53 protein-coding genes and 1 pseudogene (2 of these 54 only partly in view) are annotated in these 57039 nt (G+C 69.8%); 33 read left to right on the top strand and 21 right to left on the bottom strand.

Annotated elements, in window-relative coordinates; genetic code table 11:
• From ACWF7A_RS23935 to ACWF7A_RS23950, 4 genes are all read right to left on the bottom strand, one after another.
• Nucleotides 1–680, bottom strand: the 5' portion of a protein-coding gene (locus ACWF7A_RS23935; RefSeq protein ID WP_452252686.1) for a hypothetical protein. Its footprint begins 115 nt before the window's first position; only the first 680 of its 795 coding nucleotides appear in the window; its start codon is at nucleotides 678–680; its stop codon lies off the left edge, out of view.
• Nucleotides 664–1515, bottom strand: coding sequence for a MerR family transcriptional regulator (locus tag ACWF7A_RS23940; RefSeq protein WP_452252687.1), 852 nt, complete (start codon nucleotides 1513–1515; stop codon nucleotides 664–666). The genes ACWF7A_RS23935 and ACWF7A_RS23940 overlap by 17 nt, the downstream gene beginning before the upstream one ends.
• 63 nt (nucleotides 1516–1578) lie before the next feature.
• Nucleotides 1579–2079: an amino-acid N-acetyltransferase gene (locus ACWF7A_RS23945; protein WP_452252688.1), complete on the bottom strand. Its 501-nt coding sequence runs from the start codon at nucleotides 2077–2079 to the stop codon at nucleotides 1579–1581.
• Between the two features lie 5 nt (nucleotides 2080–2084).
• On the bottom strand, nucleotides 2085–2396 hold the full coding sequence (locus ACWF7A_RS23950; protein WP_452252689.1) for a hypothetical protein: 312 nt from the start codon (nucleotides 2394–2396) through the stop codon (nucleotides 2085–2087).
• Between the two features lie 130 nt (nucleotides 2397–2526).
• Between ACWF7A_RS23950 and rimO the strand changes: the two genes are divergently transcribed.
• The 8 genes and pseudogenes from rimO to ACWF7A_RS23990 all read left to right on the top strand — a co-directional run.
• Nucleotides 2527–3930, top strand: coding sequence for a 30S ribosomal protein S12 methylthiotransferase RimO (rimO, locus tag ACWF7A_RS23955; protein ID WP_452252690.1), 1404 nt, complete (start codon nucleotides 2527–2529; stop codon nucleotides 3928–3930).
• Nucleotides 3927–4505 carry a CDP-diacylglycerol--glycerol-3-phosphate 3-phosphatidyltransferase gene (pgsA, locus tag ACWF7A_RS23960; protein ID WP_452252691.1) on the top strand — a complete coding sequence of 193 codons (579 nt, stop codon included), beginning with the start codon at nucleotides 3927–3929 and terminating at the stop codon, nucleotides 4503–4505. Before rimO ends, pgsA begins: the two co-directional genes overlap by 4 nt.
• Nucleotides 4502–4978 carry a CinA family protein gene (locus ACWF7A_RS23965; protein WP_452252692.1) on the top strand — a complete coding sequence of 159 codons (477 nt, stop codon included), beginning with the start codon at nucleotides 4502–4504 and terminating at the stop codon, nucleotides 4976–4978. Before pgsA ends, ACWF7A_RS23965 begins: the two co-directional genes overlap by 4 nt.
• A gap of 105 nt (nucleotides 4979–5083) precedes the next feature.
• Entirely contained in the window at nucleotides 5084–5506 is a 423-nt protein-coding gene (locus tag ACWF7A_RS23970) for a helix-turn-helix domain-containing protein (protein WP_093597533.1), read from the top strand.
• 359 nt (nucleotides 5507–5865) lie between these two features.
• Nucleotides 5866–6717, top strand: coding sequence for a PspA/IM30 family protein (locus ACWF7A_RS23975; RefSeq protein WP_452252693.1), 852 nt, complete (start codon nucleotides 5866–5868; stop codon nucleotides 6715–6717).
• 43 nt (nucleotides 6718–6760) lie between these two features.
• Nucleotides 6761–7582, top strand: coding sequence for a phage shock envelope stress response protein PspM (gene pspM, locus ACWF7A_RS23980; RefSeq protein WP_452252694.1), 822 nt, complete (start codon nucleotides 6761–6763; stop codon nucleotides 7580–7582).
• Between the two features lie 167 nt (nucleotides 7583–7749).
• Nucleotides 7750–9003 carry a uracil-xanthine permease family protein gene (locus ACWF7A_RS23985; RefSeq protein ID WP_452252695.1) on the top strand — a complete coding sequence of 418 codons (1254 nt, stop codon included), beginning with the start codon at nucleotides 7750–7752 and terminating at the stop codon, nucleotides 9001–9003.
• 207 nt (nucleotides 9004–9210) lie between these two features.
• Nucleotides 9211–10107 (top strand): annotated as a pseudogene (locus tag ACWF7A_RS23990) (glycosyltransferase); the annotation flags it as partial.
• Nucleotides 10108–10371: 264 nt separating this feature from the next.
• Here ACWF7A_RS23990 and ACWF7A_RS23995 read toward each other — a convergent pair.
• The 4 genes from ACWF7A_RS23995 to ACWF7A_RS24010 all read right to left on the bottom strand — a co-directional run bounded on the left by ACWF7A_RS23995 (nucleotide 10372) and on the right by ACWF7A_RS24010 (nucleotide 14292).
• On the bottom strand, nucleotides 10372–11349 hold the full coding sequence (locus ACWF7A_RS23995; RefSeq protein WP_452252696.1) for a quinone-dependent dihydroorotate dehydrogenase: 978 nt from the start codon (nucleotides 11347–11349) through the stop codon (nucleotides 10372–10374).
• A 72-nt stretch (nucleotides 11350–11421) separates the two neighbouring features.
• Complete coding sequence (locus ACWF7A_RS24000) at nucleotides 11422–12660, bottom strand: cytochrome P450 family protein (protein WP_452252697.1); 1239 nt, start codon at nucleotides 12658–12660, stop codon at nucleotides 11422–11424.
• 32 nt (nucleotides 12661–12692) lie between these two features.
• Nucleotides 12693–13454 (bottom strand): DNA-formamidopyrimidine glycosylase family protein, encoded by a 762-nt coding sequence (locus ACWF7A_RS24005; protein ID WP_452252698.1) that lies wholly within the window; start codon nucleotides 13452–13454, stop codon nucleotides 12693–12695.
• Entirely contained in the window at nucleotides 13447–14292 is an 846-nt protein-coding gene (locus ACWF7A_RS24010; RefSeq protein WP_189153631.1) for a ParA family protein, read from the bottom strand. Before ACWF7A_RS24010 ends, ACWF7A_RS24005 begins: the two co-directional genes overlap by 8 nt.
• A gap of 33 nt (nucleotides 14293–14325) precedes the next feature.
• On the opposite strand from ACWF7A_RS24010, the gene ACWF7A_RS24015 reads away from it, so the two are divergent.
• The 6 genes from ACWF7A_RS24015 (at nucleotide 14326) to ACWF7A_RS24040 (ending at nucleotide 18586) form a co-directional block, all read left to right on the top strand.
• Entirely contained in the window at nucleotides 14326–15045 is a 720-nt protein-coding gene (locus ACWF7A_RS24015) for a class I SAM-dependent methyltransferase (protein ID WP_452252699.1), read from the top strand.
• 100 nt (nucleotides 15046–15145) lie between these two features.
• Nucleotides 15146–15715, top strand: coding sequence for a sigma-70 family RNA polymerase sigma factor (locus ACWF7A_RS24020; protein ID WP_452252700.1), 570 nt, complete (start codon nucleotides 15146–15148; stop codon nucleotides 15713–15715).
• Entirely contained in the window at nucleotides 15712–16428 is a 717-nt protein-coding gene (locus ACWF7A_RS24025) for a methyltransferase domain-containing protein (protein ID WP_452252701.1), read from the top strand. The genes ACWF7A_RS24020 and ACWF7A_RS24025 overlap by 4 nt, the downstream gene beginning before the upstream one ends.
• A gap of 85 nt (nucleotides 16429–16513) precedes the next feature.
• On the top strand, nucleotides 16514–17080 hold the full coding sequence (locus tag ACWF7A_RS24030) for a sigma-70 family RNA polymerase sigma factor (RefSeq protein WP_452252702.1): 567 nt from the start codon (nucleotides 16514–16516) through the stop codon (nucleotides 17078–17080).
• A gap of 103 nt (nucleotides 17081–17183) precedes the next feature.
• The gene (locus ACWF7A_RS24035) at nucleotides 17184–17861 is read left to right on the top strand and encodes a sigma factor-like helix-turn-helix DNA-binding protein (protein WP_452252703.1); all 678 of its coding nucleotides are present in this window, start codon (nucleotides 17184–17186) and stop codon (nucleotides 17859–17861) included.
• A gap of 98 nt (nucleotides 17862–17959) precedes the next feature.
• Nucleotides 17960–18586: a sigma-70 family RNA polymerase sigma factor gene (locus ACWF7A_RS24040; RefSeq protein ID WP_452252748.1), complete on the top strand. Its 627-nt coding sequence runs from the start codon at nucleotides 17960–17962 to the stop codon at nucleotides 18584–18586.
• Here ACWF7A_RS24040 and ACWF7A_RS24045 read toward each other — a convergent pair.
• A complete protein-coding gene (locus tag ACWF7A_RS24045; protein ID WP_452252704.1) occupies nucleotides 18567–19877 on the bottom strand; it encodes a glutamine synthetase in 1311 nt (436 codons plus the stop codon). The two genes, ACWF7A_RS24040 and ACWF7A_RS24045, sit on opposite strands and share 20 nt — an antisense overlap.
• Nucleotides 19878–19889: 12 nt before the next feature.
• Between ACWF7A_RS24045 and ACWF7A_RS24050 the strand changes: the two genes are divergently transcribed.
• The 3 genes from ACWF7A_RS24050 (at nucleotide 19890) to ACWF7A_RS24060 (ending at nucleotide 23039) form a co-directional block, all read left to right on the top strand.
• Entirely contained in the window at nucleotides 19890–20984 is a 1095-nt protein-coding gene (locus ACWF7A_RS24050) for an amidohydrolase family protein (RefSeq protein WP_452252705.1), read from the top strand.
• 35 nt (nucleotides 20985–21019) lie between these two features.
• Nucleotides 21020–22294, top strand: a complete 1275-nt coding sequence (locus tag ACWF7A_RS24055) for a DNA polymerase IV (RefSeq protein ID WP_452252706.1) — start codon at nucleotides 21020–21022, stop codon at nucleotides 22292–22294.
• Between the two features lie 85 nt (nucleotides 22295–22379).
• Entirely contained in the window at nucleotides 22380–23039 is a 660-nt protein-coding gene (locus tag ACWF7A_RS24060) for a hypothetical protein (RefSeq protein ID WP_452252707.1), read from the top strand.
• 358 nt (nucleotides 23040–23397) lie between these two features.
• Here ACWF7A_RS24060 and ACWF7A_RS24065 read toward each other — a convergent pair whose 3' ends face one another.
• Complete coding sequence (locus ACWF7A_RS24065) at nucleotides 23398–24498, bottom strand: DUF4034 domain-containing protein (protein ID WP_452252708.1); 1101 nt, start codon at nucleotides 24496–24498, stop codon at nucleotides 23398–23400.
• An 18-nt stretch (nucleotides 24499–24516) separates the two neighbouring features.
• The gene (locus ACWF7A_RS24070) at nucleotides 24517–26022 is read right to left on the bottom strand and encodes a M48 family metalloprotease (RefSeq protein ID WP_452252709.1); all 1506 of its coding nucleotides are present in this window, start codon (nucleotides 26020–26022) and stop codon (nucleotides 24517–24519) included.
• A 267-nt stretch (nucleotides 26023–26289) separates the two neighbouring features.
• Here ACWF7A_RS24070 and ACWF7A_RS24075 point away from each other — a divergent pair, with 267 nt between their 5' ends.
• Nucleotides 26290–29448 (top strand): S8 family serine peptidase, encoded by a 3159-nt coding sequence (locus ACWF7A_RS24075; RefSeq protein WP_452252710.1) that lies wholly within the window; start codon nucleotides 26290–26292, stop codon nucleotides 29446–29448.
• Between the two features lie 143 nt (nucleotides 29449–29591).
• Here ACWF7A_RS24075 and ACWF7A_RS24080 read toward each other — a convergent pair whose 3' ends face one another.
• Both ACWF7A_RS24080 and ACWF7A_RS24085 read right to left on the bottom strand, forming a co-directional pair.
• A complete protein-coding gene (locus tag ACWF7A_RS24080) occupies nucleotides 29592–31130 on the bottom strand; it encodes an alkaline phosphatase D family protein (protein WP_452252711.1) in 1539 nt (512 codons plus the stop codon).
• Nucleotides 31130–31636, bottom strand: a complete 507-nt coding sequence (locus ACWF7A_RS24085; protein WP_452252712.1) for a hypothetical protein — start codon at nucleotides 31634–31636, stop codon at nucleotides 31130–31132. Before ACWF7A_RS24085 ends, ACWF7A_RS24080 begins: the two co-directional genes overlap by 1 nt.
• A gap of 282 nt (nucleotides 31637–31918) precedes the next feature.
• Here ACWF7A_RS24085 and ACWF7A_RS24090 point away from each other — a divergent pair, with 282 nt between their 5' ends.
• Entirely contained in the window at nucleotides 31919–32314 is a 396-nt protein-coding gene (locus tag ACWF7A_RS24090) for a DUF3040 domain-containing protein (protein WP_452252713.1), read from the top strand.
• Nucleotides 32315–32486: 172 nt separating this feature from the next.
• On the opposite strand, the gene ACWF7A_RS24095 is transcribed toward ACWF7A_RS24090, so the two are convergent.
• The 3 genes from ACWF7A_RS24095 to ACWF7A_RS24105 are packed head-to-tail and all read right to left on the bottom strand — an operon-like array spanning nucleotide 32487 to nucleotide 37283.
• Nucleotides 32487–34961 carry a transglutaminase TgpA family protein gene (locus ACWF7A_RS24095; protein ID WP_452252714.1) on the bottom strand — a complete coding sequence of 825 codons (2475 nt, stop codon included), beginning with the start codon at nucleotides 34959–34961 and terminating at the stop codon, nucleotides 32487–32489.
• A 1-nt stretch (nucleotide 34962) separates the two neighbouring features.
• Nucleotides 34963–36228: a DUF58 domain-containing protein gene (locus tag ACWF7A_RS24100; protein ID WP_452252715.1), complete on the bottom strand. Its 1266-nt coding sequence runs from the start codon at nucleotides 36226–36228 to the stop codon at nucleotides 34963–34965.
• Between the two features lie 2 nt (nucleotides 36229–36230).
• Entirely contained in the window at nucleotides 36231–37283 is a 1053-nt protein-coding gene (locus ACWF7A_RS24105; RefSeq protein ID WP_373294032.1) for an AAA family ATPase, read from the bottom strand.
• A 405-nt stretch (nucleotides 37284–37688) separates the two neighbouring features.
• Between ACWF7A_RS24105 and mraZ the strand changes: the two genes are divergently transcribed.
• The 5 genes from mraZ (at nucleotide 37689) to ACWF7A_RS24130 (ending at nucleotide 43071) form a co-directional block, all read left to right on the top strand.
• Complete coding sequence (gene mraZ / locus ACWF7A_RS24110) at nucleotides 37689–38120, top strand: division/cell wall cluster transcriptional repressor MraZ (RefSeq protein ID WP_053733094.1); 432 nt, start codon at nucleotides 37689–37691, stop codon at nucleotides 38118–38120.
• Nucleotides 38121–38286: 166 nt separating this feature from the next.
• Entirely contained in the window at nucleotides 38287–39240 is a 954-nt protein-coding gene (gene rsmH, locus ACWF7A_RS24115; protein WP_452252716.1) for a 16S rRNA (cytosine(1402)-N(4))-methyltransferase RsmH, read from the top strand.
• Nucleotides 39237–39824 carry a hypothetical protein gene (locus ACWF7A_RS24120; RefSeq protein ID WP_452252717.1) on the top strand — a complete coding sequence of 196 codons (588 nt, stop codon included), beginning with the start codon at nucleotides 39237–39239 and terminating at the stop codon, nucleotides 39822–39824. Before rsmH ends, ACWF7A_RS24120 begins: the two co-directional genes overlap by 4 nt.
• A complete protein-coding gene (locus ACWF7A_RS24125; protein WP_452252718.1) occupies nucleotides 39824–41725 on the top strand; it encodes a peptidoglycan D,D-transpeptidase FtsI family protein in 1902 nt (633 codons plus the stop codon). The genes ACWF7A_RS24120 and ACWF7A_RS24125 overlap by 1 nt, the downstream gene beginning before the upstream one ends.
• A 158-nt stretch (nucleotides 41726–41883) precedes the next feature.
• Entirely contained in the window at nucleotides 41884–43071 is a 1188-nt protein-coding gene (locus tag ACWF7A_RS24130) for a putative glycoside hydrolase (protein WP_452252719.1), read from the top strand.
• Here ACWF7A_RS24130 and ACWF7A_RS24135 read toward each other — a convergent pair.
• Nucleotides 43068–43817, bottom strand: coding sequence for a universal stress protein (locus ACWF7A_RS24135; protein ID WP_452252720.1), 750 nt, complete (start codon nucleotides 43815–43817; stop codon nucleotides 43068–43070). The two genes, ACWF7A_RS24130 and ACWF7A_RS24135, sit on opposite strands and share 4 nt — an antisense overlap.
• A 126-nt stretch (nucleotides 43818–43943) precedes the next feature.
• Complete coding sequence (locus ACWF7A_RS24140) at nucleotides 43944–44075, bottom strand: hypothetical protein (protein WP_452252721.1); 132 nt, start codon at nucleotides 44073–44075, stop codon at nucleotides 43944–43946.
• Between the two features lie 18 nt (nucleotides 44076–44093).
• On the opposite strand from ACWF7A_RS24140, the gene ACWF7A_RS24145 reads away from it, so the two are divergent.
• The 8 genes from ACWF7A_RS24145 to ACWF7A_RS24180 all read left to right on the top strand — a co-directional run bounded on the left by ACWF7A_RS24145 (nucleotide 44094) and on the right by ACWF7A_RS24180 (nucleotide 54479).
• Nucleotides 44094–45620 carry a UDP-N-acetylmuramoyl-L-alanyl-D-glutamate--2,6-diaminopimelate ligase gene (locus ACWF7A_RS24145; RefSeq protein ID WP_452252722.1) on the top strand — a complete coding sequence of 509 codons (1527 nt, stop codon included), beginning with the start codon at nucleotides 44094–44096 and terminating at the stop codon, nucleotides 45618–45620.
• Nucleotides 45617–47077 (top strand): UDP-N-acetylmuramoyl-tripeptide--D-alanyl-D-alanine ligase, encoded by a 1461-nt coding sequence (locus ACWF7A_RS24150; RefSeq protein WP_452252723.1) that lies wholly within the window; start codon nucleotides 45617–45619, stop codon nucleotides 47075–47077. The genes ACWF7A_RS24145 and ACWF7A_RS24150 overlap by 4 nt, the downstream gene beginning before the upstream one ends.
• The gene (gene mraY, locus ACWF7A_RS24155; RefSeq protein WP_189153609.1) at nucleotides 47074–48159 is read left to right on the top strand and encodes a phospho-N-acetylmuramoyl-pentapeptide-transferase; all 1086 of its coding nucleotides are present in this window, start codon (nucleotides 47074–47076) and stop codon (nucleotides 48157–48159) included. Before ACWF7A_RS24150 ends, mraY begins: the two co-directional genes overlap by 4 nt.
• A gap of 4 nt (nucleotides 48160–48163) precedes the next feature.
• Nucleotides 48164–49537, top strand: coding sequence for a UDP-N-acetylmuramoyl-L-alanine--D-glutamate ligase (gene murD / locus ACWF7A_RS24160; protein WP_452252724.1), 1374 nt, complete (start codon nucleotides 48164–48166; stop codon nucleotides 49535–49537).
• A 232-nt stretch (nucleotides 49538–49769) separates the two neighbouring features.
• Nucleotides 49770–51236: a putative lipid II flippase FtsW gene (gene ftsW, locus ACWF7A_RS24165; protein WP_452252725.1), complete on the top strand. Its 1467-nt coding sequence runs from the start codon at nucleotides 49770–49772 to the stop codon at nucleotides 51234–51236.
• Between the two features lie 29 nt (nucleotides 51237–51265).
• The gene (gene murG / locus ACWF7A_RS24170) at nucleotides 51266–52369 is read left to right on the top strand and encodes an undecaprenyldiphospho-muramoylpentapeptide beta-N-acetylglucosaminyltransferase (RefSeq protein ID WP_452252726.1); all 1104 of its coding nucleotides are present in this window, start codon (nucleotides 51266–51268) and stop codon (nucleotides 52367–52369) included.
• Nucleotides 52366–53733 carry a UDP-N-acetylmuramate--L-alanine ligase gene (murC, locus tag ACWF7A_RS24175; protein ID WP_452252727.1) on the top strand — a complete coding sequence of 456 codons (1368 nt, stop codon included), beginning with the start codon at nucleotides 52366–52368 and terminating at the stop codon, nucleotides 53731–53733. Before murG ends, murC begins: the two co-directional genes overlap by 4 nt.
• Nucleotides 53730–54479 carry a cell division protein FtsQ/DivIB gene (locus ACWF7A_RS24180; RefSeq protein ID WP_452252728.1) on the top strand — a complete coding sequence of 250 codons (750 nt, stop codon included), beginning with the start codon at nucleotides 53730–53732 and terminating at the stop codon, nucleotides 54477–54479. Before murC ends, ACWF7A_RS24180 begins: the two co-directional genes overlap by 4 nt.
• On the opposite strand, the gene ACWF7A_RS24185 is transcribed toward ACWF7A_RS24180, so the two are convergent.
• A complete protein-coding gene (locus ACWF7A_RS24185) occupies nucleotides 54476–54898 on the bottom strand; it encodes a hypothetical protein (protein ID WP_452252729.1) in 423 nt (140 codons plus the stop codon). The genes ACWF7A_RS24180 and ACWF7A_RS24185 overlap by 4 nt on opposite strands.
• 159 nt (nucleotides 54899–55057) lie before the next feature.
• Nucleotides 55058–55183 carry a hypothetical protein gene (locus ACWF7A_RS24190; protein WP_452252730.1) on the bottom strand — a complete coding sequence of 42 codons (126 nt, stop codon included), beginning with the start codon at nucleotides 55181–55183 and terminating at the stop codon, nucleotides 55058–55060.
• A 94-nt stretch (nucleotides 55184–55277) separates the two neighbouring features.
• Between ACWF7A_RS24190 and crtI the strand changes: the two genes are divergently transcribed.
• Nucleotides 55278–56693 carry a phytoene desaturase family protein gene (crtI, locus tag ACWF7A_RS24195; protein WP_452252731.1) on the top strand — a complete coding sequence of 472 codons (1416 nt, stop codon included), beginning with the start codon at nucleotides 55278–55280 and terminating at the stop codon, nucleotides 56691–56693.
• 111 nt (nucleotides 56694–56804) lie between these two features.
• Here the strand turns inward: crtI and ACWF7A_RS24200 are convergent, their stop codons facing one another.
• On the bottom strand, nucleotides 56805–57039 hold the end of the coding sequence (locus ACWF7A_RS24200; protein ID WP_452252732.1) for an RICIN domain-containing protein. Its footprint extends 653 nt past the window's final position; only the last 235 of its 888 coding nucleotides appear in the window; its start codon lies beyond the right edge, outside the window; it ends in the stop codon at nucleotides 56805–56807.

Consider the following 57039-nt stretch of genomic DNA (forward strand, 5'->3'; position numbering starts at 1 on the left):
GTCGTGAACTCGTCGAGGTCGACGGTCACGACCGTGTCCAGCAGGGCCAGCGAGCCCTTGCAGATGTTCCGGATCGCTTGCACGGCAAGGGAGATCGGAAGATCGTGGTCGAGCGCCCCCGGACGTGGGGGAGGCGGTGGATCCCCCCACCGCCGTCCCGCCCGCACCGCGAGGCACGCCAGGCACGCGCCGGCACCGGGCACCACGAAGGGCCCGACAGCGGCGGTGTGGTGGTACGCGAGGTCCAGCAACAGGTGCGGGACCTTCGTCTCGCGTGCCACCTCGACCAGGTCGACCAACGTGCCGGTCGTCCGCACGACGAGCAGCAGGTCCGGGTCCTCGTCGTGCGGCAACAGCTCTGCCAGCCCGGCGGGTGCCTGTCCGACGAAGCGCGTGCCGACCCCCGCCGGCTCGTGCGCGTCGTCTCCAGGCAACCCGGCCGGGCGGAGAGCGCCCAGGGTCCTCAGCTGGGCCAGGTACTGGCGAACCGGTTCCCCCAACCGGCTTTCGTCGACCGTTCGAGCCACTCCCCTCAACACCGGCTCGAACAGGCCGGCCAGCGCCACGGCCACCGCCCTGGGCAGGTCTGGGATCAGGTACGCGAGATCCGCACCCGCGTACACGACAAGGCCTTCGTCCCTCACCTGCGCGTGCCAGGCGGGATCAGCGACCAGGTTCATCGTCGTCCCCCCTGCGCAGAAAGCTCTCGATCTCCTGTTCGCTCGGCAGGTCTCCCGCCGGGTCCATGAGGTTCTCGGCGATCGGCGGCAACGGCTGCTCGGCCCACGCGGGCTGGTAGTCGTCGCTGGGCAGCAGCCCGTGCCGCGACGCGAACTCCTCGGCCGCGTCCCGGATCGACTCCCGCAGCGTCCCCACCACCGCGGTCTCCGCCGTGTACGTCAGCTCGACGAGCAACGCCCGCACGTTCTCCAGCTGGTTCTCGTCACCGGCCTTGCGCGCGAGCTCGGGCCAGAACTGACGCTCGAACAACCGCACGAAGTCCGCCGCCACCGCGTCGGTCGCCGTGCGCAGGCGCGTGAAGCTGTCCATGACGTCATCGCTGGGCACCCGGAGGCCGGCAAGCCTGCCGCCCGCTTCGAGTGCCCAGCGACGCGCGTGCGGCCAGCCGTACTTCCACCGCACCAAGCCCAACCGCATAGCCCGGAGGAGGAGTCGCGGTTGGACGTCTCCCATCGGAACGAGGTGGCGGATGTCGCGCACCTTGATCCGAACCCAGTCGTCGGGCCCCTCGGTCTCGCCCATGCCGAGCACCGCGGCGACCGACTCGCCCTTTTCCCTCGCTGAGATCAACTCCGCGATCGCGGGCAGCGAGAACCCCCGCTGCTGCAACCGCTGCACCAACGTCAACCGCTCGACGTGCGAGGCGTCGTAGTACGCCACGCGTCCCTGCCGTCTCGGCGCGTGCAGCACACCCTTCGTCTGGTACATGCGAATGGTGCTGCTGGGCAGGCCGATCCGGGCAGCGAGCTCGTCGACGGTGAGCGATTCGGACACGGGTCAAATACTGGCCTCGCGCCGTTAGTGGAGTCAAGACTCTTCGAGTATTTACTCGAAGAGTTACAGCTCCAGGAGCATGCGGCTGTTCCCGAGCGTGTTCGGCTTCACGTAGCTGAGGTCGAGGAACTCGGCCACACCCTCGTCGACCGACCGCATGATCTCCTCGTAGACCTCGGGGCTCACCGGCGTGCCCTCGATCTCGACGAAGCCGTGCTTGGTGAAGAAGCGCGTCTCGAACGTGAGGCAGAAGATGCGCCCGAGCTGCAGCTCCCTGGCGGTCGCGATGAGCTGCGCCACGATCCGGTGACCCACGCCCTTGCCCAGCGCCATCGGGGACACCGCCACGCTGCGGATCTCGGCCAGGTCCTCCCACATGACGTGCAGGGCGCCGCAGCCGAGCAGCTCGCCGTCCTCCTCGGCCACCCAGAACTCCTGCACCGCCTCGTACAGCGTGACCAGGGGTTTCGCCAGCAGGACCTTGCCCGCGTATCCGTCGATCAACGCCTTCATGGCGCGCACGTCACTGGTGCGGGCGCGCCGCACGACTACCCCACTGGTCACAACCGTCAAGTATGGGCCGCGTCCTCACCGGGGTTCTCGTCAGGCGGCGGGTCGGCGGGCAGCGGTGGTGGGCGCTCGGGTGCGTTCAGGAGCAGGCGAAGCACCTCCAGGGTGTGACTGCGCTGGTCCCTGGTCCGGCTGCTGAGCGCTTCGTCGACCGCCTTCCTCTCCAGATCGGCACGGCGCCGGGCTGGGGCGGACCGCACCCAGTCGCGGAACGTCCGGGCCAGCTCGGCCCACACGTGCCGGGTCAGCAGCACCAACACGGCCAGCAGCGCTGGTGCCGTGCAGCCCGACTTCACCAACTCGGTGAGCACGCGCGCCAGGGTCCACGCAGAGGGGACATGAGAAGTGGACAGAATGTGGGTGGCGGTCCTGGACACCCGTCGCGAAGGCCTCAGCAGCGCGATTCAAGCGCCCGTACCTGGTCCGGTTACTCTGAGCGTCGTGTCTTCTCCCACCACTCCGCGACGCGTGTCGCTGCTGACCCTGGGCTGCGCCCGCAACGAGGTCGACTCCGAAGAGCTCGCCGGACGCCTCGGCGAGGGCGGCTGGGAGCTGGTGGACGAGGGCGCTGACGTCGTCGTCGTCAACACGTGCGGCTTCGTCGAGCAGGCGAAGAAGGACTCGGTCGACACGCTGCTCGCCGCGTCCGACACCGGCGCCAAGGTCGTCGCGGTCGGGTGCATGGCGGAGCGGTACGGCAAGGAGCTCGCGGACAGCCTCCCCGAGGCGGCCGCGGTCCTGGGCTTCGACCAGTACAACGACCTGGCCGAGCGGCTGCAGGACGTGCTGCACGGCAAGCCCGTCGAGTCGCACGTGCCGGTGGACCGCCGCACGCTGCTGCCCATCACGCCGGTCAAGCGCCAGGAGGCCAAGGACGCCGTCCAGGTGCCCGGCCACGGGTGGGGACCGACCAAGGTCCAGCGCAAGCGCCTCGACGACGCCCCCGTGGCGCCGCTCAAGATCGCGTCCGGCTGTGACCGGCGGTGCAGCTTCTGCGCCATCCCGAGCTTCCGCGGCGCCTTCGTGTCGCGGCACCCGGACGAGATCGTCTCCGAGGCCATGTGGCTCGCCGAGAACGGCGTCAAGGAGCTGTTCCTCGTCAGCGAGAACTCCACGAGCTACGGCAAGGACCTGCCGCGTGAGCAGGGCGCGCTGGAGCAGCTGCTGCCGCGCCTCGCGTCCATCCCGGGCGTCGAGCGGGTCCGGGTCAGCTACCTGCAGCCGGCCGAGACCAAGCCGAGCCTCGTGGCCGCCATCGCGAAGACCGACAAGGTCGCGAACTACTTCGACATGTCGTTCCAGCACTCCAGCGAGCACGTGCTGCGCCGCATGCGCCGGTTCGGCGACACGGACAGCTTCCTCAAGCTCGTGTGGCAGATCCGCGAGCACGCGCCCGAGGCCGGCATCCGCAGCAACTTCATCGTCGGCTTCCCCGGCGAGACCGAGGCGGACCTGCAGGAGCTGGAGCGCTTCCTCACCGAGGCACGCCTCGACGCCGTCGGCATCTTCGGGTACTCCGACGAGGACGGCACCGAGGCCGAGGAGCTCGACGGCAAGCTCGACGCGGACGTCATCGCCGAGCGCGTGCAGCGGATCGGCAACCTCGTCGAAGAGCTCACGAGCCAGCGCGCCGAGGACCGGGTCGGCACCGAGGTCGTCGTGCTGGTCGAGACCGAGGAGGACGACGAGAACGACTGCGTCGGCCGGGCCGAGCACCAGGCTCCCGAGGTCGACGGCGAGTGCATCGTGCTGGAGGCCGAAGGGCTGAAGCGCGGTGACTTCGTGCGCTGCCGCGTGGTCGACTCCGAGGGCGTGGACCTGATCGTCGAGGTAATCCCGACATGACGGAGGCCCGGAAGGTCCCGCTGCTCAACGTCGCGAACATCCTCACGATGGCGCGGCTGGCGCTCGTTCCGGTCTTCCTGTTCTCCCTGTTCGAAGCGGGCGGCTTCGACACGACGTGGCGGCTCATCGCGTTCGGCATCTTCGCCGTCGCGAGCTTCACCGACCACATCGACGGCACGCTCGCCCGCAAGCACGGGCTCATCACCGACTTCGGCAAGATCGCCGACCCGATCGCGGACAAGGCGCTGACCGGGTCCGCGCTGGTCGGCCTGAGCATCCTCGACGTGCTCCCGTGGTGGATCACGATCACCATCGCCGTCCGCGAGGTCGGCATCACGCTGCTGCGGTTCTGGGTGATCCGCTACGGCGTCATCCCGGCCAGCCGCGGCGGCAAGGCCAAGACGCTCGCCCAGGTCATCGCGATCGGGCTGTTCGTGCTCCCGCAGAACGACGTGCTGGGGCTCATCGCCTGGGGGATCATGGCCGTCGCGCTCGTCCTCACCGTCGTCACGGGAATCGACTACGTGATCCACGCGTTCAAGATGAAGGCAAGAGCAGGCCGGGCCGTGCTGTGACAGGCGTCGTCGACCTGCTCAAGGCGAGGAACCAGACCGTCGCCACGGCCGAGTCGCTCACCGCGGGTCTGCTGTGCGCGACGATCGTCGACACACCGGGGGCGAGTGCCGTGGTCCGCGGTGGGTTGATCGTCTACGCCACCGAGCTCAAGCACGAGCTCGCGGGCGTGGACCAGCAGTTGCTCGACGAGCACGGTGCCGTGCACCCCGAAGTCGCGATCCAACTGGCCGAAGGCGCCCGGAAAAGGTGCAATTCGGACTGGGGGATCGGGCTCACCGGGGTCGCCGGCCCCGACCCGCAGGACGGAGTGGCTCCGGGGACGGTCCACATCGGCTTGAGCGGGCCTGGAGTGTCCACAGTGCGGACAATCACGGTGAGTGGCGACCGCAAAGCGGTCCGTTGGGCTGCAGTGGAAAAAGCCCTGGTCCTGCTCTCGGAGCAACTGCTGGCCGCCGGAGGCGGGAACAAATGATGACTCCGCGTTCGTTCGCCCTTGGCGGACGTGTTCGGAAGTCAGTGCCCGTTGTCGGTGTCGATCGGTAACGTAGGGACACGGCCGGCCGGAAGGAGGCGCGCGATGACCGTGCTGCTGCGCGAGGCGATCGGTGATCGGCTTCGCCATGCCCGCACCAACCAACGCCGCACGCTGCGCGAGGTCTCTCGGACCGCCCGCGTGAGCCTGGGGTACCTGTCCGAGGTGGAGCGCGGCCGCAAAGAGGCGTCCAGCGAGCTCCTCGCGGCCATATGTGACGCCTTGGAGCTGCCTTTGTCCGAGTTGCTGCACCACGTGGCCTCCGACATCGGAGCCGTCCAGCAGACGCCGGACACGGTGCCCGACACCGTCCCGGACGGACGTTCGGACCGCGGCAAGCTGGAGGGTGGCCGTGTGCTGCCGTCGACGCTCTCGGACGACCTGTCCGACCTGCGCCTGCAGCCCATGCTCAGTCACAGGCTCACGAGCAAGATCGGCGAGACCCCGAAGGCCGTTGTAGCGGCCTGATCCCATGTACTCAACCGGCCCCGTTCGCCCCATGGCGAGCGGGGCCGCCTGCATTCGGGTGAACATCATCAGGCTGTGGCCCCCGCCACGTGACGGTCTGCAACAAGTTCGCGTGTTCGAACGTTCAACTGACAACGACGGCAGCGTGCTGGGCGGCAGGCAACGGCTTGGCATCGGCACGCTGGGTCACCGCGTCTCCGGACGTGGGGGCGGGCAGGATTGGCACGTCGTCAGGCGTGTACTCCTAAGTCCCGGGGTGGGTCAGGGTGTTCCCGGATATCTCCCCGTGTCGGTGGATACGCCGACGCACAATTGAGACGATGGATCCAACACCGGCACCGAGAAGGCAGGCGTAGGAGATGGCCAGTCCGTTCGTGAAGTTCTGGAAGTACCTGATGGCGTCGTTCTCGTCGAAGATCGACGAGCACGCTGACCCGAAGGTGCAGATCCAGCAGGCCATCGAGGAGGCGCAGCGGCAGCACCAGGCCCTCTCGCAGCAGGCCGCGGCCGTCATCGGCAACCAGCGCCAGCTGGAGATGAAGCTGAACCGCCAGCTGGGCGACGTGGAGAAGCTGCAGGCCTCCGCGCGTCAGGCGCTCGTGCTCGCCGACGAGGCGCGCGCGAAGGGCGACGAGGCGAAGGCGACCCAGTTCGAGAACGCCGCGCAGGGCTTCGCGACCCAGCTCGTCACCGCCGAGCAGGGCATCGAGGACCTCAAGACGCTGCACGACCAGTCGCTTCAGGCCGCCGCACAGGCCAAGCAGGCGGTCGAGCGCAACGCGATGATGTTGCAGCAGAAGCTGGCCGAGCGCACCAAGCTCCTCAGCCAGCTCGAGCAGGCCAAGATGCAGGAGCAGGTCTCCGCGTCGCTGAACCAGATGAGCGAGCTCGCCGCGCCGGGCAACGTACCGTCGCTGGAAGAGGTTCGCGACAAGATCGAGAAGCGCTACTCGACCGCACTCGGGTCCGCCGAGCTCGCCCAGAACTCGGTCCAGGGCCGGATGCTCGAGGTGCAGGCCTCGACCACCCAGCTCGCCGGCTCGTCGCGTCTGGAGCAGATCCGCGCGTCGATGCACGGCGGTCAGGCGAACACCCCGCAGCAGGTCACCGCGGGCAACAGCGCGGCCGCGCAGATCCAGGCCGAGATCGCGCAGCGCGTCCAGTCAGAGCAGAAGACCACGCAGCAGCAGGTTCCTCCCGCCCAGAACTGAGTGTTCTGACGGCAGGGGGAGCAGGAGGAGTCAGCAGGTGATCATGGAGCCCTGGAGAAACCGCCCCAACAACGAGATCGTCCGCAAGGTCGTCAACGAGTTGGGTGCGTCGCTCCAGGGCCACCCGCTGGCGGAGCAGGCGCGGTACCGGATCCAGAAGTGGAACGACCCCGTCGCGAAGCTCGAACGCAAGCGCAAGCGGACCAACGCGGTGCTCACGTTCTGGCTGATCGTCATCACGATGCTCGGCACCCTCGCGGTGCTGGGCTTCACCGGGGTGCTCGGCACGTGGGCCGCGGTCACCGGGTCGATCGGCGCCGCCGTGCCCGCGGTGCTCGCCGTGCGCAGCGGGTTCAAGCTGAAGGAACTGGGAGTGGCCCGGCAACGGCTCGCGTTGTCGCCGCCTCCGCCGCCCAGACCGCCGCTGCCCGCGCACATCTCGTCCGCCCGCGTCCCGATGGAGAAGCTCCACGGCGCCGAGGACACGATGACGCAGCTGCTCGTGCAGCTCGACTCGCCCACGCTCACGTCGATGCCGACCGAGTCCGTCCAGCACGCCCGCCAGGCCGCCCAGGAGGCCGCTACGGCCATCCGTTCGGTCTCGGCGCAGCTGCAGGCCGTCGAACGCGCCCGCGACACCGCACCGCATCTGGAGCGCGCTTCGCTCGTCGAGGCCGTGAGGGTGCTCAGGGGCCAGCTGGCGGACGGCGTGGACCGCTACTGTGCGTTGGTGGCCGAGGCCGGTAAGGCTCTGGCGGCGAGCACGCAGTTCCAGAATCCGGGCGAGGTGCTGGACGACGCGACGGACCACATGGCCGGTCTGGCGTCCGCGATGCGCGATGTCTCAGGCTATTCAGCGTACTGAATGTGACTCTCGGTAGTTGCGTGCCGCTATTCGGCGAGTCTCTCTGGAGATCCTTGCTGCAATCGTGTGATTATCGGACTGTTATCTAGCCGTAGCCGCTACATGGCGTGGCAGGATTCCGGGGCCGGTCTGCGGGAAGTCCGGCTGAATTGCCGGGAGGCAGTGCATTGGCGTTGTGGACCGTGCACGGGGACGGGCGGATCACCGACAGTGAGACCGTCGCACCCCAGGAACGGGTGAGCTGGCCGCTCACCGTCGGGTTCGGAGTGCAGCACCTCGTCGCCATGTTCGGCGCGACGGTGATCGTTCCCACCGCCACCGGTCTCCCCGTCGCCACCACGCTGCTGTTCTCCGGTCTGGGCACGCTGCTCTTCCTCGTGATCACCAAGAACCGGGTCCCGAGCTACCTCGGCTCGTCCTTCGCCTTCGTGGCGCCGCTGGTGGCCGCGCGCGAGCAGGGCATCGCGGCGCAGCTCGGCGGTGTCGTCGCCGCGGGCCTGCTGGTGATCGTCGTCGGCATCGCGGTCAAGGCGCTCGGCGTGCGGCTGCTGGAGTCGGTCATGCCGCCGGTCGTCACCGGTGCCGTCGTGATCCTCATCGGCCTGAACCTCTCGCGTCAGGCCACCTCGAACTTCAGCGAGCAGCCCCTGCTCGCCGGTCTGACCACCCTCGTGATCCTGCTGGCCGGCGTGCTGGGCCGCGGCATGGTGTTCCGGTTCTCGATCCTGATCGGCTTCGTGGCGGTCTGGATGGGCGGCCTGGCGTTCGGTGCCGTGTCGTCCGACCGGATCGCCGCGCTGCGCGACGCGGCGTGGGTGGGTCTGCCGAAGCTCTACCAGCCCGAGCTGCGGCCGTCCGTGGTGCTGCTGATGCTGCCCGTCGTGATCGTGCTGGTGGCCGAGGTCGTCGGGCACGTGAAGGCCGTCGCGGCGCTGACCGGACGCAACCTCGACGGCAGCGCGGGTGACGCGATCATCGCGAACGGCCTGTCGACCGCGTTGTCGGGCCTCGGCGGCGGTGTCGGCACGACGACGTACTCCGAGAACATCGGCGTGATGGCCGTGACCCGCGTGTACACGACGGCGGCGTTCGCGTTCGCCGGTGTGTTCGCCACGCTGCTCGCGTTCTCCCCGAAGGCCATCGCGCTGTTCGGCACCATCCCGCCAGGCGTCCTCGGCGGCTGCACGCTGGTGCTCTACGGCCTGATCGTGCTGATCGGCGTGCGGATCTGGATGGACCGCGGCGTCGACCTGGCGAACCCGGCGAACGCGATGGTCGGCGGCGCGGCGCTGGTGGCCGGCGTCGGTGACCTGACCATCGAGATCGGCGACCTGGAGATGGGCGGCATGGTGTGGGGCTCGCTGCTCGTCGTGATCCTGCACCCCGTGATGCGCTGGCTCAGGGCTGCTCGCCGTAACTGACCTCCCACACCTTCGTGTGGTTTTCGTCCCTCCACTTCGGACCGATCCAGTTCGCGGTCCTCGGAGGGAGTTCGTCATGGTCGCCGCGTACTACGTGGTGCTCTTCTTCGCCTGCGCCATCATCGCGGGCAGTCTGGTCGCGACACGCATCCGGTTGCTGAAGCACCGCCGATGACGTCCTTCGCGTGGCTCATGGTTCCGCTGGCGATGATCGGTGTCGTCCGCGTGTGCGTCGTTCTGGTGGCGGCTGACCTCTACGACCTGTCTCTGCACCGCTCGCGACCGTTGCCTTACCGGCCAACGGTGTGGGTCGTGATCCCGGCGTACAACGAGGAGCTGTGCGTCGCGCGGGCGGTGCGGTCCGTTCTGGACAGTTGTTACCCCGACCTGTCGGTGATCGTGGTCGATGACGGCTCCACGGACGGCACGCTGGCCGCGCTGCAGGGCTTCGACGAGCGTGTTCTCGTTGTCTCCCAGGAGAACGAGGGCAAGGCGGCGGCGATCAACGCCGGCATGCGCCTCGTCGGCGACGGCCTGGTGATGGTGCTCGACGCCGACTCGACGCTGTCCTGCACCGCCGTGTCGAAGATGGTCGCCCACTTCGCCGACCCGGTGGTGCTCGCGGCCGCGGCGAACGTGAAGATCGCCGACCAGCAGGGCGTGCTGGGGTGGGTGCAGCGCCTGGAGTACGCGGTGGTGCACCGGCTCAAGCAGGGCTACACGGTCTTCAACTGCGAGTACGTCATCGGCGGTGTGGGCTCGATGTTCCGCACGTCGATCGTGCGGTCGTGCGGCTACTTCGACACCGACACGATGACCGAGGACATCGACTTCTCGATGAAGATCCTCTCGAAGTGCGGCAACTTCGACTGGCGCATCATCTTCGCGGCCGATGCGATCGCGTACACGCAGGCCGTGCCGTCGTTGAAGGGCCTTCTGCGCCAACGGTTCCGGTGGAAGTTCGGGCGCTTGCAGGCGTTCTACAAGCACCGCTCGCTCTTCTTCGGCCGTTCTTGCACGCGTCTTCTCTCGTGGGTGCACCTGCCGTACACGGCGGCAGGGGAGGTCCTCGTGCTGTTCGAGCCCGTGTTCATCTACGTCGTCATCAGTGCGACGTTCCAGACGGGCTGGTTCACCGGCGTTCTCCTGCTGTGCTCGGTCTACACGGGCGTGGCGGTGTTCACGATCGTCGGCGACCTGACCGAACCGTGGCGCGCCAAGGTTCCGTTGCTGGCCTTGGCGCCGTTGGCCTATCCGCTGCTGATGGTGATCGTGTTCGTGGACTTCGTGGCGGTGCTGCGTTCGATGTTCACCGTGCTGCGCGGCTACCGACCCGTCGGTCGCTGGGAGCACGTCGAGCGCACGGCGTCACCTGAGTGCGCGGTTGATCCGCGACACGAGTCCGGGGCCTTCGTAGATGAACCCGGTGTAGATCTGAACCAGGCTCGCGCCGGCGTCGATCATGCGCTTGGCGTCGTCGGCGGTCGCGATGCCGCCGACGCCGATGACCGGCAGGTCGCTGTTCTTCGTGATGAACCGGACCACGTCGTTCGCGCGTTGCGTGAGCGGCCTGCCGCTGAGACCGCCGGTCTCGGACGCGTGTGAGCTCGTGAGGCCCTCACGGCTGAGGGTGGTGTTCGTGGCGATGAGGCCCTTGATGCCGTTGTCGACGCACACCTGGATGACCTCGGCGATGGCGTCCTCGGTGAGGTCCGGGGCGATCTTGACCAGCATCGGCTTGCTGGTGGCCCTGGTCAGCGCCGCGACGAGCTCGGTCAGCGCGCCCTTGTCCTGCAGGCTGCGCAGGCCGGGCGTGTTCGGTGAGCTCACGTTGATCGCGTAGTAGTCGCCGTGGTCCTTCAGGGCGTTCAGCGAGTTCAGGTAGTCCTGCACGGCGTCCTCGACCGGCGTGATCTTGGACTTGCCGAGGCTGATGCCGAGCGGCGCCCTGAGGGACGTCCGGTCGAGCTTCGCGGCAAGCGCTTGCGCTCCCGCGTTGTTGAAGCCCATCCGGTTGATGATCGCCTCGTCCTCGCGCAGGCGGAACAGCCGCGGCCTCGGGTTGCCCGGCTGCGCGTGCCACGTCACGGTGCCGACCTCGACGAAGCCGAACCCGAGCGCACCCCACGCGGGCAGCGCGCGCCCGTCCTTGTCGAGGCCCGCCGCGAGGCCCACCGGGTTCGGGAAGCGGACACCGAACACCGTGCGCGGGTTGTTCTGGTTGCGGGCGAACCTCGCCAGCGGGCTCAGCCGCGCCATGACGTCCAGCGTGGTCTCGTGGACCCGCTCCGCGTCGCCGCCGTGCATCCCGAACAACGCCCTGCGAACCACCTGCTTGTACACCACGCGCCCACCCTATAACGCCAGCTCAGGGAGTCGCTGTGGCGGTCGCGCCCGTCACGTTGCCGTCAGCGCGGGCTAGAGCGGCTTGGGCACCTTGATCGTCGCCTGCTCGTCCAGCGGCATCCGGGGCTTGGTCCGGAACCTCACCGGCAGCGCCCGCAGGCCGCGGCTGCCCAGCGACACTCGCCACCCGAGCGGCTGCGACGTGTCCAGCGCCAGCCCGGCGCAGCGGCCCAGCAGAGTCCGGAACGCCACCTCGCCCTCCAGCCTGGCCAGCGGCGCGCCCAGGCAGAAGTGGATGCCATGCCCGAACGCGAGGTGCTGGCGGTCCGCCCGCTCGATGTTGAGCTGGTCGGCCCGCGGGTACCGGTTGCCGTCGTGCTCGGCGGAGGCCAGCGACAGCAGCACGACGTCGCCCGCCGGGATCTGCACGCCGCCGATCGTCAACGGTTGCGTGGCGAACCGCAGCAGGTGCGAGGTCGGGCCGTCGAACCGGAGGAACTCCTCGATGGCGCCGGGCAGCAGTGACGACGAGCGCTGCAGCAGCTCGAGCTGTTCGGGGTTGCGCAGCAACGCCAGCGCGCCGTTGCCCACGAGGTCCACTGCGGTCGTGTAGCCGGCGACGAGCAGGAGGAACGCGAGCGAGGCCAGTTCGCTGTCGGACAGCGCGGCCTCGCCGGATGCGCGGGCCAGGCCACCGATCAGGTCGTCGTCGCCGGACGTGCGCTTGTGCGTCACGAGGTCGCGCAGGTATCCCGAGGTCTCCTCACGGGCCGAGGCCGCGTCACCGTCGGCGAGGCCGGTCACCACGTCGGCCCAGTAGCGGAAGTTCTCCTGGTCGACGGTGGGGACGCCGAGCAGTTCCATGATCACGGTGATCGGCAGCGGAGCCGCGAAGTCCGCGATGAGGTCGCAGCCGCCGGAGTCGGCGAAGCCGTCGGCGAGCTGGGCGGCGACCTGCTCGATCCGGGGGCGCAGCGCGGCGATGCGGCGAGGCGTGAGCTGGCTCGACACCGCACGGCGCAGACGGGTGTGGTTCGGCTCGTCGCTGTTCATCATGTGGTCCGACAGGTCGCCGAACCACCACGACGCGAAGTGCGGATGGCCGCGCAAGGGCTCGGTGAGCGCGGAGCCGTGCGAGGACAGCAGCGGGTTGTCCAACGCGGCGCGCACGTCGGGGTAGCGGGTCACGAGCCACATGGGCACGCCGAAGGTCTCGACCCGGTGCACGGGACCCGCGTCGCGCAGGCTCTTCAGCACCGCGTAAGGGTCGTCGGTGAAGCCGGGGCGCAACGCATCCAGATTGACCGCCATATTGGGGGACACGGCCCGGAGAGCGCTTCGGTTCAACCTGTTTGGCATTTTGGACAGAAGTACACAAATCTGCCGTCGATCTCGTCCGATCGGACCCTTGTGCGACAGCGCAAACAGGGTTTGCCGGTCCGCTCGAAAACGTAGTGCTGCACGCGCAGGTCTCCGGTCGTGCTCTGTTCCGGACGCCACTGGTTGGCCTGCAAGAGCTTTCGAGACAGCGCAACCGCACGTCCGGGGTCCACGGCGGACACCGGAGCGGTCGGCAGAACCCGCAACAGGAAACACACTTCCGCGCGGTAGAGATTGCCGACACCGGCCATCACGCGCTGGTCCAACAATGCGAGACCGACGGGCCGGGAAGGATCAGCGGTCAACCGCCGAACGGCCTCAGCGGTGTCGAACTCGGCCGCCAGGAGATCAGGTCCGAGATGGGAGATCAGTCGATCTTCTTCGGAAGTCGGCACGAACTCCAGGTCGTGCAACGCGAATCCGATGGCCTGCCGGTCGTCCACCTCGAACACCGCGCGGGCCTGGTGCGCGGGCCGGCGCCACTTCTCACCGGGCCGGTAGAGGTGCCACGAGCCGTCCATGCGGAAGTGGCTGCGCAGGCTGTTCCCGTCGGAGAAGTGCGTGAACATGTGCTTGCCGTACGTCCGCACGCCGAGCACGTCCAGGCCGGTCAGGTCGAGTGCGGCCAGCCGGGGGTGACGCAGCTCCCCGCGCCGCAGCGTCTTCCCGGCCAGCGCCTCGTGCATGCGATGACCGGCCAGGAAGACCGTGTCCCCTTCAGGCATCCACCGCTTCCTGGATCTCGTCGTCGTCGAAGTCGTGGTGCACGGCCCGGCGCCGGCTCCGCGAGATGCGCTGGATGCGGGCCAGCAGGAGGTTGAACGCCAGCGCCACTTCACGCGCCCCCGGAGTACCCCACTCGTGGATGGGCATGCACGCGCCTTGTGCCTGCTGCACGGCCAGACGGTCCGGCAACGCCACCGGCATCACCAACGGGCCGAAGATGTCGCGCAGCTCCTCGATGCGGAACTGGTGCTCGTGCGAGCGAGGCCGCACGCGGTTCACGACGACACCCAAGGGCTGCAGGTCGGCGTTGTTGCTCTCGCGCTCGTTCTGCACCGCCTCGAACGCCCGTTGCACACCCGCCACCGCGAACATCGTCGGCTCGGTGACCAGCAGCGCGCGGTCGGCCGCCACCAGCGCCGACCGGGTCAGCTGGCCCAGCGACGGCGGGCAGTCGAGCAGGACGAGCTGGTACGGGAACTCGTCGTACATGTCCCGCAACGTGCGCAACGCGTCCTTGAGCCGGTGCAGCCGTGACTCGTTCGGATCGGGGTGGTTGAGCAGTTCCGCGTCCTCGGACCCGGACAGCACGTCGATGCCGTCGCCCCAGCGGCTGGGGCGGATCGCCTGCTCGACGTTCTCCTCGGACGGGTCTTGCAGGACGTCGTAGATGGTCGCCTTGGACTCCTCGGGCTCCAGCGTCGACGTGGCGTTGCACTGGGGGTCGAGATCGATCACCAGAGTGCGGACACCACGGCGGAGGGCGGCAGAGGCCAGGCCGAGCACCACCGTCGTCTTGCCGACGCCTCCCTTGAGGCTGAGCACGGACACCGTATGCACAGACCTACTCTAGGGTCTCCTACTCTGTTGGACATGCGACCGGACGCCGTACAGAGGGTGCTCGACGCCGAATTGGCCGCCGCACGTGAGCGCAGGGGTGGAGAACAGCCCCGCGTGCTCGACGTCGGAGGTGGCAGCGGTGTCTGGGCCGTGCCCCTAGCCGCAGCGGGGTGCGTGGTCACGGTCGTGGAGCCCTCCCCGAACGCCCTCGCCACGTTGAACACTCGTGCACGCGAAGCCGGCGTGGCGATCAACGCGGTCCAGGGCGACACGGACTCGCTGGGCGTTCCCGCAGGTGAGGCCGATCTGGTGCTGGCGCACGGGCTGCTGGAGGTCGTCGACGACGCACCGGCCGCGCTCGCGTCGCTGGCGGCCGCGGTCGCTCCCGGCGGTGCCGTCTCGGTACTGGTCGCGAACCGGTTCGCGGCGATCCTGCACCGCGCGATCGCCGGCCGGATCGTCGACGCGCGGAGGCTGCTGGACGACGACGCGGGGCAGCTCGCGGGCACCCGTGACCCGCTGCAACGCCGTTTCGACGTGGCCGGGCTCGAGAAACTCGTGCTGGAAGCAGGTCTGTCGGTCGAGATCCTGCAAGGTCACGGTGTAGTTTCAGATCTCGTGCCCGGTGTGGTGCTGGATGCGAATCCGGGTGCCGCCGACGCACTCGCCGAGCTCGAACTGGCTGCCGCAACCCGTTCGCCGCTCCGAGACGTCGCAGCCCGGCTGCACGTGCTCGCCCGCCGGACGGTGTGAAACGGTGTGCATCGGGGAGTTTTATGACCCTGATGAGTGGTCCCAAACAACACGGCGGCGAAAGATAATGGCTCCGCTGCCGACGTAGGGATCCGCCGAGATGGAAAGTTCCGACCTGCTGGCCTCATTGGTCAACGAGGCCGTTGCGGGTGACCGGCAAGCCGTGGAACGGCTGCTGGCCTCCGTCCGACCGCTCGTGGCGCGGTACTGCCGTGCGCGCGTCGGTCGCAACGAAAGGGCGTACGCGTCGGCTGACGACGTGGCGCAGGAGGTCTGCCTGGCGGTGCTGACGGCACTGCCCACCTATCGCGAGCAGGGAAGACCGTTCCTGGCGTTCGTCTACGGCATCGCCGCGCACAAGGTCGCGGACGCGCACCGGGTCTCGGCGCGCAACCGGTCCGAACCCGTCGCCGAGGTGCCGGACGGCCCGTCGACGACCATCGATCCCGAGGAGAACGCGCTGCTCGGCTCGCTCTCGGTGCGGCTGGGCCAGTTGCTGCGGGTGCTGCCGGACAAGCAGCGAGAGATCCTGCTGCTGCGCGTCGTGGTCGGCCTGACCGCGGAGGAGACGGCCGAGGCGATCGGCTCGACGCCGGGTGCCGTGCGGGTGGCTCAGCACCGTGCGCTGGCCAAGCTGCGCACGTCCGTGGGGGTCGAGGAACTGATTTGACCGGTGCCTTCTACGACGACCTGTCCGGGACGTACGACCTGATGTTCCCGGACTGGGACGCGTCGATGGCCCGGCAGGCGTCGCAGCTCGCGGAGTTCATCCCGCGGGGCGCGCGCGTTCTCGACTGTGCGTGCGGCATCGGTACCCAGGCGATCGGTCTGGCTCTGCGCGGCTATGAGGTCGTGGGCACTGATCTCAGTCCCAAGGCGGCCTCTCGGGCCGTTGCGGAGGCATCAGCGCGTGGCGTCGCGGTGCCGGCGTTCGCCGCGGACATGCGCTCGCTGCCGTTCGCGGATGCCTCGTTCGACGTCGTGCTCGCGGCGGACAACGCGCTACCCCATTTGCTGACGGCTCAGGACGTCCTGACAGCGCTGCGGGAGATGCGGCGGGTGCTGCGTCCCGGAGGCCGGCTGATCCTCTCCACGCGCGACTACGACGCGATCCGCGCCGAGCGGCCGTTGTCGACTCCTCCGTCCGTGGGGCCGGGTCGAGTCGTGTGGTTCCAGCTGTGGCATTGGGACGGCGATCAGTACGAGCTGGAGATGTTCCGGCTGCACGAAACCGACTCCTGGCGCGTTGTCGTGAGCAAGGCACGGTATTGGGCGATTACTCGTCATGAAATCACCGCATTGGCGGAACGAGCGGGTTTCGGTTACGTGGAGTGGTCGCTCCACGCCTATTGCCAACCGCTGCTCGTTGCTGCAAACGGGTGACGTTTGAAGTTTCTCCCTACTTTCCGCATAAGGAGTGACGCGTCGCACGTCTCCTCCACGGGACGTCGACGAGGGGACGCTTCGGATGGAGAGTTCAGCGTTATCCGCAGAACTGGTCAGTCTGGCCGTGCAGGGCGAGCGCAGGGCCACTGAGCAGCTACTTCGCTACCTGCGACCGCTGGTGGTGAAGTACTGTCGCGCGCGTGTGGGGCGTTCCGCGACAACTGCGGACGACGTCGCGCAGGAGGTCTGCCTGGCCGTGCTGACGGCTCTCCCGAACTATCGGGAGCAAGGAAGGCCGTTCCTCGCGTTCGTCTACGGCATCGCCGCGCACAAGGTCGCCGACGCGCACCGGGCCCTGGCTCGTAACCGTGCGGAGCCGGTCGCCGACGTGCCGGACCAAGCCGTGCGGGGGGCCGGACCGGAGGAGTTCGTCCTCCAGGACGAGCTGAACGGAACGCTGGGACAGCTGTTGCACGTCCTGCCGGACAAGCAGCGCGAGATCCTCGTGCTGCGCGTCGTGGTGGGTCTGTCCGCGGAGGAGACCGCGGACGCCGTGGGGTCGACGCCGGGTGCGGTGCGCGTTGCTCAGCACCGTGCGCTCGGTCGTCTTCGCAAGGAAATCGCGTCATTAGCTGTCCCGATCGGGTGACATTCGTTTGCGTTTGTTACGAGTCGTGGCGAGTGCGTGGGGAGAACGCACCCAAACGACATACCTAGAGGGCAGGAAGACGCCGACATAGGGACCAAGGGGCATGGGAAGTTCGGACTCAGTGCTTGCCGCCGAGCGGCTGCGCATCGACGGGGTGCTGGTTCAGCACTTCCGTGAGTCAGGGCTCACCGGGCCCCGCTGGGACCAGTTCCACCGTCAGCTTCTCGGGTGGGGCCTCACGATCGTTACGAAACTCGTGCGGTCCGGGGCCATGTTCTCCCGTTGCGGGCAGCAGGGCCGATACCTGCACAGGCAGGACATCCCGCCGCAGGAGGCCGAGGAGCTGGCGAGCGACGCGGTGTTCGAGGGGTTCGTCTACTTCCGGGACCGGGGTCTGCTCGGCCGGGAGTGGTCGGTGCAGCACGGGCTGCCGTTGGACGAGTACTTCGTCAACGCGTGCGTGCTCGCGTTCCCGAACGTGTACCGGCGGTGGCAGACGCGTGCGCACGGCTGGCAGGACGTCCGGCTCGTGGAAAGCGTCGCCTCGCTCGAACACGTCGTGGCCGAGGCGACGCCCGAGGACGCGGTCATCGAGCAGGCGGCGGCGAACGCCGCGTTCGCGACGCTGAGCGAGGACGGCAAGCGGTTGCTCTTCCTTCATGACCAGGGCTATTCGCATGCGGAGATCGGTGAGTTGATGCGACTCACGCCGCGCGCGGTCGAAGGACGGATCCGGCGGGCGCGTCTCGCGGTGCGCCGGCGTCCAGAAGAGGAACGGTGATCTGCGTGGAGTTCACACCCGGCCTGCACCGCAAGGTGCCCGCGGAAGCCGTCCAGGGCTCTTCCGTCGGTGGGCCGGTTTCCGCGTCGAGGGGGACCCTGGACGCGTTGGTCGAGCGGACTTCCGGTGGCGACAAGGAGCCGGTCGACCCGCCGCCGCCCTCCTACTACTCGAGCCGCCCGCAGAGCGCGGACGAGCACGTCGCGCGCGCTGTCGCCGGTGATCGTGCTGCCATCGAACGGCTGCTCGGGACCATCAGGCCGTTGATCGTGCGGTACTGCCGTGCGCGCGTTGGATCGTTCGCGTCGGCGGACGACGTGGCGCAGGACGTGTGTCTGGCCGTGCTGACGTCGTTGCCGTCGTACCGCGACCAGGGGCGTCCGTTCCTCGCGTTCGTCTACGGGATCGCGGCGCACAAGGTGGCGGACTCGTTCCGCAGCTTCTCGCGCAACAAGGCCGAGGCCGTGTCCGAGCTGCCGGAGTCGATGGACACCGCGGCGGGGCCCGAGCAGCGTGCGATGCAGGGGGAACTGTCCGACCAGATGGCGACGCTGCTGCGCGTGTTGCCCGAGAAGCAGCGCGAGATCGTGGTGCTGCGCGTGATGGTGGGGTTGTCGGCGGAGGAGACGGCCGAGGCGGTCGGATCGACGCCCGGCGCGGTGCGGGTGGCCCAGCACCGGGCGCTCTCGCGGCTGCGCAAGGAGCTCAGTACCGCCAGCGAGTGACGTTGGCGATGCCCTGCGGACTCGCGTCCTTGTACCGCTCCATCTCGCCGCGCCGCACGTCCGCGATCGTGCCCGCCAGCTCCTGGCCGAAAGCCTCGGTCAGGACGGCGTCCTTCTCGAACTCGTCGACGGCTTCCCTGAGCGACGTCGGCAGGCGCTGGACGTCGCCGAGCAGCGCCGGGTCGACGTTGAGGCCCTCGGGCAGCTCCGCATCGGTCCTGATGCCGTCCAGGCCGGCCGCGATCACGCCCGCGACGACGAGGTACGGGTTCGCGGTCAGGTCGAAGCACTTGATCTCGAGGTTGTCCTTGATGAGGCGCAGCGCCGTCTCGCGGTTCTCCTCGCCCCACGCCACGAACGGCGCTGACCACGTGTTCGGCACGAGCCTGAGGTAGCTCGCGAGAGAGGGACAGCCGATCGCGCACAACGCGCGGAGGTGGGTGAGGACGCCGGCGCTGAACCTCCTCGCCTCGTCCTGGAAGCCGTCGAAGAGGTTCGTGCCGTCGCGCCAGAGGCTGAGGTGCAGGTGGCCGCCGTTGCCGACGCCGCCGTTCACGACCTTGGGGGAGAACGACGGGCGCATGCCGTGCCGGATCGTCACGGCGCGGATGGTCTCCCTGACGAGCACGGAGGTGTCGGCTGCCGCGACGGGATCCTCGGGCGCCGTGGAGACCTCGAACTGGCCGGCGGCGTACTCGGGGTGGAACTGGAGGACCTCGACGTTCTGCTGGTCCAGGGCGTTGAGGAGGTCGACGCAGTAGTCGGACAGCTCGACCTGGCGGGCGTGCCCGTACGCGGAGCCGCTGGTCGCCGGAGCCCAGTCCTCGGTGCCGGTCTTGCCGACGCACCACTCGATCTCGAAGCCCGCCTGGGCGGTGAGGCCCCGGGCGGCGAGGTCGTGCACCGCCTTGCGGGCCTGCAGGCGCTGGTCCATCGGGTAGGGGACACCGCTCTGGAAGTGGCGGTCGGCGGGAGCCCAGGCCCAGCCCGGCTGGCCCGCGAGCACCGTGAGGCGGTCGAGGTCGGGGTGCAGGCGCAGGTCGCCGACCGGGCCGCCGGCGAACCGGCCCTGGATGATCCAGTCGTCGAACAGGAAGACGTCGAACACCGGTGACGCGCCCACGCCGTGCGCCGCCGCGTGGGCCAGCCTGCGCAGGGGGACGGACTTGGTGCGGGTGATGCCGCTGTTGTCGACCCACGTGAGCGCCACGACGCTCACGTCCCTCGCGTTGAGCCCGTCGAAGAGCTCCGTCGCCCGCTCGAACCGCTGGTCCCGTTCCGCAGAGTCCACGATCCTAAGGTTATGGGCATCTTGCCGTTCGTCGCCGAACTCGGGCTGATAGATCACCACTGCCACGGGGTGTTGCGGACCGACAGCACCCGTCCGGAGTTCGAGTCGCTGCTGCTGGAGGCCGACGAGGTCTCGCCGCTGGGCGGGTCGTTCTTCGACTCCGCGGTGGGGTTCGCGGTGCGGAGGTGGTGTGCGCCGTTGCTGGACCTGCCTCGGCACGCCCCGGCCGAGGACTACCTCGAGCGGCGGAACTCGCTGCACATCGCCGAGGTGTCGCGGACGTTCCTGATGGCGTCCGGGATCCACACGTTCCTGGTGGACGGCGGGTTCCAGGCCGATCGGCTGTTGAGTGCCGAGGAGCTCGCCGGTCTGGGCGGGGGTGTCGCGCACGAGATCGTGCGGCTGGAGGTGCTGGCGGAGTCGTTGCGGGAGGTCGGGCCGCCGGAGTTCCTGGACGCGGTTCGGTCGCGGCTCGCCTCGACCTCGGCCGTCGGGGCGAAGTCCGTCGCGGCCTACCGGACCGGGCTGGGGCTTCCGGGCGTGCGGCCTGCCGACGCGGACGTGGAGCGGGCCGTTGGCGCCTGGTCGTCGGGGCGGCTGGAGGATCCGGTGGTGATCGCCTGGCTGGCGTGGGAGGCGTTGGACGCCGGGCTGCCGTTGCAGTTCCACGTCGGTTACGGCGACTCGGACATCGATCTGCACCGGTGCGATCCGTCGTTGCTCACGCCGTTCCTGCGGGCGACGGCTGGTCTTGGCGTGCCGGTGCTGTTGCTGCACAACTACCCGTTCCACCGGCAGGCCGGGTATCTCGCGCAGGTGTTCCCGCACGTGTTCTGCGATCTCGGGCTGGCGACGCACGGGCTGGGGCATCAGGCGTCGCGGGTGTTCGCCGAGGCGCTGGAGATCGTGCCGTACGGGAAGTTCCTGTTCTCCACCGATGCCTTCGCTCTGCCTGAGTTGTACTACCTCGGCGCGTTGCTGTTCAGGCAGGCGTTGTCGGACTTTCTGGCCGATGGGTTGCGTCGTGATGCGTTCGTCGAGGAGGACGCGCATCGGATCGCACGGCTCGTCGCGTCGGAGAACGCGGCACGTGTGTACAAACTGTAGGATTTGCATCGAACTGACGTTCGAGAGGGGTGTTCATGGGTCGCAGTGCGAACCTGCCACGCGGCCTGGTCGACCGGTTCCGTGCGCGCGATGGCGTCTGGCCTGACGACACGGGCTGCCGGATGCTGCACGTCGACATGGACGCCTTCTACGCGTCGGTGGAGATCCGCGAACGGCCCGAGCTCGAGTCCGTGCCGGTCGTCGTCGGTGGCGTCGGCGGACGTGGCGTCGTGTGCTCGGCCAACTACCTCGCGCGTGAGTACGGCGTGCGTTCCGCGATGCCCACGGCGCACGCTCGCCGACTGGCTCCTCATGCCGTGTACCTGCCGCCGCAGTTCGATCTCTACCAGGAGGTCTCGCGCGGGGTCATGGCGATCTTCCGTGACATCACGCCGCTGGTGGAGCCCCTCTCACTGGACGAGGCCTTCCTCGACGTCGGTGGTGCGCTGCGCCGGCTCGGTCTGACGCCGGGCGGGGTGGGGGAGCTGATCAGGGCTCGCGTGTTCGCCGATCACGGCGTGTCGTGTTCCGTTGGTGTCGCGTCGACGAAGTTCCTCGCGAAGCTCGCCTCGGGCATGTGCAAGCCCGACGGCATGATGGTCGTTCCTGCTGCTGCGTCTCTGGAGTTCCTGCACCCGTTGCCCGTCTCGGCGTTGTGGGGCGTGGGCGCGAAAACCGCCGCACGCCTGGAAGAACTGGGCCTGGAGACCGTCGCCGACGTGGCCGCGATGCCCTTGCCGCGCCTGCGCCGCAAGATCGGCGTGGCCCTGGCAGAACACCTCTACGCGCTGTCCGCCGGCGTGGACGACCGCGCGGTGGTGCCGGTGTCGCGCGAGAAGTCGATCGGTGCCGAGGAGACCTTCGAGGTCGACGTGACCGACCGCGCCGTGCTGCGCCGCGAGCTGCTGCGCCTGTCGGAACGGTCAGCGGGTTCGTTGCGCGCGAAGGGCCTGCACGGCCGAACGGTGTCGATCAAGGTCCGCTTCTCGGACTTCACCACGATCACCCGCTCCCGCACCCTCGCGGTCTCGACCGACGTGACGCAGGAGGTCTACCGGGTCGCCGCCGAGCTGCTCGACACCCAGACCCCGCCCGGCGCGGTCCGTCTGATCGGCGTCCGAATAGAGGGTCTTGACAACGCCGACTCCGCCCAGCAACTGATCTTCGACGCCCCGGAGCGCGGCTGGCGCGAAGCCGAACAAGCCGCCGACCAGGCCCGTTCCCGCTTCGGCTCGCTGGCCGTCCGCCCAGCCTCACTGCTCCGCGACAGTCCGGAAAGGACAGCGGACTTCGATCCGAAGCCCGAGTGATCGCAACCTGTCCACAACCCGGAAGTTGTCCACAGCTTCCCGCTCACCCCGAACCCCCCACCCCCACCAGGCGCACCATGAACCCATGCGCCACCCCATCGACCTGGAAGCCCTGGGCACCCTCTTCGTCCACCGAGTGGCCCCAGTGGCAGCCCTGCTCCACATAGGACTGTCCCCGTCGCTGATAGACCAGCGCGCCCGCCCGGGCGGCCCCTGGCAACGCCTCTTCCCGAGCATCGTCCTGCTGTCCAGAGCGGGCCCGTCCCGCGAACAGCTGGTCCAGGCCGCCCTCCTCTACGCGGGAGAGGGCGCGATGCTCACCGCCTTCGACGCCTTGTACCTGCACGGCATGAGATCGGTCCTGCCCACAGCAGACGCAATCCACGTACTGGCCCCGCGCAACTCCAGCGCCTGGGGCCACGCGGTCCTGCGCCTGGAACGAACGGACCGCCTCCCCAAACCGGCCCTGCGCAGAGGCTTCCACGTGGCCCCGCTGGAACGAGCAGCCGTGGACGCGATCCGCCGAACCCGCTCGATCCCGGACACCAAGGCCATCCTGGACGAGGTGACGCACTACGTGGGCATCCAGGCCCTCAGGGCCGAGCTGGCCATGGCCCCGCGCAAGGGCACCACCCTGGCCCGCAAACTCCTGGGCGACTCCCCGGCCCGCCAGCTGGAGCTGGCCGTGATGGACCGCCGCCCACCGTCGGTCCCGCAGGCACGAACCCCACTACCGATCGGCTGAAGGCCCACGCCCACTAGGCATCCGGCTACGCCGCGCGTTGCTCACGTGCCCGCAAGGCATCCGCCCACGCACCAAGCCGTCCACGTCCACCTGCAACGTCCTGGCCAAGGCCTCAACCCGGCGACCGCGTAACCCACTTCGCCCAGGGTGCCGCTGCGGCCCAGCAACCAGTTCGCGGTCACCCGAAGACCTGCCCGGCCCCCGACCCGACCAACCCGCGCTCGCACACGGTCGCCCTCACCCGGCCCGTATCCGCTGCACGACCCGAACCCCAACAGCCCCGCCGCGGTCCTCCACCCCAGCAAGCCCACCGAGCCGAGCCACCCGCCCCACGCCCACCACTCCGAAAGGCGCAGCCCTACCGCCCGGAAGCCCGAACCCCCTTGCGTTTGGCCGCGGCCTTGACCGCGATCCCCCGCATGCTCAAGAACTTCAACCGAGGCTCCTCGAAGTAGTCCCAAGGCCCGGCATCCGCCAGCGCACCCAAGGCCCGGAACTGCCCCACAGCCTCCTCGAACCGTTGCAGCTCAAGCAAAGCGTAAATCGCATACCCACGATCATTCCGGAGCGCATGAGTGTCAGCCCCTTCATCCGCCAGCCGATCCAGCAACGCGTCCAACGCCGCCACCACCGCGGGCGAAGTCCACACATCCGGCGAGGTGCCCTCGGCCTCGTAAGCGGCGAGCAGCGGCAAAGCCAACAGCTTGGGCGACTTCGCGGCCGCCTCGACCGCGAAAGCCAAAGACAGCTCGTCCGACCCGTGCCACTTGCGGCACCAGTACTGCAGGGCCTGCGCGTGTCCGTTGTGGTGCAGGGGATCGCGCGACATCAGCTCCGCCCAGATCGCGCGGAACTCGTCGTGGTCCACCTGCAGGCCGCGGGCGAGCGTCAGCAACGTGTTCCACGGCGTCGGGTCGTCCGGCATCACGGCGGCGGCGACCTGGGCGGCCTCGCGGGCCTCCAACAGGACGCGGTGGAAGCCCTCGAACTGTTCGCGCGTGGTCTGGGAGGAGGTGGCGGTGCCCCGGATCTCCCAGGCGAGGGCGACCAGCGACATGGCGTGCACGACGATCCAGTGCGGGTCGCCTGGGCGGGCGGTCTGCCAGGCCTCCATCCAGGCGTCGTCCTTGGCGGCGAGGCCGGCCAGGGTCGAGACCACGCGCTGGCGGCGGTCCCAGTCGCCGTGGGTCGCGGTGACGAGGTCGGCGGCGTTCTCCCAGTTGCCGGCGCGCACGTCGTCCTTCACGGCGGCGAGGGCCAGGTCCTCCAGCGGCGAGGTGGTCGTCACCTCGGCGTCGGGGACGAGGCCGTAGCGCTCGGGGTGTGTCTTCGGCAGGACGAAGGTGGCGACGACGTCGGCGGGGAGTTCGTCGATCTCGACGCCGAGCCGCTTCGCCTCGCGCATGAGGCGGATGACGGTGATGAGTTCCTTGGGCTTGAACAGAAGTGAGAGCACCACGGGTTTTCTCCTGAACGCTCAGTGCGCGGGGCGGTAGTCGGGGGCCACACCGGCTGTGGCGAGCGCGGCGCGCAGGCCCTCGGTGCTGCCGTGGTCGGCGACCGCGGCGTCCAGGTGTCCGGCCATGTCGAAGTCGTGAGAGGAGGTGACGAACGTGGTTCGTCCCAGCCAGTCCAGTTCCCAGCGGGCGAGTCCCGCGTCGGAGAACGCCAGTGCCACCAACGCGGACAGCTCCGGCAGCACCTCGCCGCGTGCCATCTCGCGGCGGGCTCGGGCGCCGGCGTCCCTGTTGCCGGGCACGTGAGTGCCTAGGCCGATGAGGTGGCCCGCGTCCAGGGCGTCGAGCACGGTCGTCAGCGACGGCGGCTGGTTCATCGCCGCGGCGGACGCCTGCAGCAGTCGTTCGGTGCCCCGGACGACGCGGGCTCGGGCGCCGATGTGGCCGAGCGTGGCCCAGTCGACTCGTTCCTTCGTGGCGGCGTCGGACACGAGCGTGTTGAGCACGGCGGCGTCGAGCAACGGCATCGGGTCGGTGAGCAGTTCCAGTGCCGGACGGTCGCCCCAGCCCGATTCAGGTTCGAGGCCCAGCGCCTCGATCGCGGCGATGCGGTCCCGCAGTGGCGGGTGGGAGTCGTACGGGCCGCGGTCCGGGTCGTGCGGGTGCTGGCGGATCTCCTCCAGCTCCTCGTGGAGCTCGGGCGAGGTGCGCAGACGGGCGAAGCCGTCGAAGAACGTCGTGGGGAGGTAGCCGAGCTCCCACGCGACGGTCAGGTGGCGGTTCGTGAAGAGGTCCCACGCGGCGTCGATCACCGGTAGTTCGCGCCACGCGGACGCGGCGGCGGACGAGCCGGCGAGCGTGGCGGCGACGCGGTCCGCGGCGAACTCCTGGCGGCGGCTGATCGCCTGGGAGACACGGAGGTACAGCTTGGCGTAACCGCGGAACAGCTTCGCGATCATGCGCTGGAACCAGTGCTCGGTGTTCATGTGCGAACCGGCTCGCAGCATGGCGTCTCGGCCGGAGACCACGACGCCGGCGAGGCGCGTGTCCTTGTTGGCGTAGTGCCCGAGCTCGTGGGCGAGCACGGCGATGAGTTGCTTCTCGGTCAAGGAGGTGAGCAGAGGTGCACCGATGAACATCCTGCGCTCGAGGACGCGCAACCCGAGGAACCAGGTGTCCTCGGCGACTCCGGCGTTCACCGCGGCGAGGATCCGGATCTCGTCCGGCGGGCGGGTGCCGACGTCGGCGGCCAGGCGGCGGACGAGGTCCCAGAGCGCGGGCTGCTCCGCGGGTGTGACGAGGGTGCCGGGCACCTCGTCCCGCGTGCGGCGCTCCAGCGAGATGAGGCCCTTGACCAACGCGAACACCACCGGCACGACGAACAGTGCCAGCTTCACGCCGACGAGCGGTCGCTCGAGCAGGGCGTAGACCTCCAGCGCGACCAGGCCACCGATCAACCCGAAGGCGAGGACGTAGAAACCGACGAGCAGCGCCACGGAGATGGCAGCACGCAACGAGACACGCATGAGTAGAGCGACCTTCCCCCAAAGCCCCCAGCGCCGCCCCCAGATGACGGCAGCACGAAGTGTGCACGAGAACCCGGTCACGACTCAATCCCGAAAGGAGGTGGGCACGGCTCCGCGGTGGCGTGTCAACCAGCCGATCGGCCAGTGCTGGTACCTCCGCGGGATGACATCCGCCCCCGCAGCTCCGGCCTCCAGAGGGAGGTGTGGTGACGCTCGGTGTCCCTACGGTCACTGACGCAACACCTCATCGAGCACTGGAGGTACCCAGTGAGAGCAGGACAGCGAGGTGCCCGTCGGGGGTTCACCGCGCTCGCGCTGTCGGCAGGCCTCGTCACCGCGGGAACGATCACGGGGACGGCGGCCGTCGCGCACGCGGACGAGCGGCAGACCGGGCAGGGTGACCGCAGCGTCACGCTGATCACCGGTGACCGGGTGGAACTGGCGGGCGACCGCGTCGTGCGGTTCGTGCCGGGGCCGGGGCGGGGCGGGCTGCCGGTGCGCACCTTCACGCGGGACGGGCATCGGCACGTGGTGCCCGCGGACGCGATCGCTTTGGTGGACAACGGAAAGCTCGACCCGCGGTTGTTCGACGTGACGTCGCTGGCCGAGTTCGGCTACGACGACGCGCGGCGCGGCACCATTCCTGTGATCGTGCGGCCGGCGGCGGGCGCGCGATCCGGTGGCATCACCGCGTTGGCGGCCAAGGGAACCGTGGCCGGGCTGGTGGCGGGCTTCGTCGAGAAGTCGGGCAGTGCCTGGGAGTCGCTGCGCGGTGGTGCGGTGGAGAAGGTGTGGCTCGACGGCGTCCGCAAGGTGTCGCTCGACCGCAGCACCAAGCAGATCGGTGCACCGCAGGCGTGGGCGGCCGGCGTCACGGGCAAGGGTGTGAAGGTCGCGGTGCTCGACACGGGCGTCGACGAGAAGCACCCAGATCTGCAGGGCAGGCAGGTCGCCGAGAAGAACTTCACCGAGTCGCCGGACAACACCGACGAGGTCGGGCACGGCACGCACGTCGCGTCGACCATCGCCAGCAAGGGCGAGCAGTACCGCGGCGTCGCGCCGGACGCGGAGATCCTCGACGGCAAGGTGTGCCAGCCGGGCGGGTGTTCGGACTCGGCGATCCTCGCCGGGATGCAGTGGGCGGCCGACCAGGGCGCGAGCGTCGTCAACATGAGTCTGGGAGGGGGTGACACGCCGGAGATCGACCCGATCGAGGAGGCCGTCAACCGGATCTCCCGGGAGACCGGCGCGTTGTTCGTCATCGCGGCGGGCAACTCCGGGCGTCCGGAGACGATCGGCTCGCCCGGTAGCGCCGAGTCCGCGCTGACCGTGGGTGCCGTGGACCGCAACGACGGCATCGCGCCGTTCTCCAGCCGTGGCCCGGCGGCGGACGGGGCGGTGAAGCCGGACGTGACCGCGCCCGGCGTCGGCATCGTCGCGGCCGAGGCCGGCACGCAGGGGCATGTCGCGATGGACGGCACGTCGATGGCGACTCCGCACGTCGCGGGTGTCGTCGCGCTGCTCAAGCAGCAGCACCCGGACTGGAGCGGTGCGCGGCTCAAGGCGACCGTCATGGCCTCGGCCAGGGCGAACCCGTCGCTGACGGCGTTCGACCAGGGCGCGGGGCGGGTCGACGTGCCGAAGATGCTGGAGCAGCAGGTGGTCGCCGACCCGGCGAACATCAACTTCGGGGTGCGGCAGTGGCCGCACGACGACGACCAGAAGGTCGCCCGTGAGATCACCTACCGCAACCCCGGCACGGCTCCGGTCACGCTCGACCTGAGCGCGGACGTGAAGGGACCGGACGGCAAGCCCTCGCCCGCGGGTCTGTTCACCGTGTCCCCGGCGAAGGTCACCGTCCCCGCCGGCGGCGAGGCGAAGGCCACGGTCACCGCTGACACCAGGGTGAACGCTCCGGACGGTGTCTACAGCGGTGCGGTCGTCGCGTCGAACGGGCTGCGCACGCTCGTCAGCGTCAACCGGGAGGTCGAGAGCTACGACACCGCCCTGTCGGTGCTCGGGCTCGACGGCAACCCGGCCGAGGGCCACAGCACGGTGTTCGTGAACACCAAGACGGGCAAGACGTATCCGGGCCGGGGTGCCCACGTCCGGCTGCCCAAGGGTGAGTACCTGGTGGACAGTGCCGTCGTCGGCGCGGACTTCAAGGTCTACCTGCAGGTGCAGCCCAAGTTCGTGGTGTCGGGCAAGGGTGCGTTCACGGCCGACGCGCGCAACACGAAGCCTGTCGCGCTGAAGACCCCTGACGCCGCTGCCAAGGGCATGATCGGCACGGTCGGGTACAGCGCTCAGGTCGCGGGCACGAGCTTCGGCATCGGCTGGGCGTTCTTCGACGGCCTGGCGGGCCAGGTCGCCACGGCCCAGATCGGTCCGGACGCGCCCGGCTTCCTGGCGACGGTCGCCGAACAGCTCCAGGGCACGCCGCGCGACGAGAAGACGCCGGTCAGCTATCGCCTGATGTACAGCGAAAAGCGCATGCCGACCGGCTACGAGCGCACCGCGAAGGCGAACGAGCTCGCCGAGATGACGACGAGCTTCCGCAACGCGGGCGAGGGCCGCAGGCACGGCGTCGCCGTGATGCCGAACCCGATCGACGGCAGCGGTGGCTTCGGCTGGTTCACCCAGGTCCCGGAAGGTGGCCGTGCCGTCGATCTCGTGTCGACCGCGACCGGCAGGTGGAGCTGGATCTACGACCGGGTCGGCCCCGACAACGCCAACGAGTACACGACCGAGACGCCCGCGCGTTCCTTCAAGGGCGGCAAGAAGTACTCGCAGACGTTCGGCGCCGCGGTCTTCGGCCCGTCCGTCCCGTCGGCGCCCGGCTTCGGCCTCGCGAGGCTCGAGGACCAGATCGCGGTCCGGGTGCCGCTGCACACCGACAGCAACGGCGGCGAGGGCAGGTCCGGCACGGGCACCGCGAAGACCGCGTTGTTCCACAACGGCACCAAGCTCGGTGAGTCGGACCGGCCTGGCGCGATCTTCGACGTCCCGGCGGCGGAAGGCGCTTACCGGGCCGAGATGGAACACAGCCGCGACGCGGAGCTGTCCTCGAAGGTGAGTGGTGCCTGGTCGTTCAAGGCCGGGCACACCACCGAGATCACGCACCTCCCGCTCACGGTGGTCCGCTTCCTGCCGAAGCTCGACGACGAGGACACCGCGCACGGCCGGGTGCAGCTGGTCCCGCTGAAGGTCGAGCAGGCCCAGAACACGCCGAAGGTCAGGCACGTCACCGTCGAGGTGTCGTTCGACGACGGCGCGACCTGGAAGCAGGTGCAGGTCGCTGGAGACAAGGCGATCGTGCACCACCCGAAGAACGCCAGGTTCGCCTCACTGCGTGCCAAGACCACGGACGCGGCGGGCAACACGGGCGAGGTGACGATCATCCGCGCCTACAAGATCGCGAGCTGACCAGCACCGCTGCCAGGCTTGCCGAACAACAACACCAGAAGTGTCAGACCCGCTGAGTAGCATCGGATTCGGGGGCCCACCCACCGGCCCGGCAGGGCCCGGGACCCCCCGAATTCGAGCTTACCCAGCGGGTCTGACACTTCTCAGGCCCGCCGGTACTGCGCCGGCGAGCCGATCGTCGCCGGGTCCTCGTAGCTCCCGGCCTTCCCGCGGTCGACGTGGAACGTCGTCAGCGTCGACACCGGCGAGGCGGCGTCACGCCGGTCCCCGATGACCTTCATGTGCGTGGTGAACCGCTGCGGCGTCACCTCGTACACGTCGTACCCGTACCTGTTGCCCTCGAAGTACTTCAGGTGCGGGTTGGCCGCCCCCATCACCGGCCCGTTCACCGCGTTCCACTCCGGCGAGTAGGCCCCGGAGGTGACCGAGTGCGCGGTGAACTCCGTGCCGATCACCGGCGACGAGAGGTCGTCGAAGTCCGGGCGGATGTCGTCCACGAACGCCGAGTGCCAGTCGCCGGTCAGCACGACCAGGTCCTTCAGGCCCTCGGAGGCGACGTGGCCGAGCACCTCGCGGCGTTCGGCCAGGAAGCCGTCCCACTGGTCGGTGAAGTAGTAGCCGCCGCCCTGGCGCGCCAGCTGCGAGAGCATGATCGAGTTGATCCACACCTGCCACGCCTCGCGGGCGCCGGAGATGCCGTCCTTCAGCCACTGCTTCTGCGCACCGCCCAGGATCGTGCCCGCGGGCAGGTTCTGGGCGGAGCGGAACTGGCGCAGGTCCAGCACCGTCAGGTCGAGCAGGGAACCCCACTCGCGGCGGCGGTGGATCTGCGGTTCGAGAGCGCTCCCACTGCGGATCGGCAGGTGCTCGTACCAGGCCTGGTAGGCGGCGGCACGGCGCTTCACGAACGGTGCGGAGCCCTCCGTGCCGCTGTAGTCGTTGACGACCTCGTGGTCGTCCCACGTGAGGTAGAAGGGATGCGCGGCGTGGGCGTCGCGCAGGGACGGATCGCCCTTGTACAGGGCGTGGCGGCGCCGGTAGTCCGCAAGGGACAGCACCGCGGGGCCCTCGTGGTCGCGCACGTGCGCGCCGCCGACCTGGCCGTGCTCGTAGATGTAGTCGCCCAGGTGCACGACGAAGTCCAGGTTCTCGGCCGCGATGCCGCGGTGCGCGGCGTAGAAGCCGTCGTGGAACGCCTGGCAGTTCGCCGTCGCGAAGCGCACCTTCGACACCGGGCCGACAGGGGCCGTGCGCGTGCGGCCGACGCGAGAACGCTTGCCCAAGGCCGAGAACTGGTAGTAGTAGGTGCGGCCGGGACGAAGTCCTTGCACGGGCACGTGCACGCTGTGCCCCAACAGGTTCGACGCGGCGATCTTTCCGCACGCCACGCGCGAGCGCATCGTGCGGTCCAGGGCGACTGCCCACTCGACCTCGACGATCTCGGGCAGCGGCTGCTCGAACGCCAGCGGTTCGGGAGCGAGGCGCGTCCACAGGATCACGCTGTCCGGCAACGGGTCTCCGGAGCCGACGCCCAGGCAGAACGGCGCCGCGTCCCACGACGCGCCCAGGTCGAGCGCGGCCGCGTGGGCCTGCGCGGGGGAGAGGCCGGCCGAGAGCGGCCACACGGTGCCGAGAGCGCCGGCGGCGGCCGCGGCGCGGAGGAGATCACGTCGGTTCAGCATCAGCGGCCTCCGACCGTGAACGAGATGTTGTCCGCGTAGCCGTCGTTGGACGTGCCGCCGCCGGAACGGGTCAGCTGCAGGGTCACCACGGCGGTGCGGCTGCCCGGTGGCACGGTGCCCCGCGCCGACCGCTCAAGCAGGCCGGTGCGGCCTGAGCGCTCCTCCGCCGTCACCGGGCCGAGCACCACGAGACCGCGCGGTGTGCCGCCGGCGTCGAGGAACTCCACCGACAGCCGGGCGCCGTCCTGTTGCGAGGCGTAGCCGCCGAGCCACGCGGACACGGCGAACTGAGACGACCGGCGCGGCAACGTCACGCTCTGTCGCAAAGTGCTCAGTGGCGTGTCGCCGCCGCCGAAGAACGACGCGCCGCGCTCCACCGGACCGGGATCACCGGGCCCCGGATATCCCTGCCCCGTGTCGTACCGCAGCACGACGGGGGCGCCCGCGACGACGAGCCAGCCGGTCAGGCCCTGCTCGGCGGCACCGTTCACGATGAGTTCGGTCATGCGACCGATCCGAGCAAGCGGGGATTTCCCGGGCAAGGCCCAGGGCCGAACGACACGTGAACGCAAGGCCACAAGGGGCTGGAAGGAGCCTCACGAAGGCCTCACCACTGCCCCAGGAGGATGATGGTGACAGAACAGACCGTATGAGAAGGCCGACTGGGTAGTCGCCGGGGCGCGCGGATCGTATCCTGGAAGGTGACGTCCCCAGGGTGGGTCGTCCGCCGGGTTCGGCGGAAACCGAAAACACCCGGCGCCCGCGACCGCTGTGCCGGAGGAGGAACGATGCCACTCTCCGAGCACGAGCAGCGACTGCTCGACCAGATCGAGCGCGCGCTCTACGCCGAGGACCCGAAGTTCGCATCTACCGTACGGGGCGCCAAGTTGCGGCGGCCGTCCAAGCGACGCCGCGTGCAGGGCATCGTGTTGTTCGTGGTCGGCGTGGCCGCGCTCATCACCGGAGTGATGCTGCCGCAGCTCTCGATCGCCAGCATTCCCGTGGTGAGCGTCTTCGGCTTCCTGCTCATGTTCTTCGGTGCGCTCATCACCCTGACGACGTTGCGTCGTGGTGACCAGGTCGCCGAGGGAGTGCAGGAGGACGGCAAGCCAGCGCGCAGCCGCAGCTCGTTCTCCGAACGGATGGAAGAGCGCTTCCGCCGTCGCTTCGACGAAGAGCAGTAAGCCCCCGAGAAGCTTCACGAAGCGATGGGCCCGCCCCCGAGAGGGAGCGGGCCCATCGTCGTGAGCGACCTAGTGGTGTGGCTCGCAACGTTGCCGGTGGAATTCGCGGTCGGACGGGCGCGAGGCGTCCTGTCGAGCGCGGATCACGCCGCCAACGTTGCGTGACGCACCACTAGACCCCGACTGGCTCCCGGTCCGGCGTGTCCACCACCGGCGCGGGCGTCGGCCGGAGCACCGACTTCGGGAACAGCTTCGCCTTCCACGACAGCGGTGCGTTCTGTCGCAACGACTGTCGCACCGCGGCCAGCGCGCCGGGCAACGCCGGGTCGGCGGCCGGGTCCGGGCTGTACCAGGACCGCTCGATCGCTCCGATCACTGTCCGCAGACCGTTCTTGCCCGCGTCGTCCAGGTTGTGCTCGCGCGCCAACCGGCGGGCGGCGACCCGGATCGTCTCGGAGGACGGCACGGGCGCGCCGCGGTCGATCGACTCCGCCATGAGCTCGCTCCAGGCGGCGGTGGCCGAACCGGGACCGAGCGCCGTCACCGCGTGCAGGTGGTTGCGCCGTCGCACGGCACGGATCAGCAGCGGTGTGAACAGGATCCCGGCGAGCACCAGCAGCACGCCGAGCCACCACGAGACCACCGCGGCCGCGAGCCCCGCGCCTATCAGCCACAGCCCTGCCACGGCCGGGATGAGCAGCTTGCGCGCCCACGACATGCCGAGCAGGCCCGCGCCGATCACGCCGAGCAGCGCCAGCACCAGGAAGACCGACAACAGCGCCGCCAGCACCAGCACGACGCCCAGCGCCCACAGGTGCCACGCGGGCGGGCCCGTCTCCTGCGCCTGCGGCAGGCCCTGGTCGCCGTCCTCACCGTCGGGCGAGGCCGATGCCTGGGCCGAACCGGACTGCGACGGTGCCACCGTGTTCGTGGACGTCTCGGCGGTCGGCACCTCCTCCTGGCCCGGCGCGGTCTCGCGCAGGTACGGCGGCACGATGCCGCGACCGTCGTTGACCGGGGTCGGGTCGAAGGTCATCCAGCCGTAGTTCGGGAAGAAGATCTCGACCCACGCGTGCGCGTCCTCGGTGCTGACCACGCGGTAGGTCCCGTCCGCGGACGGGACGCCGGCCGTGAAGCCGATCGCCACGCGCGACGGCAGGCCCACCACGCGCGCCATCACGGCCATCGCGGAGGCGAACTGCTCGCAGTAGCCGACCTTGCCCCTGAGCACGAAGTCGCTCAGCGCGTCCGTGGTGATGTCGCCGCCGGTCTGGAGCTTGTACTCGAACCCGCTGGTGGGGCTGTTGAAGAACGCCGTGAGCGCGGCCGCCTTGTCGAAGTCGTTGGTGGCGCCCTCGACGGCCTTCTTCGCGAGGTCCACGACCTCCTGTTCGACGCCGTCGAACTTGTAGTACTCGCGGTCGACCGCGTTCGCCTGCGTCGGGGCGAGCCGCAACGCCTGCTTCGTCGGCGTCGTCATCACCGTGTCGATCTCGTACGGCTCCGGTTCGCGCTCCCGCTGGGTGTAGATCACGCCCTTCTTCGCGTCGAACTGGTAGTCGTCGTCCGGCGTCTCGATGCGGCGGACCTGGCCGTAGGTCGGCAGCCAGAAGCTCCGCCAGTCACGCGGCTCGATGTTGATCCGGGTGGTCTTGCCCTCGCCCCGGTCGCCCGGCTGCGGCGGAAGCTCACCGCGCGCGGGCTGGCCGCCGGGAGGAGTGCCGCGTTCCCAGCCCTTGTTCGGCACGTACTGGGCGAGCGTGGAGGCCCGCATGTACATCGGGTCGGTCATGCCGCGCACGTAGAACACCTCGGCGCTGCGGCCGCGGTTGAGCATGCCGCGCAACGACGTCATCTCGCTCAGCCCGATGCCGCCCTTGCCGCCACCACCGCCACCGCTGCCGGGCAGCCTGCCGACCGTGCCGACGAGCGTGAAGCCCGCGCCCACGACCAGCGCGATCACCATCGCGATCGCCGCCACCGACGTCGCGGACCCACCGGACCCGCTCGCCGACCCGGAACCGAGCCGGCCGCGCCACGCCTCGTGCCGGTGCTGGCCGTCGACCGCGAGCAGCATCGCGAACGCCGCCGCGCCCAGGATGAACGTCCAGAACGGCAGCATCTCGTCGGCCAGCGACGCGGGGACGGCGAACACGCACAGCAGCACCAGCCCGGACGCCGCCGGAGCCGCCGCCGCGACGGCGAGGGTGTCGACCAGCACCGCGACCAGGCCGATCGCCAGCACCACGAGAGCCTGGATCGCCGGGGACGCGTGCACCGGCGGCACGCCGGTCTGCACCTGCGCCACGGAGTCCGCGAGCACGTCGCCGAGCTCGCCCAGCGCCTCGGGGCCGGGGATGAACAGGAAGATGCCCGACCGCGTGTGCAACGCGGTGAGCAGGCACAACAGCACGAAGACCTGGGCGATCGCGACCAGCGGCGGGGTCAGCCGGGTCGCCCGCAGGAACGCACCGGTCACGGTGATCGCGACGATCACCACGCCGATGCGCACCAGCCACAGGTCGCCCTCGATCACGCCGGACAGCGCCGTGGACGCGCACAGCACGGCCAGCGCCGCGATCCACGGCGTCGCCGAGGTGAACCACTCGGGCTCGGTGCCCTTCGCAGGAGCCGAACGGGACCCCATGTCAGCCCACCTCCGAGCGGAACGACGGACCCCGGGACCCTGCCGAGGCGCACAACTCCTGCCACACCTGCTGCATCGAGGCGGACGGCTTCGCGATCGCCACGCCCCAGCCCGCGCCGCTCAGCAACCGCCGGGCGTCCTCGGGTTCGGGGGCGGAGGTGTCGGTGCCGCCCGCCCACGCGTTCACGTCGAGCAGCACGGCCAGGCTGCGGGTGCCGCGCGGCCGGTACCGGACGAGCTCCTCCGCCGACGCGGGCGACAGGCCGCCCAGCACCGCGATGACCTCCTGGCCCGCGCCGGGGTCCATGCCGCCGCTGAGCTCACGGCGGTGCGAGCCCTGCAGCGCCGCGAGCGAATCCAGCACCACGTGGTCGCTGTGCCCGCCGTCGGACGAGCCGCCCGCGAGCACCCGTCCGTCCTCGGCCACCAGGCGCACCTGGTGGCCGAAGTGGTGCAGGTGCAGGCAGATCGACGCCGCGAACGAGATGGCCCACTCCAGTGACGCCGTGGGCCCGCTGCCGCGGTGCGCGTGCACCCGGTGGTCGAGCAGCACCGTCGTGCCGCCGCGCCACGGGCGTTCCTCGACGCGCACCATCAGCTCGTCACGGCGAGCCGTGGACCGCCAGTGGACCTTCCGCAGGTCGTCGCCCTGCCGGTACGGCCGCACGACCGCGTCGTCCTCGCCCTGACCGGCGCTCAGCCGGACGGAGCCGTCGTCGCCCGCGCCCATGCCGGACCCGCCGGGGAGACCGGCGAGCCGCACGACCCGCGGGACCACGACCAGCCGCGAACGGCCCGCGAGCTCGCGGTCGAACTCGGCGAGGCCGAACGGGTCGGTGATCCGCGCCATCAGCGGCCCGACCTGCTGGATGCCGCGCATGACCGGCTTGAGCGGGTAGCGCAACGAGGTCGGCGTGTTGCGGGGGAGCCGCTCCACCAGGAACCGAGGCCGCGCGCCCAGGGCGTACGGCACGGTGTCCTCGAGCATCAGCCCGCCCGTGGGCAGCCGGCCGGTGCTGCGCAGGTCGAGCTTGACCTCGGACGCGGCGCCCACCGGCACGCGGCTCGGCGCGAGGTAGCGGGCGGCGTGCAGGCCGACCCGGGCCCTCGTCGCGAGCCACGCGGCCAGCAGGGGCAGCGCGATCACGAAGGCGGCGACCCTCAACAGGTCGCGTTCGTTCAGCACAGCGGCGCACACTCCGGCGGCGAACCCCGCGGCCAGCAAGCATCTTCCGCGTGTGGTCAGACCGGAGAGTGCGGTGCGCATCGTTAGCGTGGCGTCCCTGCGTTGTTGTTGTTCATGCTGCGGACGAACGCCGCGCTCGGGTCGAGTGCCGCCGTCGGCACCGGCACGCGCTGCAACAGGGCCCTGATCAGCTCGGCGGGGGACCGGCGGGCGGCCTGGGCCTCCGCGGTCAGCACGAGCCGGTGGGCCAGCACCGGGATCGACACCGCGTGGATGTCGTCCGGCACCACGAAGTCACGGCCCGCCAGCGCCGCCTGCGCGCGGGCGGCGCGCACGAGGTGCAGCGTGGACCGGGGCGAGGCACCCAGCCGGAGCTCCGGCAGCCGGCGCGTCGCCGAGACCAGCTCGACGGCGTAGCGGCGGACCTCGGGGGACAGGTGCACCCGGCGCACGGCCTCGACCAGCCGCAGGATCTGCGCGGCGTCCGAGACGGGCCGCAGGTCGTCGAGCGGGTTGTGGCCCGCGTGCTCGTCGACCATCGCGAGCTCGGCCTGCGGGTCCGGGTACCCGATCGACACACGCGCGGTGAACCTGTCGCGCTGCGCTTCGGGAAGGGCGTAGGTGCCCTCCATCTCGATCGGGTTCTGCGTCGCGATCACCATGAACGGCGAGCCCAGCGGGTACGTGTTGCCGTCGACCGTGACCTGGTGCTCCTCCATGCACTCCAGCAGCGCGGACTGCGTCTTGGGCGAGGCGCGGTTGATCTCGTCGCCGACGACGATGTTCGCGAAGATCGGTCCCGGCCGGAACTCGAAGTCGTTCTCCTGCCGGTTGTAGATCGACGAGCCCGTGATGTCGCTCGGCAGCAGGTCGGGCGTGAACTGCACGCGGCTCACGGTGCAGTCGATGGAACGGGCGAGCGCTTTCGCCAGCGAGGTCTTGCCGACACCCGGCACGTCCTCGACCAGCAGGTGCCCCTCGGCGAGCAGCGTCACGAGGGCGAGGCGGACCACGTCGGGCTTGCCGACGAGCACGCGCTCGACGTTCGCGGCGATCCTCTGGACGGCACCGTGCAACTCACCCAGAACCTGATCGACCGGCGCGTGACTGTTCGCGCTTGGGCTTCCCGGCGTCACTAAACCTCCAGCAGCCGTGTCCGGAACACGGACGTGTGAGCGTTTCACGCAGTGTGTCAAACCACGGCTAAGTGCCCTACACCTGCGGGCTACATCGGGTTCGCTCCACCAGTTTCCACCTTCCCCCACCAACTCGCCGTCACACGCCGTTTTCGCGGAATTTTCTAGGCCGTTCGAGTGCTTAATCGGGGCTGAACTCTCACCCGCGAAGGTGGTGCCGCACGAACTCCCCCACCGTCCCCCCACGCCGCCCCACGGCTTCTACCTGGGAAAACGGGTGAATGCATGCTGCGCAAACCCCCGTTTCAACGTTGACTGTGGTGAAAAGTGGGGTACTGTGGCGGCCGGTGGGGCAGACGGGGGCTCCACTGCCGGTCGCGTCGCCCGGCAAGGGAGGTGGATGCCGTGTTTCTCGGCACTCACTACCCGCGCCTGGACGACAAAGGTCGGCTGACACTGCCTGCGAAGTTCCGGGACGAACTGGCGGGAGGTCTCATGGTCACCAAGGGCCAGGACCACTGCCTGTACGTGTTCCCCCGGGCTGAGTTCGAGCAGATGGCGAGGAAGGTCGCCGAGGCGCCGTTCACCAACGACGCCGTGCGCGCCTACCAGCGTTATCTGTTCGCAGGTACGGACGAGCAGCGTCCGGACGGTCAGGGCCGAGTCCTGATCGCACCGGAACTGCGCCGGTATGCCGGGCTGACCAAGGAGTGCGTGGTCGTCGGCGCGTTCACCAGGTTGGAGATCTGGGACGCGGCGGCCTGGCAGACCTATCTCGACGAGCACGAGGACGGCTACGCCACCGCTCGCGAGGAGGTCATTCCGGGCGTCTTCTGATGGCGGTCAGCCGAGCAACAGGCCGGATGTTCAAACGCGATTCGGGTGCCGTGAGGCCTCTGTCCGCTCGAGTATCGGCCCTGGCGCACCTTCCCCGGCGCCAGGTTCGACGGGCGGGCGGGGACCTGACGTCACCCGAAACGCGCATAAGGGGAGCAGAGGGACGATGGATCAGCCGCGGCACGTACCGGTGCTGCTGGACCGCGTCCTGGAACTCTTCGCTCCGGCGCTGCACGGCAAGCCTGCCATCGTTGTCGACACGACCCTCGGCATGGGCGGCCACTCCGACGCGCTGTTGAGCGCCCACCCCGAGCTCACGCTCATCGGGCTCGACCGCGACCCGCAGGCCATCGAGATGGCGGGCAAGCGCCTCGCCCGCCACGGTGACCGGGTCCATCTCGTCAACGTCACCTACGACCACATCGACGAAGCCGTGGAGGACCTCGGCTTCTCGAAGGTCGACGGCGTGCTGATGGATCTCGGTGTCTCCTCGTTGCAGCTCGACGAGGAGGAGCGCGGGTTCGCGTACTCGAAGGACGCCCCGCTCGACATGCGGATGTCCAAGGGCACCGGCATGACGGCGGCGGACGTCATCAACACCTACGGGCACGGCGACCTCGCGCGGATCCTCTCGACCTACGGCGAGGAGCGGTTCGCGGGCAAGATCGCCTCCGCGGTGCTGCGGGAGCGCGAGAAGGAGCCGTTCACGAACAGCGGCCGTCTCGTCGAGCTGCTGTACGCCGTCGTGCCCGCGGCGTCGCGGCGCACCGGCGGGCACCCGGCCAAGCGCACGTTCCAGGCGTTGCGGATCGAGGTCAACGGCGAGCTGGAGTCGTTGCGGCTCGCGCTGCCGGCCGCCCTCGGCGTGCTGGGCGTCGGCGGCCGCATCGTCGTGGAGTCCTACCAGTCCCTCGAGGACCGGATGGTGAAGCAGGCGCTCGCGGAGCTGGCGAAGTCGAAGACGCCGCCGGGCCTGCCGGTCGAGCTGCCGGGCCACGGGCCCGAGATCAAGCTGCTGACCAGGGGCGCCGAGCTCGCGAACGAGCAGGAGATCGAGGACAACCCGCGTGCGGCGCCGGTGCGCCTGCGCGCTGCCGAGCGGATCGGAGCACCGAGGTGACGGCACCCGCACGGGTCGGTGGCTCGTCGCCCCGCGACCCCTCGAAGGACAAGGCCGAGCAGAAGGACAAGGCTCGCCGGCGCTCCGCCGGGGCCGAGCGCGCCTACGCCCGGCGGGCCCAGCGCGCCTCGAACCTGCGCGGTGGTGCCGCGAGCCCGCAGCAGAAGGTGGCCTCCAAGGCGCCGTTCGTCGTGCTGGTGATGCTCGTGCTGGGCGCGGGCGTCGCCGGGATCATGTACTTCTCCACCCAGGCCGCCGCCGACACCTACCGGTTGCAGGAGGCGCGGGCGGAGGCCGAGAGGCTGACGTTGCAGATGGAGCAGCTGCGCCGTGAGGTGGCGCTGCTCGAGTCGCCGACCGACCTCGCGCGCAGGGCGGGGGAGATGGGCCTCGTCGCGCCGACGAACCCGGCACGGCTGCGGCAGAACCCGGACGGCTCGATCGAGGAGTTCGGCAAGCCGAGCGCGCCGACCAAGTCGACGCCGCCGCCCCCGCCGTCCTCCGAGCCGCCCCCGCCGCCCGCGGGCCAGACTCCTCCGGCGGGTCAGCCGCCCGCCGGTCAGACTCCTCCGGCGGGTGGCTGATGCCCGGTCCTCAGACGAGGGGGCCCCGCCGTCCGTTGTCGGTGCGCGGCTCCCGGCCGGCCGCACGGCTGGGCGGCAACAGCAGGCTGCGCATCGGCGTCGGCCGCGTCCTGCTGATCGGTGCCCTGGTGATCGCGGGCGTCAAGCTCGTGCAGGTGCAGGGCCTGCAGGCGCAGGAGCTCTCGCTGCAGGCGCAGAAGCAGCGCACCACGCCCATCGACATCCCCGCCGAGCGCGGGTCGATCCTCGACCGCAACGGCAACCAGCTCGCGTTCTCGATCGAGGTGCGCGCGCTCTACATCCTTCCGCAGCGTGCGCGTAAGAACTGGGACGACGCCCACGCGAAGGACGCGAAGAAGTACCCCGGCACCTACGAGGACCGCGCGCGAGAGATGGCGAAGTTCATCTCGTCGACGCTGGGGCCCGAGGTCAACGGGGAGAAGACCGACGAGGAGACCGTCTACCAGCAGCTGGTCAAGGACGTCACCTACGAGGTCCTGGTGAGCGAGTCCGAACCGGCCAAGGCCGCGAAGATCGTCGAGAAGTACCCGGCGGAGATCGGCTCGGAGTACCGCTCCAAGCGCATCTACCCCAACGGCGACCTGGCGTCGAACATCATCGGCGCGGCGAACTGGCGCCAGGAGGAGAAGCCGCCGACCGTCCAGGGCATCCTCGGGCTGGAGAACGCCCAGGACAACGTGCTCGCGGGCCGCACGGGCCGCCGCGTGGTCGACACGATGTCGGGCGACGACACCCTCGTCATCCCGAACACCGAGCGCGAGCTCGTGAAGCCGCAGCCGGGCAAGAGCCTCGAGCTCACGATCGACATCGACACGCAGTACGCCGTGCAGAAGATCATCAGCGACTACACCAAGAAGTTCGGCGCCAAGAACGGCTCTGCCGTCGTGCTGGACAGCCGCACCGGTGAGATCGTCGCGATGGCCAACGACAAGACGTACGACCCGACCGACTTCGGCAAGGCCTCCGAGGACCAGAAGCGCAACACCGCGGTGTCGTCGAGCTTCGAGCCCGGGTCGGTGAACAAGATCGTCACGGCCGCGGCCGCCGTCGAGTACGGCCTGTTCAAGCCGGACGACGTGCTGCAGGTGCCGGGTTCGATCAAGGTCGCCGACCGGATCATCAAGGACGCCTGGAACCACGGCACCGTGCCGATGTCGTTCACCGGCGTGTTCGCCAAGTCCTCCAACGTCGGCACGCTCGAGGCCGCCCAGCAGGTGGGCCAGGAGCGCTACGCCGAGATGCTGCAGAAGTTCGGACTCGGCAAGCGCACCCAGTCGGGTGTCCCCGCCGAGGAGGCCGGTGTCGTCCCGCCGCTGAACCAGTGGTCGGGCTCGACGTTCGGCAACCTGCCGATCGGCCAGGGCCTCTCGATGACGTTGCTGCAGATGACGGGCATGTACCAGGCCATCGCCAACGACGGGCTGCGCATCCCGCCGCGGCTGGTCCGCGCCGAGATCGGCGAGGCGGGCGCGCGGTCGGAGAAGCAGCGGCCCGAGGGCGTGCAGGTGGTGTCCAAGGAGACCGCGAAGACCGTCCGCGACATGTTCCGCTCGGTCACGCAGTCCGACCCGCGCGACGCGAACCAGAACGGCACCGGCAAGCCCGCCGCCGTTCCCGGCTACCAGATCGCGGGCAAGACCGGGACGGCGCAGCAGATCGACCAGACCTGCAAGTGCTACTCCCAGTCGGAGTACTGGACGACGTTCGCCGGCATCCTCCCGGCCGACAACCCGCGCTACGTCGTCGGGATCATGCTCGACGCGCCGTCCGGGGCCCAGTCGGCCGCGCCGGTGTTCCACGACATCGCGACCTTCCTGACCCAGCGGTTCCAGGTGCCGATGTCGGCCGAGCAGACGCCGTACGTCCAGCTGCAGCTGTAGGACGCGCATTGTGAGTGGCGCGCCTCTGGTCCGCAAGAGCCCGGAGCGCGCCCAGGCGTGATTTCGTCATCTTGACTGTGAAAACTTCTTCGTGTTGAGACGCATTTCATCACGTTTAATTCTCCGAAACCGGAGAGCTGAACGAGGTGAGGTGCGTCGTGCGTTCCATCGGATATTCGATCTTGGCATTTGTGCTGGGGATCGCGCCCGCTCCCGCTGCTCAGAGCCCGGAGGAAGACTCGGCCGTGAAGTCGTACTGGCTGCACATGAACAGCACGCCGACGTCCGGGAAAATGATCGAGATCGAGGCGGAACGGCGTTCGTACGTCGTGCTGAACGCCTGGGAAGGTGATCTCGCCGCGAAGTTGAAAAAGGCGAATCCGAAGATCCAGACCTTCGTCTACAAAGATCTCTCCTCGACGCGCAGCTACGCGTGCTCGAAGGGTGTCGACGACGCCGATCTCCCCACCGGTGTCGGCTACTGCGAGGCCGACCCGTCGTGGTTCCTCACCGATGGCACCGGCGCGCGGTTCGAGTACGGCGGCTACGAGGGCCACTGGCAGATGGACGTCGGCAACCCCGCGTACCAGAACGCCTGGGCCGACAACGTGGTCGCGGCCTCGGCCGGGGTCTTCGACGGCGTCTTCATGGACAACGCCCTGTTCGCCTGCGACACCTACCACGACGGCGTGTGCCCGGCGCGGTACCCGACCGACGCCGCGATGCGCGACGCCTACGTCTCCCTGCTCGCCAACACCCGGCAGAAGTTCGTCGACGCGGGCCTCAAGACCGTCGCGAACATGTCCAACGCCCGGCTGCACGACGGCGCCTGGGACAGCTACGTCGAGCACCTCGACGGCGGCTTCGACGAGTGGTGGCTGACCTTCGGCGACAAGGACCTGCTCTCCGAGTACGAACAGGGCTGGAGTCGGCAGGTCGAGCAGATCACCGCGAACGAGGCCAAGGGCAAGATCACCTGGGTCCAGCCGCACCACAGCGGCGCCGAGCAGCCGTTCCGCTACGCCTTCGCGAGCTACCTGCTGGCCAAGGGCGAGCACGCGGCGATCTCCGAGATCGAGGAGACCGACGGCTACGGCGACCCGTCGCAGTGGCGCACCGAGTACGACTGGGACCTCGGCGACCCGCTCGGCACCCACCACGAGATCGCGAAGAACGTGCACCAGCGCGACTTCGAGTGCGGCACGGTGATCGTCAACGCGAACCGGACCGGCACCGGCCCGGTGACCGTGCGCCTCGACTCGGTCCACACCAACGAGACGGGCGCGCCGGTCAGCTTCGTGGCGATGCCCGGCACCACCGGAACCGTGCTGCGCAAGGACTGTTAGAGCGTCACCCGGTCGTCCTGCATCGGTTCCGGCCGAGCCACCAGCACGGGACACGACGAGTGGTAGAGCGCCGCTCGCGTGATCAGCCCGACGCCGTCGTGCTGCCCGCCCCGCCCCACGACCACGAGGTCGGAGTCGAGCGCGGCCAGCGCCTCGTGCGGGTGCCGTGACTCGACGAGCACCTCGGGCGTCAGCTCGGGAGCCGTGGTCCGCAGGAACAGCACGGCCCGGCGGACCGCCGCCTCGTCACGGGGGACGGCGACGTCGTTCTGGGCCGGCAGGTGCAGGTGCAGCAGCCTCAGCCGCGCTCGGCGGGTGCGGCAGAGCTCGGCCGCGCGCCGCAGCACGACCGGGTCCTCGCACCCGCCGACGGCAGCGGTGATCCAGCCGTGTTCGCCGCGGATCGCCTCCGGGCGGCCGCGCACGACCACGACCCCGCACCGCGCGCGGCGCAGCACCGGTAGGACGAGGGAACCCAGCCCCAGGCCGCGGTGCTGTTCGCCTTTGCACCCCAGGACCAAGGTCGCGCTGGAGTCCGACGCCCTCACCAGTGCGGACACCGGGTCGTCTCCGCTGCGGCGGAAGTGGGCGGTGAGCATCGGGAGTCTCTCCAGGACCCGCTGGACCGTCGTGTCGCCGGGGTCCGCGAGGTACACCTGGAGGTCCGTCCTGAGCGACCACGCGTGTCGCGCGGCCCACTCGAAAGCGTGATAAGCGGATTCGGAGGTGTCCACTCCGACCGTCACGGAACGACTGAAATCCGCTGCCCAGAAGGAGAATCTCCTGGGTTCCACCGTCGAGCTGGTTCTCATCGCCGCCTCCTGCCGACCTCTACCTCACCGCAGCCGCACCAGTGCTCACAGGGCACTAAGTCACGAAGCGGGCAGGAACTTGTGCGGCCGGACGGGCTCGCCCACGAAGACCAGCGCGGACGGCCACCCGAACGGCCCAGAACGGCGGATCATCACCCGAACGCCAACGCGCCGCTCGACCACTGTGCGCACGCCGGTAGCCTCTTGCCCGTGCCTGCCAAGCTCGAGGGCAAGGTCGCGACCGCCCCGCCCCGCCCCAACGCCATCCGCCCTGCTTCCGTGGCTGCTCTCGCCGCGGTGGCCGACGTGCACCTGACCAGGCCAGCGCATGCCGACGTCCAGGTGACGGGGGTGACTCTGCGTGCACAGCACGTGATCGCAGGGGACCTCTACGCCGCGCTGCCCGGTGCGCACGTCCACGGTGCCGACTTCGCCGACCAGGCGATCGCGAACGGCGCCGTCGCCGTGCTGACGGACGAGGCCGGCGCCGCGCGCGACTCCCTCAAAGACGTGCCCGTGCTGATCCACCCGCGCCCCCGTGAGGTCGTGGGCCTGCTCGCCGCGCACGTCTACGGACAGCCGTCGTCGAAGATCCGGTTGTGGGGGGTCACCGGCACGTCCGGCAAGACCACCACCACGTACATGATCGAGTCGGTGCTGCGCGCCGCCGGGAAGCAGACCGGCCTGATCGGCACGGTCGGCACCCGCATCGGCGCGGAGCAGCTCGGCAGCTCCCACACCACGCCCGAGGCGCCGGACCTGCAGGCGCTGTTCGCGGTGATGGCCGAGCGCGGGGTCACCGACGTGGCGATGGAGGTGTCGAGCCACGCGCTGCACATGGGCCGCGTCGCCGCCACCGAGTTCGAGATCGGCGCGTTCACGAACCTGAGCCAGGACCACCTCGACTTCCACGCCGACATGGAGGAGTACTTCCAGGTCAAGGCGCAGCTGTTCGACGGCCGCGCGCGCAAGGAGGTCGTCTGCGTCGACGGCGACTGGGGCGACCGGCTGGTGAAGCCGGGCACCGTCACCGTCGCCATGACCAAGCCCGCCGACTGGACCGCGAGCGACGTCGAGGTGTCGCCGACCGGTGAGCAGTCGTTCACCGCGCACGGCCCCGGCGGCGACATCCGGATCCACCTCCCGCTCGCGGGCAGCTTCAACATCGCCAACGCCCTGCTGGCCATCGCGTGCCTGCACGTCGAGGGCATCGGCGCCGAGGCCATCGCCGAGGGCCTGGAGAACGTCCAGGTGCCCGGCCGCATGCAGCGCGTCGACGAGGGCCAGGACTTCACCGCGGTCGTCGACTACTCGCACAAGCCCGCCGCCGTCGCACTCGCGCTCGACGCCGTGCGCGCCAAGACCGACGGCCGGGTGATCATCGTGCTCGGCTGCGGTGGCGACCGGGACCGGGCCAAGCGCCCGCTGATGGGCGAGGCCGCCGCGGAACGGGCCGAGGTGTTGATCATCACCGATGACAACCCCAGGACCGAAGACGCGTCCTCCATTCGGGCCGCCATGCTCGAAGGGGCCCTCGCCACCGCGAACCGGGGCGAGGTGCTCGAGATCGGCGACCGGAGGCTCGCGATCCTCAAGGCCGTGGAGCTGGCACTTCCGGGGGACGTCGTCGTCGTGGCGGGCAAGGGACACGAGACGGGACAAGAGATCGCCGGCGTGATCCATCCGTTCTCGGACGTCGAGACGCTGACCGCCGCGATCAGAGAGGCGCACCGTTGATCGCACTCACGCTCGCCGAGATCGCTGAGATCGTCGGCGGACGCCTGCACGCGACCGATGGCAGTCCGGTCGTGACGGGCACCATCGAGTTCGACACCCGGAAGGTCACCGGCGGAGGCCTCTTCCTGGCCCTTCCCGGGGAACGCGTGGACGGCCACGACTTCGCCGCCCAGGCCGTGGCGTCGGGCGCGGCCGGCGTGCTGGCGGGCCGCGAGGTCGACGCACCCGCGGTCATCGCACCGCCCGTGGAGACCAGGCACGGCAACGCCTACGTGCTCGCGGGGGACAAGAACGGCGAGGGCGCGGCGGTGCTCGAGGCGCTCGCCAAGCTCGCCCGCCACGTCACGGACCGCCTGAAGGACCTGACGATCGTCGGCATCACCGGCTCCGCGGGCAAGACGTCCACCAAGGACCTCATCGCCCAGGTGCTGGCACCGGCCGGGGACGTCGTGGCGCCGCCGGAGTCGTTCAACAACGAGCTCGGCCACCCGTGGACCGCGCTGCGCTCCACCGAGGACACCAGGTTCCTGGTGCTGGAGCTGTCCGCGCGCGGCATCGGCCACATCGCGAACCTGTGCGAGGTCGCCCCGCCGAAGTTCGGCGCCGTGCTCAACGTCGGCACCGCGCACCTGAGCGAGTTCGGTTCCCGCGAGGGCATCGCGCAGGGCAAGGGCGAGCTGGTCGAGTCGCTGCCCGAGGACGGCGTCGCCATCCTCAACGCCGACGACCCGCTGGTCGCGGGCATGGCGAGCCGCACCAAGGCCAAGGTCGTGCTCGTCGGTGAGAACAAGAACGCCGACGTCCGCGCCGAGGACATCGAGCTGGACGAGCAGGCCCGGCCGAGCTTCACGCTGAAGACCGCGAAGGGCGACGCGCACGTCAAGCTCTCCCTCAACGGCACGCACCAGGTCGGCAACGCCCTGGTCGCCGCCGCCATCGCCCTCGAGCTCGGCGCCACGCCGGAGGAGATCGCACAACGGCTCGGCGCCGCCGAACGCGTCTCGGCGCACCGCATGGTCATCACCGACCGCGCGGACGGCGTGACGGTCATCGACGACGCCTACAACGCGAACCCCGACTCGGTGCGGGCGGCGTTGAAGGCGCTCGCGTCGATCGCGCGCTCCACCACCCCTGCCCGCCGCAGCTGGGCCGTCCTCGGCCCGATGGCGGAACTCGGTGACGACGCGGTGCGCGAGCACGACGAGATCGGGCGGCTGGTGGTGCGTCTCGACATCAGCAAGCTGGTCGTCGTCGGTGAGGCAGCCCGCGCGATGCACCAGGGCGCGCACCTGGAAGGATCTTGGGGAGACGAATCCGTCAGGGTGCCGGACGTGGACGCGGCTGTCGCGTTGCTCCAGGGGGAAGTCCGGCCCGGTGACGTAGTGCTGGTCAAGGCATCCAACGCCTATCGCCTGTGGCGCATTGCCGAGGCCCTGCTGGAGGCAGGAACCAAGTGAAGAGCATCCTGATCGCGGCAGCGATCGCCCTCGCGGTGTCGATCCTGCTGACGCCGTATCTGATCAAGGTCTTCTCCCGTCAGGGCTTCGGCCAGGAGATCCGCGAGGACGGTCCGCAGCACCACAAGACCAAGCGCGGTACGCCGACCATGGGTGGCCTCGCCATCCTGGTCGCGATGTGGGCCGGGTACCTCGGCACGCACCTCGTGAACTCGATGTCGGCCTCGGCGTCGGGCCAGACCCCGACGGCGTCCGGCCTGCTCGTGCTGATGCTGACGACGTCCCTCGGGCTCGTCGGCTTCCTCGACGACTTCATCAAGATCCGCAAGGCCCGCAACCTGGGCCTCAACAAGACGGCGAAGCTGGTCGGCCAGTTCATCGCGACGATCACGTTCGCGGTGCTCGTGCTGCAGTTCCCGAACAAGGACGGCCTGACGCCCGCGTCGGTCAACCTGTCGTTCGTCCGCGACATCACCGTGGTCTCGTTCGGCACCATCGGGTTCATCGTCTTCTGCTACGGCATGGTCGCCGCGTGGTCGAACGCCGTGAACCTGACCGACGGCCTCGACGGCCTGGCCGGCGGTTCGTCGGCGATGGTGTTCGGCACGTACGTGGTGATCTCGTTCTGGCAGTTCCGCTACAACTGCTCCAGCTACGCCGTGGCCGGCTGCTACGACGTGCGCGACCCGCTGGACCTCGCGGTGATCGCCGCGGCCGCGATGGCGGGCTGCATCGGCTTCCTCTGGTGGAACGCGGCTCCGGCCAAGATCTTCATGGGTGACACCGGTTCGCTCGCGCTCGGCGGCCTCGTCGCCGGTCTCGCGATCGCGACCCGCACCGAGCTGCTGATGATCGTCATCGGTGGTCTGTTCGTGGTCGAGGCCCTGTCGGTGGCGTTGCAGGTCGCGGTCTTCCGCACCTCACGACGGCGCCTGTTCCGCATGGCCCCGTTCCACCACCACTTCGAGCTGGCGGGCTGGGCGGAGACCACGGTCATCATCCGTTTCTGGTTGATGGCCGGCATCTGCTGCATGTTCGGGCTCGGCGTGTTCTACAGCGAGTGGCTGACGGGCGGTTTCTAGGGTCATGACCAAGCTGGCTGGTTCGAAGGTGCTGGTCGCCGGTGCTGGAGTGACCGGCCGGTCCGCCGCGGAGGCGTTGCTCGCGGCGGGCGCCGAGGTCGTGGTGACGGACTCGTCGCCGGAACGGCTCGCGGCGCTGGAGACGATGCTCGAAGGCGTGGAACTGGTGCCCGGCCTGGCGGAACCCCCGGCCGGCACCTCCCTGGTCGTCACGAGCCCGGGCTGGCAGCCGTCCAGTCCGCTGCTCGCGGCCGCCGCCTCCGCCGGCATCGAGGTGATCGGCGAGGTCGAACTGGCTTGGCGGATGGGCACCGAACTGGCCGACCCGCCGGTGTGGCTCGCGGTGACCGGCACGAACGGCAAGACCACGACGGTCGGCATGCTGGAGTCGATCCTGCATGCCGCCGGCGCGGACGCCGTGGCCTGCGGCAACGTCGGCCTGCCGGTCGTGGACGCGCTGCTCGCCGGACGGCGGGTGCTCGCGGTGGAGCTGTCGAGCTTCCAGCTGCACTGGGCGCCGTCGGTGCGCCCGCAGGCGGGAGCGCTGCTCAACCTCGCCGAGGACCACCTCGACTGGCACGGCGGCATGGACGCCTACGCCCAGGCCAAGGCCGGGGTCCTCACCGGTGAGGTGGCGATCGGCTGGCTCGACGACGACCGCGTCGTCGACCTGCTGGAGGAGTCGCCCGCCCGCGACCGCGTCGGGTTCACGCTGGAGGAACCGGCTGCAGGTCAGCTCGGCGTGCGCGACGGCTGGCTGGTCGACCGGGCGTTCGCCGACGACGAGGCGCTGGTCGAGGTCGCGAAGATCCGTCCGGCCGGTCCCCCCGGCATCGCGGACGCCCTGGCTGCCACGGCTCTCGCCCGCGCCTACGGCGTGCCGTCCGAGGCCGTGCGCGAGGGCCTGGAGGCCTTCGAACCGGCCGCGCACCGCGCCGTGCTCGTCACGGTCGACGCCGCCGACGTGAAGTACGTCAACGACTCGAAGGCGACGAACCCGCACGCGGCCGTGGCGTCGTTGCGGGCGTTCGACAGCGTCGTCTGGATCGCGGGCGGGCTTCTCAAGGGCGCGTCGGTCGAGGACATGGTGCGGACCGAGGCCCACCGGCTGCGGGGCGTGGTGCTGATCGGCGCCGACCGCGCGGTGATCGCGGAGGCGTTGGCGAAGCACGCCCCGGACGTGCCCGTGGTGTCGCTCGACCTCGCTGACGACGAGGACCCGATGCTGGCTGTGGTGCGGGCCGCGCAGGAACTCGCTCAGTCCGGTGACACGGTGCTGCTGGCACCTGCGGCGGCGTCGATGGACATGTTCACCGACTACGCGCACCGCGGGCAGGCGTTCACGGACGCCGTCAAGCGCCTCACGGGTGGCCGGTAGGGTGATGGTGCCGTGACCGCCCGCCTTCACCGCGTCTTTCGGCGCTCAGCAGGGCGCCTCGCGGTCCCGGCCCCGCGCCCCCGTACCACCAGTACGAGGACGCGGGGCCGACACCACGATGCACCCGTCCGACCGTCGAAATACGGGGTGAAGGCCGACGGTCACGGCACCAATGGGGCGACACGCCCCAGGAATCCCCGTTCGAGCGCTTGACACAGGAGACGATGATCTGGTGACCGTCGTCGCCGACAAGCCGAGAAGCAAGCGGAAGGTTCGTCCTACGGGCCGCGTCGCCTCGTTGCGCAGCGGTATGACCTCGTGGCTGAGCCGCCCGCTCGCCGACTTCCACCTGCTGCTCGCGATCTTCGGCATGCTCACCGTGCTCGGCCTGGTGATGGTGCTGTCGGCGTCGGCGCCGGGACAGGTCGCGTCGGGCGTGTCCGCGTACAGCGTGTTCCAGAAGCAGCTGATCTACGTCTGCATCGGGGCCGTGCTGTTCTGGGTGATGCTGCGGTTCCCGTTGCGCAAGCTCCGGCACTTCTCGACGGCCGCGATGGGCATCGGCGTGCTGCTGCTGGCCCTCGTGCTGACGCCGCTCGGTGACGTCCGCGGTGGCGCGCGCTCGTGGTTCACGCTCGGGCCCGTGTCGTTCCAGCCGATCGAGGCCGTGAAGCTCGCGCTGGCGCTGTGGGGCGCGCACGTCCTGGTCACCAAGCGGGCGTTGCTGTCGCAGTACCGGCACCTGCTGGTGCCCGTCGTGCCGGTGGCGATGCTGGTGTTCGCGCTGGTCATGCTGCAGCCCGACCTCGGCGGCACGATCACGCTCGGCGTGGTGCTGATCAGCCTGCTGTGGTTCGTCGGCGCGCCGATGCGGTTGTTCGGCGTGATCGCCGGTGGCGCGGTGGCGGGTGCCGTCGTGCTCGCGATCGGCGCCACGTACCGGCTGCAGCGCGTGACGACGTTCCTCAACCCCGACGCCGATCCCGAGGGCGCCGGTCACCAGGCGCGGCAGGCGATGTTCGCGCTCGCCGACGGCGGCCTGTTCGGCAAGGGGCTCGCGCGGGGCAGCTCGCAGTGGCGGTACCTGCCCAACGTCGAGTCGGACTTCATCTTCGCCGTCATCGGCGAGGAGCTCGGGTTCGTCGGGTGCGCGCTGGTGCTGGTGCTGTTCGGCGGCCTCGCGTGGGTCGGGCTGCGGATCGCCTCGCGCAACACCGACCCGTGGATCCGGATCGTGTCCGCGACGCTGACGGTGTGGCTGGTCGCGCAGGCCGCGATCAACATCGGCTACGTCGTGCGGCTGCTGCCCGTCACGGGCCTGACGCTGCCGTTGATCTCCTCCGGTGGCACCTCGGTCGTGACGACCATGGTGGTGTTCGGCATCCTCGCGAACTGCGCCCGGCACGAGCCCGAGGCCGTGTCGGCGCTGCGGTCGCTCGGTCCCGGCCGCGTCGGCGGACTGCTCAGGCTGCCCGCCCCGGAGGCCTACCGGGCGCCCTCGAAGCGCAAGCCGGTCCGCCCGTCCACGCCGCCCCGCGCACCAGGCCGTTCACGAACGCAGCAACTTCCGGTAGTGGATGAACGTCGTATGGCGGGAAGGTCCGCTCCGCCCTCGGAGTACCGTCGCCGCGACTCGCGGCGCACACAGGGCCGTTCCGAGCAAGGCCGGTCGACCCGCGGTCGCGGGCGATCGAACTGATTCGTCAGCCGAAAAACTTGGGAGAAGTCTTGACCGGGCACCCTGCCCCCAGTGGTCCGTGCGTCGTGGTCGCCGGTGGTGGCACCGCCGGCCACATCGAGCCGGCACTGGCGCTGGCCGACGCGGTCATGCGGCTGCGGCCGGACGCGCGCGTCGTCGCGCTCGGCACCGAGCGCGGCCTCGAGAACAAGATCGTCCCGGCTCGCGGGTACCCGCTGGAGCTGATCCCGCCGGTGCCGATGCCGCGCAAGCCCACCCTGGACCTGCTGAAGCTGCCGCTGAACGTGCGCGGCGCCGTGAAGCAGACCCGTGAGGTGCTGGAGCGCGTCGGCGCGGACGTCCTCGTCGGCTTCGGCGGTTACGTGGCGCTGCCCGCGTACCTGGCCGCGCGTGGCCGCATTCCGATCGTGGTGCACGAGGCGAACGCCAAGGCCGGTCTCGCGAACAAGGTCGGCGCCAAGTTCGCCGAGCACGTCGCGGCGGCCGTGCCGGACTCCGGCCTGACCGACGCGCAGATCATCGGCATCCCGCTGCGCCAGTCGATCACGTCGCTGAACCGCGCCGCGTTGCGCGACGAGGCCCGCCGGTTCTTCGGCCTGGACCCGCACGCGCCGGTGCTGCTGGTGTTCGGCGGCTCGCAGGGCGCACGGTCGATCAACGAGGCCGTGGCGCCCGTGGCCGCCGAGTTCGCCCGTGCCGGCGTGGGCGTGCTGCACGCGTACGGCCCGAAGAACAACATTGCGGTGCAACAGGTTCCGGGCCGCCCGCCGTACGTGCCGGTGCCGTACCTGGAGCGCATGGACCTGGCCTACGCCGCCGCGGACGCCGTGCTGTGCCGTTCGGGTGCGATGACCGTCGCCGAGGTGTCGGCCGTCGGCCTGCCCGCGATCTTCGTGCCGCTGCCGATCGGCAACGGTGAGCAGGCGCTGAACGCGGGCCCCGTCGTCTCCGCGGGCGGTGGCCTTCTCGTGCCGGACGAGGAGCTCACGCCGCAGAAGGTCGCGTCGCTGGTGGTGCCGCTGATGGCGGACCGCGAGCGGCTCGCGCAGATGTCCCGCGCGACGCTCGGCACCGGCCGTCGCGAGGCGGACGAGATCCTTGCCCGCACCGTTCTGGATGTGATCAGGAAATGAGCCTCGAACGCGTTCACCTCGTCGGCATCGGTGGTGCCGGCATGAGCGGCATCGCCCGCATCCTGCTGGCACGCGGCGTGCAGGTGTCCGGTTCGGACGCCAAGGACTCGCGCACCGTGCTGGCCCTGCGCGCCCAGGGCGCGCGGATCGCCGTCGGTCACGACGCCGCGAACCTGGACCAGCTCGTCGGCGGTCCGACCGAGGTCGTGGTCTCGACCGCGATCAAGGACACGAACCCCGAGTACGCGTCGGCCCGTGAGCGCGGCATCACCGTGCTGCGCCGTGCCGAGGCTCTCGCGGCGTTGATGGAGGACCATCGCGTCGTGTGTGTCGCCGGCACGCACGGCAAGACGTCGACGACGTCGATGCTCACCGTCGCGTTGCAACACTGCCGGGTCGACCCGTCGTTCGCGATCGGTGGTGACCTGAACGAGTCCGGCGCCAACGCCCACCAGGGCACCGGCGGCGTGTTCGTGGCCGAGGCGGACGAGTCCGACGGCTCGTTCCTGTTCTTCTCGCCGTCCGTCGCCGTCGTGACGAACGTCGAGGCCGACCACCTCGACCACCACGGCACCGTCGAGGCCTACACGGCCGTGTTCGACTCGTTCCTGGAGCGGATCGTGCCGGGCGGCGTGCTGGTGTCCTGTGTGGACGATCCCGGTGCCGCTCGCCTGATCACCGAGGCCCGCGCGCGCGGCATCCGCGTGCGCGAGTACGGACGTTCGGCGACCGACGCGAAGCTCGTCGACTACAAGCCGTTCGAGTCGGGCGGCCTCGCGTCGGTCGAGATCGACGGTGTCGCGGTCGAGGTCCGGGTCGCGGTGCCGGGTGAGCACATGGCGTTGAACGCGATCGCCGCGCTGCTGGCCGGTCTCGAGCTCGGTGCCGACCAGGCCGGTCTGCTGGAGGGCCTCGCGGCCTTCGGCGGCGTGCGGCGGCGGTTCGAGTTCAAGGGCCGTGGCAAGGGCGTGTCGGTGTACGACGACTACGCGCACCACCCGACCGAGGTCGACGCGCAGTTGCGCGCCGCCCGCCCGGTCGCCGGTGCCGGTCGTGTCGTCGTGGTGTTCCAGCCCCACCTGTACTCCAGGACCCGCACGTTCGCCGCTGAGTTCGCCGCCGCGCTGTCGCTGGCGGACGAGGTCGTCGTGCTGGACGTCTACGGCGCCCGCGAGGAACCGGAGCCCGGCGTGACCGGCGCGCTGATCGCGGACCAGGTCACGGCCTCCGTGCACTACGAGCCGTCGTTCGACCGCGTTCCCGCGCTGGTGGCCTCGCTCGTGCGCGACGGCGACATGGTCGTGACCATGGGCGCGGGCGACGTGACGATGCTCGGCCCCGAGATCGTCAGCGCGCTGTCATGAGCGCACCGGTTCGCGGAAGGTCCACGCGAGTTCGCACCGCGAACCGGAGACCGAAGAGCGCCGAGTACAAGGCGCGGCGCAGGGTCATCCTGCGCCGCCGCCTCGTCGCGCTGCTGACAGTGCTGTCCGTGGTGGCCCTGGCCTACTGCGTCTTCTTCACCCCGCTGCTGGGCGTCAGCCAGGTCGACGTCCGCGGCAACGGCGCGCTGACCGAGGACGAGGTCCGCGCCGTGGCGGCCATCGAGCCCGGCTCGCCGCTGATCCGTCTGGACCTCCAGGAGATCCACGACCGCGTGGCCGGCATCCCGCGCGTCGCCGCCGTGGAGGTGGAACGCCAGCTCCCGGGCACGGTCCGCCTGCTGGTGACCGAACGGGTTCCGGTCGGCTCGGTGAAGCTGCCCGACGGCTTCCACCTCGTCGACTCGACCGGCAAGGACTACGCCGTCCTCCCGGCCGCCGCACCGGGCGTGCCCGAACTGGTGCTCACGCTGCCGTCGTCCTCGGACCCGGCCACGCGTGCCGTGGTCGGGGTCGTGAACGAGCTGCCGGAGAAGCTGCGGCCGGACGTTCTCGCGGTGGCGGCGACGACCGGTGCCGACGTTCGGCTGACACTGTCGGGAGGTCGGACGGTGAAGTGGGGCAGCTCCGACGACACGGCTCGCAAGGCGGCCGTGCTGCTCGTGCTGCTTTCGCGGCCAGGTACGAGCTACGACGTGTCGTCGCCGGACCTGGCCACGGTTTCCTAGCCCAGGGTGAGGTGGAAGCCCTCGGTCGCGGCCTCCTGCTGTGTCTTCCAGATCACGCCGCGGTTGGCGTTGCCGGTGCTCGCGCCGTACAAGCGTTCACCGGTGGGCAGGTCGCGCACGGTGAAGGTGAAGAAGCAGCTGCTGTCCCCGCTCTTGAGGGTGGAGACGCCCAGCACCTTGTTGTCCTGGTTGACGATCTCCACCTGCGTGCCGTCGCGCATGTCGCTGTAGCCGCCGGAGCCGCAGCGTCCGGAGACGGACATGCTGCCCTCGACCGTGAACGTGTCGGGTGAGCCCCACTCCGTTGAAGCGCGGCCAAGTCCGAACCCGATACCTCCTACGGCGAGCAGCAGCACCACGGCGATGCCGGCCAGGAGTCCCGGAGTTCGGCTTCGCGGCGGCCCTTCTGGTGGCGGCATCAGGGTTGGTTCTGGTGGAAGAGGTTCCACGGCGGTCCTTCGATCTGGGGCTAGCGCCGCGGTGCCGGTGGCCGCGACGGAGTCGGGAACCGGCGGGGCCGGCGGATCGGGGACCGGGGAATCGGCTGGGAGCACAAGGGTTCTCCTGAGGTTCGCGCGTCAGCCGTTCCGCCTCAGCCGCGCCATCGCGACCCGTACGACGAGGCTGCCGAGCCTGCTCGTGACGAGTTCCAGGACGATCGCTTCGATGAAGAGCGAACGCACGGACGCGGGTGCGGGTGCCAAGACATGCCTCCTGTGGTGAACGACTACCGTGCTAATCGAGCTGCCACTCGCCGTATTAGCCAGATCGATCGTTGTCACCCGAAGGAAGTACTCAATGCCGGGCCACGTCGTCGTTGTGGGTGCCGGTCTTGCCGGACTGTCAGCCGCGTTGCACCTGCGAGGGACCGGTCGGCGGGTCACGGTGCTCGAAACGGGTGATGCGCCTGGCGGACGGGCCGGCACTGTGCGTGTCGGGGAGTTCGTCGCGGACAACGGGCCGACCGTGCTGACGATGCCCGAGTACCTGGAAGAGGCGTTCGACGCCGTGGGGGAGCGGCTCGCGGACTGGCTGACGCTCGATCGCGTCGAGCCCGCCTATCGCGCGCGGTTCGCGGACGGGTCCCGGATCTCGGTGCACACCGACGGCGCCGCGATGGAGGACGAGGTCCGCACCGTTTGCGGTGCAAGGGAAGCGGCCGGGTACCGGGAGCTGCGGCGGTGGCTGGGCGAGCTGTACTCGGTGCAGCGCGAGCACTTCATCGGCGCGAACTTCGACTCGCCGCTCGACCTGGTGCGGCCCGAGTTCGTGAAGCTCGCCTCGCTCGGCGGGTTCGGGCGGCTGGAGCCGCAGTTGCGGCGGTTCCTGCGGGACGAGCGGTTGATCAGGCTCTTCTCGTTCCAGGCTCTTTACGCGGGGGTGCCGCCGCAGCAGGCCCTCGCGGCGTATGCCGTTATCGCGTACATGGACACCATTGCCGGCGTGTACTTCCCGCGCGGTGGGATGCACGCGGTGCCTCAGGCGATGGCTGGTGCCGCGACCAAGCACGGTGCGGAGTTCCGTTACGGCGCAAAGGTCATACGGCTGGAGTGGCGTGGTGCGCGCGTTGCGGCGGTGCACACTGCTGAGGAGCGCATCGAGTGCGACGCTGTCGTCTTGGCGTGTGAGCTGCCGGATGCCTATCGGTTGCTAGGGAAGTCGCCGCGCCGTGTGTTGCCGCACCGGTGGTCGCCGTCCGCGGTGGTGCTGCACGCCGCGACGGACCGCACGTGGGACCTGGGCCACCACAACATCCTGTTCGGGCAGGCGTGGCGGGGGACGTTCGACGAGATCGTCCACAAGGGACGGTTGATGTCCGACCCGTCGCTGCTCGTCACGCACGCGCAGGACGGGCTGCACTACGTGCTGGCGCCGTCGCCGAACCTGCGGACCGGGCCGATCGACTGGAAACGCGTCGGGCCCCGGTACCGCGACGAGCTCGTGCGGACGCTGGAGGAACGCGGGCTAGACGGGTTCGGTGCGTCGGTGCGCGACGAAGTGCTCGTCACGCCCGTGGACTGGGGCAACGCGGCAGGCACGCCGTTCGGGCTCGCGCACACCTTCGCGCAGACGGGACCGTTCCGGCCGCGCAACGTCGTGAAGGGCGCCGAGAACGTGGCGCTGGCGGGAGCGGGCACCACACCGGGCGTCGGGGTGCCGCCGGTGCTGATCTCCGGACGGCTCGCGGCCCAGCGGACGACTGCGATGCGATGACGTCCCGCGCCGCCGTCGAGGCCGGCGACCGGACGATCTCGCCTGATGGGTGCTCGCGCACGTCATCGACGAGACCGCCCGGCACACCGGTCGTCCGGACGTCGTCGGCGACTAGGCCGCCGGCAGCTGCCAGATCTGCAGCAGGCCGATGCCCGCGTAGTCGTAGACGATGACGTGGTTGCTGGACGGCATCAGGTGCTGGTCGGCGTTCGCGACCTTGTAGTTGCCGAGCTCGTCACCGGTGAGCGTCCACTGCTGGGCGGCCTCGGTCGTGACGCAGGGCTCCAGCAGCACGGCGTTGGACGAGGGCGGCGGCGACACCGTGAGGCACTTGCCGGTCGCCTGG

The organism is Lentzea sp. NPDC055074, from assembly GCF_053608005.1.

Excerpts from the sequence above, each read along its gene's own strand:
- pgsA (WP_452252691.1), top strand. The coding sequence starts at position 3,927 with ATGACGGAGGCCCGGAAGGTCCCGCTGCTCAACGTCGCGAACATCCTC.
- ACWF7A_RS23970 (WP_093597533.1), top strand. The coding sequence starts at position 5,084 with ATGACCGTGCTGCTGCGCGAGGCGATCGGTGATCGGCTTCGCCATGCC.
- ACWF7A_RS23975 (WP_452252693.1), top strand. The coding sequence starts at position 5,866 with ATGGCCAGTCCGTTCGTGAAGTTCTGGAAGTACCTGATGGCGTCGTTC.
- pspM (WP_452252694.1), top strand. The coding sequence starts at position 6,761 with ATGGAGCCCTGGAGAAACCGCCCCAACAACGAGATCGTCCGCAAGGTC.
- ACWF7A_RS24000 (WP_452252697.1), bottom strand. The coding sequence starts at position 12,660 with ATGGCGGTCAATCTGGATGCGTTGCGCCCCGGCTTCACCGACGACCCT.
- ACWF7A_RS24005 (WP_452252698.1), bottom strand. The coding sequence starts at position 13,454 with ATGCCTGAAGGGGACACGGTCTTCCTGGCCGGTCATCGCATGCACGAG.
- ACWF7A_RS24015 (WP_452252699.1), top strand. The coding sequence starts at position 14,326 with ATGCGACCGGACGCCGTACAGAGGGTGCTCGACGCCGAATTGGCCGCC.
- ACWF7A_RS24020 (WP_452252700.1), top strand. The coding sequence starts at position 15,146 with ATGGAAAGTTCCGACCTGCTGGCCTCATTGGTCAACGAGGCCGTTGCG.
- ACWF7A_RS24030 (WP_452252702.1), top strand. The coding sequence starts at position 16,514 with ATGGAGAGTTCAGCGTTATCCGCAGAACTGGTCAGTCTGGCCGTGCAG.
- ACWF7A_RS24035 (WP_452252703.1), top strand. The coding sequence starts at position 17,184 with ATGGGAAGTTCGGACTCAGTGCTTGCCGCCGAGCGGCTGCGCATCGAC.
- ACWF7A_RS24050 (WP_452252705.1), top strand. The coding sequence starts at position 19,890 with ATGGGCATCTTGCCGTTCGTCGCCGAACTCGGGCTGATAGATCACCAC.
- ACWF7A_RS24055 (WP_452252706.1), top strand. The coding sequence starts at position 21,020 with ATGGGTCGCAGTGCGAACCTGCCACGCGGCCTGGTCGACCGGTTCCGT.
- ACWF7A_RS24060 (WP_452252707.1), top strand. The coding sequence starts at position 22,380 with ATGCGCCACCCCATCGACCTGGAAGCCCTGGGCACCCTCTTCGTCCAC.
- ACWF7A_RS24070 (WP_452252709.1), bottom strand. The coding sequence starts at position 26,022 with ATGCGTGTCTCGTTGCGTGCTGCCATCTCCGTGGCGCTGCTCGTCGGT.
- ACWF7A_RS24080 (WP_452252711.1), bottom strand. The coding sequence starts at position 31,130 with ATGCTGAACCGACGTGATCTCCTCCGCGCCGCGGCCGCCGCCGGCGCT.
- ACWF7A_RS24085 (WP_452252712.1), bottom strand. The coding sequence starts at position 31,636 with ATGACCGAACTCATCGTGAACGGTGCCGCCGAGCAGGGCCTGACCGGC.
- ACWF7A_RS24090 (WP_452252713.1), top strand. The coding sequence starts at position 31,919 with ATGCCACTCTCCGAGCACGAGCAGCGACTGCTCGACCAGATCGAGCGC.
- ACWF7A_RS24095 (WP_452252714.1), bottom strand. The coding sequence starts at position 34,961 with ATGGGGTCCCGTTCGGCTCCTGCGAAGGGCACCGAGCCCGAGTGGTTC.
- ACWF7A_RS24100 (WP_452252715.1), bottom strand. The coding sequence starts at position 36,228 with ATGCGCACCGCACTCTCCGGTCTGACCACACGCGGAAGATGCTTGCTG.
- rsmH (WP_452252716.1), top strand. The coding sequence starts at position 38,287 with ATGGATCAGCCGCGGCACGTACCGGTGCTGCTGGACCGCGTCCTGGAA.
- ACWF7A_RS24125 (WP_452252718.1), top strand. The coding sequence starts at position 39,824 with ATGCCCGGTCCTCAGACGAGGGGGCCCCGCCGTCCGTTGTCGGTGCGC.
- murD (WP_452252724.1), top strand. The coding sequence starts at position 48,164 with ATGACCAAGCTGGCTGGTTCGAAGGTGCTGGTCGCCGGTGCTGGAGTG.
- murC (WP_452252727.1), top strand. The coding sequence starts at position 52,366 with ATGAGCCTCGAACGCGTTCACCTCGTCGGCATCGGTGGTGCCGGCATG.
- ACWF7A_RS24180 (WP_452252728.1), top strand. The coding sequence starts at position 53,730 with ATGAGCGCACCGGTTCGCGGAAGGTCCACGCGAGTTCGCACCGCGAAC.
- ACWF7A_RS24185 (WP_452252729.1), bottom strand. The coding sequence starts at position 54,898 with ATGCCGCCACCAGAAGGGCCGCCGCGAAGCCGAACTCCGGGACTCCTG.
- crtI (WP_452252731.1), top strand. The coding sequence starts at position 55,278 with ATGCCGGGCCACGTCGTCGTTGTGGGTGCCGGTCTTGCCGGACTGTCA.